At 71.5% G+C, this 56,301-nt stretch carries 44 protein-coding genes (1 of these 44 only partly in view); 17 read left to right on the top strand and 27 right to left on the bottom strand.

The window, feature by feature from the left end:
• Positions 1–1,301, top strand: the 3' portion of a protein-coding gene (locus LZ198_RS26180) for a hypothetical protein (RefSeq protein WP_253974787.1). Its footprint begins 748 nt before the window's first position; only the last 1,301 of its 2,049 coding nucleotides appear in the window; its start codon lies beyond the left edge, outside the window; the stop codon is at positions 1,299–1,301.
• Here the strand turns inward: LZ198_RS26180 and LZ198_RS26175 are convergent.
• On the bottom strand, positions 1,247–1,567 hold the full coding sequence (locus LZ198_RS26175; RefSeq protein WP_253974786.1) for a hypothetical protein: 321 nt from the start codon (positions 1,565–1,567) through the stop codon (positions 1,247–1,249). The genes LZ198_RS26180 and LZ198_RS26175 overlap by 55 nt on opposite strands.
• A 304-nt stretch (positions 1,568–1,871) precedes the next feature.
• On the opposite strand from LZ198_RS26175, the gene LZ198_RS26170 reads away from it, so the two are divergent.
• Entirely contained in the window at positions 1,872–3,080 is a 1,209-nt protein-coding gene (locus LZ198_RS26170; RefSeq protein WP_253974785.1) for an AI-2E family transporter, read from the top strand.
• A gap of 119 nt (positions 3,081–3,199) precedes the next feature.
• Here LZ198_RS26170 and LZ198_RS26165 read toward each other — a convergent pair whose 3' ends face one another.
• Together LZ198_RS26165 and LZ198_RS26160 are read right to left on the bottom strand one after the other, a co-directional pair.
• Positions 3,200–6,802 (bottom strand): Ig-like domain-containing protein, encoded by a 3,603-nt coding sequence (locus LZ198_RS26165; protein WP_253974784.1) that lies wholly within the window; start codon positions 6,800–6,802, stop codon positions 3,200–3,202.
• A gap of 262 nt (positions 6,803–7,064) precedes the next feature.
• Positions 7,065–8,561 carry a glycosyltransferase family 39 protein gene (locus LZ198_RS26160; protein WP_253974783.1) on the bottom strand — a complete coding sequence of 499 codons (1,497 nt, stop codon included), beginning with the start codon at positions 8,559–8,561 and terminating at the stop codon, positions 7,065–7,067.
• 192 nt (positions 8,562–8,753) lie between these two features.
• Here LZ198_RS26160 and LZ198_RS26155 point away from each other — a divergent pair, with 192 nt between their 5' ends.
• Positions 8,754–10,364, top strand: a complete 1,611-nt coding sequence (locus LZ198_RS26155) for a xylulokinase (protein ID WP_253974782.1) — start codon at positions 8,754–8,756, stop codon at positions 10,362–10,364.
• A 16-nt stretch (positions 10,365–10,380) separates the two neighbouring features.
• Positions 10,381–11,910, top strand: a complete 1,530-nt coding sequence (locus tag LZ198_RS26150; RefSeq protein ID WP_253974781.1) for a pyridoxal phosphate-dependent decarboxylase family protein — start codon at positions 10,381–10,383, stop codon at positions 11,908–11,910.
• Positions 11,911–11,931: 21 nt separating this feature from the next.
• Here LZ198_RS26150 and srmL read toward each other — a convergent pair whose 3' ends face one another.
• From srmL to LZ198_RS26125, 5 genes are all read right to left on the bottom strand, one after another.
• Positions 11,932–13,068 (bottom strand): PheS-related mystery ligase SrmL, encoded by a 1,137-nt coding sequence (gene srmL, locus LZ198_RS26145; RefSeq protein WP_253974780.1) that lies wholly within the window; start codon positions 13,066–13,068, stop codon positions 11,932–11,934.
• A gap of 280 nt (positions 13,069–13,348) precedes the next feature.
• Positions 13,349–14,086 (bottom strand): dienelactone hydrolase family protein, encoded by a 738-nt coding sequence (locus LZ198_RS26140; RefSeq protein WP_253974779.1) that lies wholly within the window; start codon positions 14,084–14,086, stop codon positions 13,349–13,351.
• Positions 14,087–14,125: 39 nt separating this feature from the next.
• Positions 14,126–15,292 carry an iron-containing alcohol dehydrogenase gene (locus LZ198_RS26135; protein WP_253974778.1) on the bottom strand — a complete coding sequence of 389 codons (1,167 nt, stop codon included), beginning with the start codon at positions 15,290–15,292 and terminating at the stop codon, positions 14,126–14,128.
• A 1-nt stretch (position 15,293) separates the two neighbouring features.
• A complete protein-coding gene (locus tag LZ198_RS26130) occupies positions 15,294–15,611 on the bottom strand; it encodes a putative quinol monooxygenase (protein ID WP_253974777.1) in 318 nt (105 codons plus the stop codon).
• A 91-nt stretch (positions 15,612–15,702) separates the two neighbouring features.
• Positions 15,703–16,965 carry a heparin lyase I family protein gene (locus LZ198_RS26125; protein ID WP_253974776.1) on the bottom strand — a complete coding sequence of 421 codons (1,263 nt, stop codon included), beginning with the start codon at positions 16,963–16,965 and terminating at the stop codon, positions 15,703–15,705.
• A 433-nt stretch (positions 16,966–17,398) separates the two neighbouring features.
• Between LZ198_RS26125 and LZ198_RS26120 the strand changes: the two genes are divergently transcribed.
• The 7 genes from LZ198_RS26120 (at position 17,399) to LZ198_RS26090 (ending at position 25,776) form a co-directional block, all read left to right on the top strand.
• Entirely contained in the window at positions 17,399–19,657 is a 2,259-nt protein-coding gene (locus LZ198_RS26120; protein WP_253974775.1) for an AAA family ATPase, read from the top strand.
• Positions 19,658–19,856: 199 nt separating this feature from the next.
• Positions 19,857–20,816 carry a L,D-transpeptidase family protein gene (locus LZ198_RS26115; RefSeq protein ID WP_253974774.1) on the top strand — a complete coding sequence of 320 codons (960 nt, stop codon included), beginning with the start codon at positions 19,857–19,859 and terminating at the stop codon, positions 20,814–20,816.
• A gap of 29 nt (positions 20,817–20,845) precedes the next feature.
• A complete protein-coding gene (locus tag LZ198_RS26110) occupies positions 20,846–21,988 on the top strand; it encodes an LOG family protein (protein WP_253974773.1) in 1,143 nt (380 codons plus the stop codon).
• A 26-nt stretch (positions 21,989–22,014) separates the two neighbouring features.
• The gene (locus tag LZ198_RS26105) at positions 22,015–22,776 is read left to right on the top strand and encodes an HAD family hydrolase (protein ID WP_253974772.1); all 762 of its coding nucleotides are present in this window, start codon (positions 22,015–22,017) and stop codon (positions 22,774–22,776) included.
• A complete protein-coding gene (locus LZ198_RS26100) occupies positions 22,767–23,561 on the top strand; it encodes an STM4013/SEN3800 family hydrolase (RefSeq protein ID WP_253974771.1) in 795 nt (264 codons plus the stop codon). Before LZ198_RS26105 ends, LZ198_RS26100 begins: the two co-directional genes overlap by 10 nt.
• Positions 23,562–23,572: 11 nt before the next feature.
• Complete coding sequence (locus LZ198_RS26095; protein ID WP_253974770.1) at positions 23,573–24,886, top strand: STM4012 family radical SAM protein; 1,314 nt, start codon at positions 23,573–23,575, stop codon at positions 24,884–24,886.
• Positions 24,883–25,776, top strand: coding sequence for an STM4011 family radical SAM protein (locus LZ198_RS26090; protein WP_253974769.1), 894 nt, complete (start codon positions 24,883–24,885; stop codon positions 25,774–25,776). Before LZ198_RS26095 ends, LZ198_RS26090 begins: the two co-directional genes overlap by 4 nt.
• Positions 25,777–25,810: 34 nt before the next feature.
• Here LZ198_RS26090 and LZ198_RS26085 read toward each other — a convergent pair whose 3' ends face one another.
• Complete coding sequence (locus tag LZ198_RS26085) at positions 25,811–29,803, bottom strand: PPC domain-containing protein (protein ID WP_253974768.1); 3,993 nt, start codon at positions 29,801–29,803, stop codon at positions 25,811–25,813.
• Between the two features lie 345 nt (positions 29,804–30,148).
• Between LZ198_RS26085 and LZ198_RS26080 the strand changes: the two genes are divergently transcribed.
• A complete protein-coding gene (locus tag LZ198_RS26080; protein WP_253974767.1) occupies positions 30,149–30,994 on the top strand; it encodes a hypothetical protein in 846 nt (281 codons plus the stop codon).
• Here the strand turns inward: LZ198_RS26080 and LZ198_RS26075 are convergent.
• On the bottom strand, positions 30,978–31,388 hold the full coding sequence (locus tag LZ198_RS26075) for a hypothetical protein (protein WP_253974766.1): 411 nt from the start codon (positions 31,386–31,388) through the stop codon (positions 30,978–30,980). The genes LZ198_RS26080 and LZ198_RS26075 overlap by 17 nt on opposite strands.
• 214 nt (positions 31,389–31,602) lie before the next feature.
• Between LZ198_RS26075 and LZ198_RS26070 the strand changes: the two genes are divergently transcribed.
• Complete coding sequence (locus tag LZ198_RS26070) at positions 31,603–32,658, top strand: hypothetical protein (protein ID WP_253974765.1); 1,056 nt, start codon at positions 31,603–31,605, stop codon at positions 32,656–32,658.
• Between the two features lie 21 nt (positions 32,659–32,679).
• Here the strand turns inward: LZ198_RS26070 and LZ198_RS26065 are convergent, their stop codons facing one another.
• Genes LZ198_RS26065 through LZ198_RS26035 form a run of 7 tightly spaced genes read right to left on the bottom strand, consistent with a single transcriptional unit; the run spans position 32,680 to position 39,088 of the window.
• A complete protein-coding gene (locus LZ198_RS26065; protein WP_253974764.1) occupies positions 32,680–34,056 on the bottom strand; it encodes a class I adenylate-forming enzyme family protein in 1,377 nt (458 codons plus the stop codon).
• Positions 34,053–35,078: a 3-oxoacyl-ACP synthase III family protein gene (locus LZ198_RS26060; RefSeq protein WP_253974763.1), complete on the bottom strand. Its 1,026-nt coding sequence runs from the start codon at positions 35,076–35,078 to the stop codon at positions 34,053–34,055. Before LZ198_RS26060 ends, LZ198_RS26065 begins: the two co-directional genes overlap by 4 nt.
• Positions 35,075–35,830, bottom strand: coding sequence for an SDR family NAD(P)-dependent oxidoreductase (locus LZ198_RS26055; protein ID WP_253974762.1), 756 nt, complete (start codon positions 35,828–35,830; stop codon positions 35,075–35,077). Before LZ198_RS26055 ends, LZ198_RS26060 begins: the two co-directional genes overlap by 4 nt.
• The gene (locus LZ198_RS26050) at positions 35,827–36,063 is read right to left on the bottom strand and encodes an acyl carrier protein (protein ID WP_253974761.1); all 237 of its coding nucleotides are present in this window, start codon (positions 36,061–36,063) and stop codon (positions 35,827–35,829) included. Before LZ198_RS26050 ends, LZ198_RS26055 begins: the two co-directional genes overlap by 4 nt.
• A gap of 15 nt (positions 36,064–36,078) precedes the next feature.
• On the bottom strand, positions 36,079–37,119 hold the full coding sequence (locus tag LZ198_RS26045) for a 3-oxoacyl-[acyl-carrier-protein] synthase III C-terminal domain-containing protein (RefSeq protein ID WP_253974760.1): 1,041 nt from the start codon (positions 37,117–37,119) through the stop codon (positions 36,079–36,081).
• Entirely contained in the window at positions 37,116–37,892 is a 777-nt protein-coding gene (locus LZ198_RS26040; protein WP_253974759.1) for a hypothetical protein, read from the bottom strand. Before LZ198_RS26040 ends, LZ198_RS26045 begins: the two co-directional genes overlap by 4 nt.
• Positions 37,889–39,088: an MDR/zinc-dependent alcohol dehydrogenase-like family protein gene (locus LZ198_RS26035; protein ID WP_253974758.1), complete on the bottom strand. Its 1,200-nt coding sequence runs from the start codon at positions 39,086–39,088 to the stop codon at positions 37,889–37,891. The genes LZ198_RS26040 and LZ198_RS26035 overlap by 4 nt, the downstream gene beginning before the upstream one ends.
• Positions 39,089–39,385: 297 nt before the next feature.
• Here LZ198_RS26035 and LZ198_RS26030 point away from each other — a divergent pair, with 297 nt between their 5' ends.
• Both LZ198_RS26030 and LZ198_RS26025 read left to right on the top strand, forming a co-directional pair.
• On the top strand, positions 39,386–39,958 hold the full coding sequence (locus LZ198_RS26030; protein ID WP_253974757.1) for a tRNA-uridine aminocarboxypropyltransferase: 573 nt from the start codon (positions 39,386–39,388) through the stop codon (positions 39,956–39,958).
• A 136-nt stretch (positions 39,959–40,094) separates the two neighbouring features.
• A complete protein-coding gene (locus LZ198_RS26025) occupies positions 40,095–40,442 on the top strand; it encodes a hypothetical protein (protein ID WP_253974756.1) in 348 nt (115 codons plus the stop codon).
• A gap of 33 nt (positions 40,443–40,475) precedes the next feature.
• Here the strand turns inward: LZ198_RS26025 and LZ198_RS26020 are convergent, their stop codons facing one another.
• The 10 genes from LZ198_RS26020 to LZ198_RS25975 all read right to left on the bottom strand — a co-directional run bounded on the left by LZ198_RS26020 (position 40,476) and on the right by LZ198_RS25975 (position 53,528).
• Positions 40,476–41,624 carry an STM4014 family protein gene (locus LZ198_RS26020; protein ID WP_253974755.1) on the bottom strand — a complete coding sequence of 383 codons (1,149 nt, stop codon included), beginning with the start codon at positions 41,622–41,624 and terminating at the stop codon, positions 40,476–40,478.
• A 6-nt stretch (positions 41,625–41,630) separates the two neighbouring features.
• On the bottom strand, positions 41,631–42,989 hold the full coding sequence (locus LZ198_RS26015; protein WP_253974754.1) for a WGR domain-containing protein: 1,359 nt from the start codon (positions 42,987–42,989) through the stop codon (positions 41,631–41,633).
• A gap of 45 nt (positions 42,990–43,034) precedes the next feature.
• Entirely contained in the window at positions 43,035–44,534 is a 1,500-nt protein-coding gene (locus tag LZ198_RS26010; protein WP_253974753.1) for a hypothetical protein, read from the bottom strand.
• A 64-nt stretch (positions 44,535–44,598) separates the two neighbouring features.
• Positions 44,599–45,645, bottom strand: a complete 1,047-nt coding sequence (locus tag LZ198_RS26005) for an AAA family ATPase (RefSeq protein WP_253974752.1) — start codon at positions 45,643–45,645, stop codon at positions 44,599–44,601.
• Positions 45,642–48,896, bottom strand: a complete 3,255-nt coding sequence (locus LZ198_RS26000) for a hypothetical protein (RefSeq protein ID WP_253974751.1) — start codon at positions 48,894–48,896, stop codon at positions 45,642–45,644. Before LZ198_RS26000 ends, LZ198_RS26005 begins: the two co-directional genes overlap by 4 nt.
• Positions 48,896–49,162: a hypothetical protein gene (locus tag LZ198_RS25995; RefSeq protein ID WP_253974750.1), complete on the bottom strand. Its 267-nt coding sequence runs from the start codon at positions 49,160–49,162 to the stop codon at positions 48,896–48,898. The genes LZ198_RS26000 and LZ198_RS25995 overlap by 1 nt, the downstream gene beginning before the upstream one ends.
• Positions 49,155–51,272, bottom strand: a complete 2,118-nt coding sequence (locus LZ198_RS25990; RefSeq protein WP_253974749.1) for an AAA family ATPase — start codon at positions 51,270–51,272, stop codon at positions 49,155–49,157. Before LZ198_RS25990 ends, LZ198_RS25995 begins: the two co-directional genes overlap by 8 nt.
• The gene (locus LZ198_RS25985) at positions 51,269–51,838 is read right to left on the bottom strand and encodes a hypothetical protein (protein ID WP_253974748.1); all 570 of its coding nucleotides are present in this window, start codon (positions 51,836–51,838) and stop codon (positions 51,269–51,271) included. Before LZ198_RS25985 ends, LZ198_RS25990 begins: the two co-directional genes overlap by 4 nt.
• Positions 51,835–52,923, bottom strand: coding sequence for a hypothetical protein (locus LZ198_RS25980; protein WP_253974747.1), 1,089 nt, complete (start codon positions 52,921–52,923; stop codon positions 51,835–51,837). Before LZ198_RS25980 ends, LZ198_RS25985 begins: the two co-directional genes overlap by 4 nt.
• Positions 52,920–53,528: a 4Fe-4S single cluster domain-containing protein gene (locus tag LZ198_RS25975; RefSeq protein ID WP_253974746.1), complete on the bottom strand. Its 609-nt coding sequence runs from the start codon at positions 53,526–53,528 to the stop codon at positions 52,920–52,922. Before LZ198_RS25975 ends, LZ198_RS25980 begins: the two co-directional genes overlap by 4 nt.
• Before the next feature lie 472 nt (positions 53,529–54,000).
• On the opposite strand from LZ198_RS25975, the gene pru (LZ198_RS25970) reads away from it, so the two are divergent.
• Both pru (LZ198_RS25970) and pru (LZ198_RS25965) read left to right on the top strand, forming a co-directional pair.
• On the top strand, positions 54,001–54,525 hold the full coding sequence (gene pru, locus LZ198_RS25970; protein WP_253974745.1) for a fruiting body development fimbrial-like coat protein PRU: 525 nt from the start codon (positions 54,001–54,003) through the stop codon (positions 54,523–54,525).
• Positions 54,526–55,586: 1,061 nt separating this feature from the next.
• Positions 55,587–56,114 (top strand): fruiting body development fimbrial-like coat protein PRU, encoded by a 528-nt coding sequence (pru, locus tag LZ198_RS25965; protein ID WP_253974744.1) that lies wholly within the window; start codon positions 55,587–55,589, stop codon positions 56,112–56,114.
• Positions 56,115–56,301 lie beyond the last annotated feature (187 nt).

Raw genomic sequence — 56,301 nt, 5'->3', positions numbered from 1 at the left:
AGGCCGAACCCTGGTCGGCGTCGGAGGAGTGCGTGAGCGCGGTCCTGGTGCTCGCCGAGCGGTGTCGCCGTCCTCCCTTCCTCCCGCGGAGTCAGCTCCCCCAGGCCGTGGAGCCGCTGCTCCACCATCCCGAGGCCAGGGTCCGCGAGCGCCTCCTGGCGCTACCGGAGCGGGTGCTCCGTCGGTTCGAGCGCTGCTGCGTCGACGAGAACCAGGGGGCCCTCGTCTGGCAGGGGATCTCCGTCATGATGGAGCACGCCAGCGACCTGGTCCTCGACGCCTGGGGGTCCAACCCGGAGCTGTTGGCCCGGAGCGCCGCCCTCGTGGGGACGCTGCGAGCCGCGGACGCCCGGGCGCTCCTCGTGGAGTTCGCCCAGCATCCCTGGGTCCGCGAGAATCCATTCACCGCGCCGGAGGTCGATGGGGCCACCCTCGCGCGGGCCTTCTCCTCCGAGGGATTGGAGAACCCCTTCCCGAGGAAGGCCCGACTCGCGTGGACGCAGGCGCGTGTGCTGTCGCCGGGGCAGCAGGCGCGGGCACTCCAGGTCGCGGCGTCGGAGCTGCCTCGCTTGCGTCTCCAGCTCCTCGTGCGCGCATGCTGGCGATGGCTGCGTGGGACGCTGACCGCGGATACTCGGGAGCCGGTGGTCCAGCACGCGCTCCGGATGGCGGCGCTCCTCCAGGACAACCGCCGGCCCTTCCGTCGGTTCCTCGCGCGCTACTTCGCCGGCACCAGCGACCCGGTCCGCCACCATCCCCTGTCGCGAGACTGGTTCCTGCGACACCCCCGCGTCGACGAGGCGCTGTGGCTGCGTGGATTGACGGTGCGTAGGGAGGTGCCTGGGATGGGGGCGGTGACGCTCGCGCTCGAACAGGAGCCGCTGGAGGCCTTGCGGCTGGGGACCCACGTCGGCTCCTGCCTGGCCCTCAACGGGCTCTGCGACTATTCCGCGGTGAGCGCGGTGCTGGACGCCAACAAGCGTGTCCTCTATGCGCGCGATTCCCGTGGGAGGGTGGTGGCCCGGCAACTGCTCGCCATCTCCCGCGACGAGACGCTCGTGCCGTTCGCGGTGTACCCGGAGCGCGTCGAGGCAGGGCTGCGAGACTGCTTCCTCGACTACGACCTCGCCTTCGCCGACGCGCTCGGGTTGCCGCTGTCAGACGGCCCGGAGTTCCCCGACGTCGAGTCGCTGTGGGCCCAGTCGTTCTGGCATGACGGGGCGTGGGACCTGGGCGGGCGCGAGCCTCAGCCCAGCAGCTCCAGGGGCATGGACAGGCCCGCGTCGAACGCGGGCTCGTGACGCAACTGCTCCAGCACCGCGCGGGTGCAGTGCAGCGTCACGAGGGGGAACTGACCGGGCTCGCTGATCCAACGCACGCCGGTCATCAGTTGGTGCTCGCGCAGGAACTCGAGCACCTGCTCTCGGAACAGGCGGCTCTCCTCGCTGGCGCGGGCATGGGCCACCCGCCGGTCCAGGACGACCGAGGATTCGAGCGAACGCCTGCCTCCCCGGCGCGCGGGGGGACGAGGTTGCTCCCGGGGCATGACGATGGCTTCGATCCACATCCCGGCGCCCTCCTGCGAAACGCGTCCAGTCCAACTTGAAGATTATCGGACAAGGAGCGCCGGTGTTGCGCTTCCCGCCCGTCGTACGGAAGGGTGGGGCCACGGCACCCCAATCGCACGGGTCCCTTTTCGGAGCGCGGTACCTACCCCGGAGTGAGGCCCGTCGCTCGGGAGCCTGCCCCGTCGGGTGCTCCTCGGCGGAGCGTCCGGGCGACTGGTGGATGGCGGACTTTTCGCTCGTGGATGACACCCACGCGCCCTGGGACGCCTGCCCCTTCGTGCGCTCATTCCTACCTTGGCGGAGATGAAGGATACCCGTCGGCAGTTCCCGGTCTACGTGCCCGCGCGCACGGTCTGGGCGGTGGGGCTGCAGGTGCTGCTGCTGGCCGTCGTGTGGCTGGTGGTCCGGCAGCTCTTCCCCATCCTGACGTTGCTCGCCGTCGTGCTGCTGCTGTCGCTCGCGTTGGACCTGCTGGTCCGTCGCCTGGTCCGCTGGGGGCTCCGGCGCGGACTGGCCGTGGCGATGGTCGCGCTGATGCTGCTCGGACTGATGGCGTTGTTGGTGGGCACGCTGGTGCCCATGCTCGTCAAGCAGTTGGAGGCGCTGGTGCAGGCGATGCCCGGGCTCATCGACCGGCTCTCCCAGTCTCGCTGGTTCCAGGAGCTGGGCGCGCGCTATGGCGTCTCGTTGCACGCCGAGGACCTGCTGCGCTTCGAGCCCACGGACCTGGCGGGGCGCGCCATCGACGTCTTGTCCTCCACCCTGGCGTTGATCGCCGCGGGCGTCACCGTGGTGGCGCTCACCGTGTTCAGCCTCCTGTTCGGAAGGGACCTCTACGAGAGCATCCTCCAGTGGGTCCCCCCGCGCCGACAGCACCGGGTGCGCCACCTGGTGGCGCGCATGCGCGAGGCCGTGGGCAACTACCTCGCGGGCACGCTGCTGTTGATGACCATGGGAGGGACGGTGGCCGCCACCGTCGCGCTCATCCAGGGCGTCCCGTTCTTCCTCGCGCTCGGGCTGGCGGTGATGATGCTCGGGGTCATCCCGTACATCGGCAGCGTGGTGAGCGCGCTGCTGGTGAGCTTCACCACGCTGGCGACCGTGGGGCTGCGCTCGGCGCTGGTCGCACTCTTCATCTTCATGGGCTACCAGCAACTGGAGTCGAACGTGCTCGGCCCCATGGTGCAGCGGCGGGCCATCAAGATGAACCCGCTGCTCATCTCCATCGTGGTGCTGTCCGGCGGAGCGCTGGCGGGGCTCCTGGGCGCGGTCATCGCCGTGCCCCTGGCCGCCGCCGCGCAGGTGCTCATCCAGGAGGTGCTGCGCGAGCGCAAGGCGCGCTGGCACAAGGCCCACCAGCGGGAGCACGCCGGGCACAAGGTGGGGCGGGGCGCGGTGGAGGAGGGCCTGCTGTTCGCCGGGCCGCTCGGGGCGCCCACGCAGGAGGCCGGACCGCCCAGGCACGACGAGGACGCGCACGGCGAGGAGCCGCCCGCCCCCCGGACCCATTGAAAACCAGAAGGGCCCCCGGTCTCGTCGACCGGGAGCCCTTGGAGCTCACGTCAGGCGTGAGGTGAGACGGCGTGGGCCCCCCGGCCCCGTGGCGAGGCCGAGGGGACGCCGGGTGTCACCTAGCGCCCGGCGGGCGCCGAGCGACCCTGCGAGGTGGCCGCCTTGGACTCCACGGCGGCCACGGAGGCGCCGACCGTGAAGACCATGTCGTCGCGGTCGTTGTAGCTGCCGGACGTGCAGGAGCTGGCCGTGCCGCCGTAGCGGAACTGCGGACGGATGGCGTGCGCGCCGGCCGTGGCGCCCAGCGTGAACGTGTGCGTGAACGTCCGCGCCGCGCCACCGCCCGTGCACGTGTTGTTGGTGGTCAGCGCCGTCCACGACGGGGTGGAGGCGTTGGTCGTGTAGTAGAGGTCGAAGTTGTCGGTCGTGCCCCAGCACCAGACCGTGACCTCGACCGTGACCTGCTTGCCCACCGCGAACGGGCCGTTGTCCACCGTCTTGATGACCACCCGGTCGATGCTCTCGTCGGAGTGGAACGTGCCGGTGGTGCCGTCCGCGCACGACGAGTTGATGGTGTTGGGCTGGTTCTGCTCCACGCCACCGGTCATCGTGCCGCGGCCGTTGACCAGCGTGGTGCCGGTGTCGCAGCCGCAGACGTTGCCGCACGTGGGCACCTTGCGCACGGTGTCGAACGTGGCCAGCGTCGGCGTGCAGATGTTGGTGGTGGTGAAGCTGCGCGCGGCGCTGTTGGCGCTGACGCCGCACACGTCCGCGGCCCGGGCGCGCCAGAAGTACGTGGTGGTGTTGCCCAGGGCGGGCGTCACCGTCCAGTTGCTGGCCGTCAGCCCGGTGGCGGTGCGGACGATGTTGGTGAACGCCGCGTCCGTGGCCACGTCGACCTGGTAGGTCGACGCGCTGGCGACGTCGGACCAGTCGAGCGAGGCGTTGAGGCCCACGCCCGTGGCGCCGTCCGCCGGAATCGACAGCGTGGGCGCCGCCAGCGTCGTGCAGCCGCGCGTGGTGAAGGAGAAGGTCGAGGACCAGGCTCCCACGCCGCCGCACGAGTTGTTCGCGCGGGCGCGCCAGAAGTAGGTGGTGTTCACGTTCAGCGACGGCGACACCGTCCAGGTGCTGCCCACCAGGGACGTGGCCGAGGCGACGATGGTGCCCGTGCCGAAGGTGGAGCTGGTGGCGACCTGCACCTCGTACGTGGAGGCGCCGGACACGTCACCCCAGTCGAGCACCGTGGCCAGCTCCGCGCCCGTGGCGCCGTTGGCCGGCGTGGTCAGCGTGGTGCTGCCGGGCGGTGAGCACGCGGGCGTGGCGCACGAGCAGGTGCTCGCCGGGCTGTAGCAGGCGTTCGAGGACGCCGCGACGATGGAGTAGCAGTACCCACGGCCGTTGGCGACCTCCTGGTCCGTGTAGGTCGTGCCCGTGACGGTGGCGATCTTCGCCTTGCCGAAGTCGCAGCCGGCGAAGCCCTCCGTGCGCATCACCCAGTACTGGCTGGCGCCAGTGACGGTGGACCAGTTCAGGGTGACCTGGCTGTCGCCCGGGGTGGCGGTGTGGGTGGGGGCGGTATTCGGACCGGCGGCACAGCCCGCGGTCGTCGGCGCCGGGGTGGAACAGGCGATGTTGTGGCGGTTGAACGCGTCGAAGATGGCCTGCATGTGCGGCGTGCCGTCCGCGAGGTTGCCGTTGTCGTCGTCCGCCGCCAGCCACTGCATGTAGCCGTTGGTGGTGCCGCAGCCGTCGGACGTGCCGCCGGTGCAGTTGCAGGCGTGCCAGGCGCCGACGTTGCCGCTGCCCTGGTAGAACAGCTTGTTGCCGACGATGAAGGAGGTGTTGTCGTCGTAGCCGTGGCGGGTGGGCAGGTCGCGCTTGACCAGGTCCCAGGCGGCCTGACGCGCGGGGGACGCGGCGCAGTGCACCTGGCGGCTGCACGGGCCGGAGCCGCTGCTGCAGCGGCCGCACACGAAGTTCTGCGGCGTGGCGGGCGGGTTGATGTTGCCCGCGCCGTCGTCGCTGGCCGCCCAGTCCGCGTCGCGCACGCCGGAGCAGCGCAGGTTGCACCACTTGGGGCTGCCCGTCTGCGTCTCGTTCTGGTTCATGCTCAGGCCGTCCGGCGTCGGGCCGCAGCCGTTGTCGAGGGTGTGGAAGAAGCCGTACCCCACGCAGGAGGTCTGCAGGCGGTAGATGGCCGCGATGTCCGCGTAGCCCTCGCTGGAGTTGGAGAGCACGCCGTTGGCGTCGAAGTTGTCGAGGCCGTGGCCCCACTCGTGGTCGAACACGGCGCCGATCTCACCCGTGTTCCGGCAGCCGCCGCCGCTGCGGTAGAAGTTGACGGAGGAGCCGTTCCAGAAGGCGTTGCAGGTGCTGCCGATGTTGACGTTCGCCGGCAGCTGCTGCGTCAGCCAGGTGTTGGACGGCAGGTAGCCGCGGGCCTGCTCGGCCAGCTTGTTCAGCTCGTAGAAGCTGGAGCGCGACGCGGACGTGTTGCCGGCGGAGGTGGTCCGGGTGCTCGTGGAGGCCGGGACGTTGCAGTCGTGGAGCGCGCCGCTGCCCATGTCCAGGCTGCCGCCCAGGGGGTTGGAGACGTTGACGGTGCCGCAGCTGTCGGCGATGCGGACGTACTTGCCGGCCAGCGTGGTGGTGGTGGCGCCGGTGCTGTAGTTGAAGACGCCCGCGCCGTCCGTGAAGTTGTCGGGCGAGGCCTGGGCGGTGTTGGCCCAGGGCATGGGCGAGTTGGGCTGGATGGTGCCGCACGTGGTGTTGGCCGCGCACGCGTCGATGTTGGTGCTGGGGTAGATGCCGCCGGTGATCTGCGCCTCGAAGTAGTGGTTGTCGTCCTCGATGGCGAGCACCTCGCCCGTCTGCGCCTCCACCGTCACCTTCCAGCGCTGCTGGCCGTCCGGATCCTGGAAGCCGTACTCGTAGACGAGGTGGTGCGCGTAGCCGGTGCCGATGGCGCCGGCGAAGGACTCACCCTGGGGCGCGATGGGGGCGATGCGCAGCGTCGGCTGCTGCCACAGGCCCTGGGGGCTGGTGAGCAGCCCGACGAAGCCGTTGCCGACCATCAGCGCCTCGTCCGGGGTCAAGCCCGGGCGGGTGCTGACGTCGACGTTGGCCCAGGACTCGGTGCCGATGAGGATGAGGTTGCCGTGGCTGATGGTGGCCGCGATGCGCGCGTGTCTCACCGGCACGCCGTTGACCACCTGGCCCACGTGGAACTGCCACAGGTTCTCGTTGATGCGCGTGACGCGGGGCTCGCCCAGCTGCATCAGGTCGACGTTGAACGCGGCCTGGTTGTCCGCGATGAACTTGAGCACCAGGTCGCCCACGACGGTGGCGTCCACGTCCGCCACGGAGCGGCCAATGGCCTCGCGCACCCCGTCGAGCGACACGTTGTTGCGGAAGCCATTGCCCGGGATGAGCGGGATGGAGCCCTCGACGGACGACGGCGTGCCCGTGCGGGGGTCGATGTAGACGCGGAAATCCTTGCCGTTGCGAGCGAAGAAGTCATCCCAACGGTTGGCACTCACGGCGCTCATGTTCCGAGTCGCCGTCGCCAACGGGGTGTTCTGGATGGGGAGGTACAGCTCCGGCTTGAAGAAGGCCTTGCTGGCGATGGCGCTCTGGCCCGCGGCTGGCGGCTGCAGGGCCCACGCCGTCGCCGATACGAGCAGGGCAAGACATGCTGCTGACACCTTGGTGTGGCGCATGCGGTTCTCCTCTAAGGGGACCCCGAGGGGGACGAACCCGAGGTGGCTCCGGACGGAGCCCGCACACGCCTTACTGAGACCGTTCGGAGAAATGAATATGCCTTATTCCCAGCCATTCACTTCAAATCAGATCCCCAGGAAAAACGAGGTCCAGGAGTGTTGACTGGCGAACACTGGGGCATACTCCATGTGAATTGAACAATGGCGCACAGAGCGGAAGTGTGCCATGCTCATCGAAATTTATTGACAGGGGCGTCCGGATTCAGCGCGGCCAGATGCGCACCCAGTCATCCTGGATGAGCTTGCCGCTGGTGCGGTCGGTGCTGCCGCTGGCCATGAAGCCCCGGGGCGCGCCGAGCGCGAGCGCGCCCGCCTCCACCCAGACGAGCAGCACGAGCGCCGTGGCGAGCGCGGGGACGCGGACGGCGAGCGCGGGCCGCGAGCGAGTCAGGGCCACGAGCGGCAGGAGCAGCAGCGGCAGCAGGGCGGGGAAGATGGTGAGCAGGCCCCGCGTGTAGCCGAAGAAGGCGAGGGTGATGAGGGCGCGGTGGACCACCACCAGCGTCAGGAGGCTGAAGTCCCTCCACGGGCGCAGGACGGAGAGCGCGGCGCCCGCGACCAGGAGCGCGAGCAGCGGCCACTTGAGCCAGGCGCCCTCCGGGACGAAGAGGTCCACCGGCGCGCGCGTCCCGCTCAGGCCGGTCGGGAGGTTGGAGGCGCCCAGGCCCAGGTTGAGTCCATCCACCCAGCGCTCGAGCTTGGAGAGCCACAGCCGCGTGGCGTCGGCCGGGTGTTCGCGCATCCAGGCGAGGCCCACCGCGTAGCCGTGCAGCAGCAGGTGGCGCTGCGAGGGATTGGCCACGTCCAGGAAGCCGTCCTGGCCGAGCTGGTTGACGGAGTCCGGGGTGAAGCCGCCCGTGGCGCCGGCGTGGTTGGCCATGGCGAAGTTGATGGGGCCATAGACGGTGACGGGGGCCAGCTCCGGCAGGGGCTCCAGCGTGGGCGTGCGGGCGTTGATGTCGCGCAGCACCCGCGCGTTGTGCGTGGCCCAGGGGGCGAGCACCAGGGCACAGACGAGCGCCGCGGCCCCCCAGCGTGTGGCGAGCGTGGCCCAGGGGGTGTCGCCCCGCTGGAGGACGACCCAGGCCATCAGGAAGGGCCAGAGATAGAGGTGTTCGGCGCGGGTGAGCGAGCCCAGGCCCATGAGTCCTCCCAGGAGCACGGCGAGCCCCCAGGAGGGCCGGGCCCGCGCGTGGAGGACGCAGGCGAGGGTCGCGGTGAGGAACAGCGCGTAGAGCACCTCGTTGCTGTACGTGGTGGCGAGCACCAGCCAGCCGAAGCTGGCCGCGAAGAGGGCCGCCGCGAGGAAGCTCCACGCCGTGCCCAACAGCCGCCGCCACCAGGCCCAACTGAGCGCCACCGTCGCCGCGCTCAGGGTGGCCAGACACAGCTTGTAGGGATACGCGTCGCCCTTCGGCTCGCCGAGGACGCGGTACAGCCCCCCCAACAGCCAGGGGAACAGGGGCGGGTGGTAGGGCAGGGTGCCGGCCTTCTCGATGCCTCGCGCCTGGTCCAGGGCGTAGGCGTGGAAGAAGCGCGAGTCGCCGTAGAAGAAGATGGAGAAGGGCCAGGCCCGGTCCGGCGCGGCCTGGAGGTAGAGCCAGCGCAGCAGCAGGCTCGAGACGAACGTCACCGCGACACCCAGCGCGACTGGATGTCGGGACCACAGCGCTCGCGCACCGACGAGGAATCGCCGCATGCCACCCCCGGGAAGGGCCGCACGCTAGCACCGCGGCGGCGCGATTCACCCCACGCGTGGCGCGGGCGCGGTGTGGGAGGAAGGCGGCGAGGCGTTCAGAAAAGCGCCCTTGCCCCGACTTGTTCATGGCAGGGGCCCGCGCGCGCTTCCTAGAGTCCGGGCGCGCTGTCGGCGGTTTCCCGTCACCCTGGCATGGAGGGCCGTGTGTCCCACGCAGGCGAGAAGTCCATCCTGGCCATCGACCTCGGCACCTCGGCGGTGAAGCTGGCCGCCGTCACGCTGCGAGGACGCATCCTCGGAGGCGAGGTGGAGCCGCTGCCCCTGGACCTGATGCCGGACGGGGGCGCGGAGCAGGACCCGGAGGCGTGGTGGGCGGCCATCGTCCGCGGGACGCGCCGGCTCCTCGGCTCCGGGAAGGTGTCCGCGCGGGACATCGTCAGCGTCAACTGCAGCGCCCAGTGGTCCGGCACCGTGGCGGTGGACGAGCGGGGCCGGCCCCTGTGTCCCGCGCTCATCTGGATGGACTCGCGCGGCGCGAAGCACGTCCAGCGCGTGGCGGACGGGCTCATCCCGGTGGAGGGCTATGGCCTCCGCCAGTTGCTGACGTGGATCCGCCTCACCGGCGGCGCGCCGAGCCTGTCCGGCAAGGACCCGATGGGCCACATCCTCTTCCTCCAGGCGGAGCGGCCCGACGTGTACCGGGCGACCTACAAGTTCCTGGAGCCCAAGGATTGGCTCAACCTGCGGCTGTCCGGTCGCTTCGCGGCCTCGCACGACTCCATCACCCTGCACTGGGTGACGGACAACCGCGAGCTGAGCCGCATCGGCTATGACGCGCGGCTCGTCCGGTTGTCCGGCGTGCACCGGGAGAAGCTGCCGGAGCTGGTGCCGGCGGCCACGGTGCTGGGGCCGCTCCATGCGGAGGCGGCGCGCGCGCTGGGGCTGGGCGAGGACGTGCGCGTGGTGACGGGGGCGCCGGACATCCTCGCCGCGGCGGTGGGCTCCGGCGCGGTGCGGGACCTCGAGGCGCACCTGTGCGTGGGCACGTCCTCGTGGCTTAGTTGCCACGTCCCGTACAAGAAGACGGACCTGTTCCACCAGATGGCCTCGGTGCCCTCCGCGCTGCCGGGGCGCTACCTCCTGGCCAACGAGCAGGAGTCCGCCGGCATCTGCCTGAGCTTCCTCAAGGACAACATCCTCTATGGCGACGGCGCGAGCGCCCATGGCGTGGAGGACGACTCGGCGGAGATCTACCAGCGCATGGAGCGCGAGGCGGGCAAGGTGCCCGCGGGCAGCGACCGGCTCATCTTCATGCCCTGGCTCAACGGCGAGCGCAGCCCGGTGGACGACAAGACGCTGCGCGGGGGCTTCTTCAACCAGTCGCTGAAGACGACCCGGGCCCACCTGGTGCGCGCGGTGATGGAGGGCGTGGCCTACAACTCGCGCTGGCTCTTCACGTACGTGGAGCAGTTCGTGGGGCGCAGGCTGGACTCGATGCGCATCATCGGCGGCGGCGCGCGCTCGCCCCTGTGGTGTCAGATCCACGCGGACGTGCTGGGGCGGGCCATCCACCAGGTGGACGAGCCGGTGCTGGCCAACGCGCGGGGCGCCGCGTTCCAGGCGGCGGTGGCGCTCGGTGAGCTGTCCGTGGAGGAGATTCCGTCGCTCGTCCCCATCGCCCGGACCTATGAGCCGGACCCCAGGAACCGCGCGATGTACGACACGCTGTTCCGGGAGTTCGTCAATCTCTACAAGAGCAACAAGGCCATCTTCGCGCGCCTCAACGGCGCGCGGAGCGCCTGACGTCGAGGAGCCCCACATGGCACTGCCCGACCCGAAGTCGATGCGCCTGTTGAACCACGTCCCACCGCGCCTGTTGTCCGTGGCGGAGCGCTACCTCAAGGCCGTGCCGGTGGTGCGCGACCTCCTGTCGAAGGAGACGGACACCCTGATGGGAGAGCTGGAGGGCAGCCTCAAGCCCTACCGGGGGAAGATGTCGACGTTCGACCGGCTGCCGGTGACGGGGCGCTCGCGGGAGGAGGTGCTGCGCGAGATGCAGGCGCTGGAGTCCCAGGAGGAGCTGCGCTGGCGCGACGGCAAGGTGTCCGGCGCCGTGTACAACGGCGACTCGGAGCACATCGACTTCCTCAACCGCGTCTACGGGCTGCATTCACAGAGCAACCCCCTGCACGCCGACCTGTGGCCCAGCGCCACCAAGTTCGAGGCGGAGGTCGTGGCGATGACGGCGAACATGCTGGGCGCCGACGCCGCCAACGCGGGCCGCCCCCAGGCCGAGCACATCTGCGGCGCCATGTCCTCCGGCGGCACGGAGAGCATCATGCTCGCGGTGAAGACGTACCGCGATTACGCCCGCGACGAGCGGGGCATCACCCGCCCGGAGATGGTGGCGCCGTCCAGCGCGCATCCCGCGTTCGACAAGGCCGCGCACTACTTCGGGGTGAAGATGGTGCGCGTGCCCGTGGGGCCGGACTACCGCGCGGACGTGGCCGCCACGAAGAAGGCCCTCAACCGCAACACCATCCTCCTCGTCGGCTCGGCGCCCGGCTTCCCCCACGGCGTCATCGACCCCATCGCGGAGCTGTCCGAGCTGGCGCGCAAGAAGGGCCTGGGCTTCCACACCGACGCGTGCCTGGGCGGCTTCGTGCTGCCGTTCGCGCGCAAGCTGGGGTACGAGGTGCCGCCCTTCGACTTCCGGCTGCCGGGCGTGACGTCCATGTCCGCGGACACACACAAGTTCGGCTACGCGGCCAAGGGCTCGTCGGTCGTGCTGTACCGGGGGACGGAGCTGCGCTCGCACCAGTACTTCACCGCCACCGAGTGGCCCGGCGGCATCTACTTCTCGCCCACCTTCTCCGGCAGCCGGCCCGGCGCGCTCATCGCCGTGGCCTGGGCGTCGCTGGTGAGCATGGGCGAGCAGGGCTACCTGGAGGCCACCCGCCGCATCCTGGAGACGGCGGACACGCTCAAGCAGGGCATCCGCGCGATTCCGGAGCTGCACGTGCTGGGGGACCCGCTGTTCGTCATCGCGTTCGGCTCGCCATCGCTGGACATCTTCAAGGTGATGGAGCGGATGGGCGAGCGGGGCTGGAGCCTCAACGGCCTGCACAAGCCCGCCGCCGTCCACCTGTGCGTGACGCTGCGCCACGCGCAGCCGGGCGTGGCGCAGCGGTTCCTCCAGGACCTGCGCGCGGCGGTGGAGTACGTGAAGGCGAACCCCGGCGAGCAGGGGACGATGGCGCCCGTCTACGGCATGGCCGCCGCCGTCCCCTTCCGTGGCCTCGTGAGCGACCTGCTCAAGAAGTACATGGACCTGCTCTACAAGGTGTGAGCCTCCGGGGCCGCCCCGGGCTCATCGCGGCCGGGCGGCCCACTCCGACACGCGGCCCCGGTGCAGCGCCGCGTAGATGTCGTCCCGCAGCGTGTTGCACTCCTCGTGGGTGAGCGTGCGCTCCAGCGCGCGCAGCACCACCCGCAGTAGCACGTTCTTCTGCTCCGGCGACACGCCCATGCGCTTCACCGCGCCAGCGGGGAGCTCGGCGTAGGGCGTTTCGGAGAGGACCTCCACGCTCTCCACCAGCTCCGCCCTCGCGCCGAGCGCGGAGCGCACCGTGTCCCCCAGCTCCTCGGGTGTCTGCTGCGCGTCCACGGCGAGCGACATGTCCCGGCGCACCGCCGGCATGGCGGACACCGGCCGGTAGGGGCCCAGGTCCTGGAGCTGCGCGAGGATGCGCGGCTCGCGCGAGCGCAGGAGGCGGATGTCGTCCAGTCCCTTGCGGAGCATCAGGATGCGGTCCAGCCCCAGGCCCATGGCCAGGCCCGTGACGCCGCTTCCGTCGAGGCCACCCTCTTCGATGAGGGCGGGGAGCGCGAGCCCGCACTCGCCGATCTCCACCCACCCGTCACCGTCGCGCACGTCCACCTGGAGTCCGTGGGTGGTGTAGGGGTGGGTCGCGTCGGTCAGCCGTGCCTCCCGGCCTGGGAGCACCGCCTCCACCACGGTGGAGATCATGTCCCGCAGGTCCCGCGTCGTCAGGGGGGGGCCCCGACGCAGGCGCCACAGGTCCATCTGGTGGGGCTCGCCGGTGTGCAGCCGGTCGATGCAGTCCCGCCGGTAGACGAGCCCCGGACACGCCAGCAGCACGTCCGCCGGGGGCTCGGTGGCCAGTCGCCGGAGCAGCCCGGGAATCATCGCCGACGTCTGGGTGCGCAGCAGCGCCGTGTCGCAGACGTAGCGCGTGTAGCGGGCGTCCCGGGCGGCGCCCCCGGGCGGGTAGTGCAGCCGGTCGTAGTTGTCGGAGATGGAGACGACGGGACTCTGGCGATGCAGCCGGACCTCACAGCCCCACGCGGCGCGCAGGGCCTCCAGGGTCGACTCGACGAGTCGCTGCATCGCGTGCTCGCCCAGGGCGGGGTCGGTCAAATCACGAACGGACAGGGCGCGCCGAAGCTCCTCGGCGCTGAGGATGGAAGGCGAAGGGGACGACATGGAGAACCTCTCGGAAGCGGTGGAAACGGAGGGTTTCCGGGACGCGGGGCGGGAGGGCCGCCCTGCGCCGCCGGCCTCGGATGCCCCCCCGGCGGCTTGCGGGTGGGCGTCGCGCCGGACGGCGGTTCGCCAGTGAGAGGTTCGTGCGCGCTCAGTGCAGCACGGCCTCCCGACACCCGAAGGGAGCCGGGGGGCGGCTAAATCGATGAGCACCCACGACGCGAAGCATGGTGCAGAGATAACGCCGCCTCCCCTCGCGATGCAAGGGGGCGGCGGCGCCTCAGGCCTTCAGCGTCCGGCCGAACAGGTCGAAGAGCCGCTGCCAATGCAGCTCCGCCGTCTGCTTGTCGTAGGCGGCGGAGTCCTCCACCGCGTAGCCGTGCTTCGCGCCGGGGTACAGCTCCGAGCGGGCGCGGACGCCGGCCTGCTTCAGCGCCGCCTCCAGTTGCTGGATGGCCTCCGCCGGCATGGAGCCGTCCTGGTCCGCGTGACCGAAGTACAGCTCCCCCCGGACGTCGCCCACGCGCCGGTGCGGACTGTCGGGGGCGTCCGTGGCGAGCCGCCCGCCGTGGTTGGAGGCCGCCGCCGCGATGACGGCCGGATGGTCCGCCGCCATGCGCAGGGCGATCGAACCGCTCATGCAGTAGCCCACGACGCCCACCTTCGGGCCCTTGACGCGGGGGTCGTTCGCGAGGAAGTCGAGCTCCGCGGTGCTGTCGACGCGCAGGCGCTCGGGCGTCAACGTGCCGATGAGCGCGAAGATGCGCCGGCGATAGGCCTCGTCGGAGAACGAGCCCACCAACTGGAGCTTGGCCGTGTGGCCCTCGCGGTAGAACACGTTGGGGACGAGCACGACGTAGCCCTCGTTTGCGAGCCTCCGCGCCATGTGCTCGAAGGCGGGCCGCATGCCGCCCGCGTCCGGCATCATGATGACCGCGGGCCAGGGGCCGCGCCCGTCGGGTTGGAACAGCTTCGCGTCCATCGCGCCATCAGGGGTCGGCAGGTCGATGTCTTCCATGGGGGTCCTCTTGCTTCGTTCGAGGGGCTGGCCCTGACGTCACAGGGCCAGGGTGGCGATCTCCGTCAGCTCCGCGTCGGTGAGCGTCAGGGGGTTGGCCTTCATGCTGCTGGCGGACCGGGCCTTCTCCACTAGCGTCGGGAGCTGTTCACGCGTCAGGCCGTGGTGGCCCAGGCCTGGGATCCGCAGCGTCGCGCACAGGCGCCGGGTGATTCGCGCGGCGTCCTCGCCCGTGACGGCGTCGTCCTGGGCGAGCACCGCGGCCACCTCGCGGAAGCGGGGCAGGGCGGGGTGGTCCGGGACGCGCTCGGTCAGCGCGCGGTGGTTCACCTCCAGCACGGCGGGGAGCAGGGCGGCGCAGACGGCGCCGTGGGGCGCGTCGAACATGCCGCCCATGGGCGCCGCGAAGCCGTGGACCGCGCCCAGGCCCGCGTTTGCCAGGCACAGTCCGCCCAGGAGGCTGGCCAGCGCGAGGTCCTCGCGGGTCCGGGCATCCGGCGCCTCGTCGCCACGCGACAGCAGCCGCCAGGCCCGGGCGGAGTGGAACATCCCCGTGCGCGCCAGCGCGTCCGTGAGCGGCGTGGCCCGGGCGGAGAGGAACGGCTCGATGAGCTGGGAGAGCGCGTCCATGCCGCTGTGGACGAGCACCGCGCGGGGCACCCCCACGAGCAGGTCCGGGTCGACCAGGGCCACGCGCGGCAGCATGCTCGGGCTGCGCAGGCTGGCCTTCGCCCGCGCCTGACGCGAGCCCAGCACCGCGTTGCGGGTCACCTCGGAGCCGGTGCCCGCGGTGGTGGGGATGGCGACGAAGGGCAGGGGCTCCCGTGTGAGGGCCCGGCCCGCGCCGATGACCTCCAGGTAGTCGAGCGGGTCGCCCCCGTTGGTGGCGAGCGCGGCGATGGCCTTGCCCGCGTCGAGCGCGCTGCCGCCACCGAAGGCGACGACGACGTCATGCCCCTCCACCGCGGCCATGCCCTCGCGGGCCACCTCCACGGTGGGCTCACCCTCGACGGGGAAGAACGACACGTCGAGCCCCCGGGCCCGCAGGCCGTCCGCGAGGCCGTGGGCGCGCGTGGGGTCCTTGCCGGTGACGAGCAGCACGCGGCGGCCCCCGAGCCCGCGCACCACGTCGGGCGCCTCGGCCAGCCGCCCGGGGCCGAAGACGATGCGCGTGGCGGTGGCGAACTCGAAGGAGGTCGTCCCCACGTCACCACCCCGCGTCGTCGGGGAAGCGGTTGACGTACTTCCGGCTGGTGCGGGGCTCGGCCATCATCGGCGTCACCGCGTCACGCCAGGCGAGGTAGTGCGCCGTCTCCTTGTGCGCCGCCGGGGCCTCCGCCGTGCGGTAGACCTCGACGAGGACGAAGCGGGTCGGGTCCTCCGTGTCCTGGATGACGTCGAAGCGGGCGATGCCCGGCTCCTTCACGCTGTTGCGCGCGTTGGTGAGCGTGGCTTCGAGGAAGGCGTCCACGTGCTCGGGCTTCACGTGGACCTGGACATGGACGACCCGCAGGCTGTTGGACATGCCCGGAAACTACTCCGGGCCGGGGCCGCGTGGGGACGCGACGCCGGCCCGGAGGAGGGCACGTGTGGGGTGCCTTACAGCGCCTGACGGCTCAGGGGGCCTTGAGCACGGCCGTCGGGTCGAGCACGTCCTCGAGCTTCCGGGCCATGACCCAGCCGTCGTGATACACGATGCCGGTCTGGGTGACCGTGTCGCTGCGGTACAGGCCGACCTTCAGGTAGTTGAGCTGACCCGAGTACTGGGTGGCGATGTAACGCTTCGGCAACACGAGCTTGCCGTTGTAGTACAGCTCGACGAAGCCCACGCGCGAGTCCGACGACCAGCGGACGTGGAAGATGAAGTCGAGCCACTTGCCGCGCACCAGCGGGGTGGTCCAGACGATGGTGCCGGGGTTGCCGCCGATGTTGAGGCGGATCTCCTCGCCGTTGACGTAGAACTCCACCGGCGGCGAGCCGCCCACGGTGTCGCTCTCCTGGTGCCACTGGGTGAACAACTGCCAGGTCTTCGCGCTGGGGAACGTGCTGTCGAACATCGTGCTCCAGCGGTAGTAGTACTCGGAGCCCACCGCCTCGCGCGTCATGCGCACCAGCTCGTTGCGGTTGCCGCTGGAGTTGATGGGGTCGTCCCCCTTCTTCACCGTCGCCTTGAGCGCGTAGGTGCCCTGGCGACGCGGCGAGGCCACCAGCGCCAGCCGGTCCGAGCTCACCATCTGCGCGCGCGTCCACTGGCTGCGGTCGCCCGTCTCGAAGTCGCCCACCCACACCACGCTGGCGCCGCTGGGCGGCGTCGGGGTCGGGGTCGTCACGGTGGTGCCGCAGGCGCGCGCCTCGGAGATGCTGGCCCACTCGTTCAGCGTGTTGCCCATGACGGTGATGCGGATGCGCCGGCCGCTGGTTCCACTGGGGAAGGTGTACGTCTCCGCGGACGACGACTTGCCGCTGCTCTTGCCGTTGTACACCTGCGTGTACGTATAGCCATCCGGCGACACGGACACGTTGAACGTGTTGGTGCGCGTGTTGCCTTCGTGCCAGGCGATGGCGATGCCCGACAGCGACTTCACCGCGCCCAGGTCGTAGTCGATCCACGCGCCCTTGCCGAGCATGCTCCAGCGCGTGTCGAGCCGGTCGTCCATCGTGTTCGCCGGCAGGTTGCCGTCGTTGCCCTTGGCGATGACGGAGGCGGCCGTGAGCTGCGAGCAGCTCGTCGCGGCGAGCGCCGTGGCGGAGACGTCCATCGCCTCCATGTCGCCCTCCATGCCCGCGGGGGCCTCGCCGAGCTCTGCGACGTCCTGCGCGCCGCAAGCGACGCTACCCAGGCCGAGCAGTGCGCTGGCCAGCAGAAGAGACTTCTTCATGTGGGAACCTCTGGGGGATTTGAAAAACAGACAGACGGGGAGTGAGGTCCGGTCGCTCACGCGACGGGCCGTTGTTTGGGTTTTGCGGGGTCTTCTCCAAGGTCGCGGCGAGGGAGTTGCCGCGTTGCGACGAGGACAAGCATCCCCGACTTTTATTTCGTATTCAACACATCACTTCGTGCCTGCTTGCTCAGCAGGAAGCGGCGACTCATTCACTGGCAGTCGTGTCGGAGCCTGTGTCGGCGGAAATGTCTGCCATTGGTGCCGGGGCGGCGCGGAGTGTGAGGGTTTGGCGTCACGCGGCGCGTGGCCGGTGCTTCCACGGATGTCCGGGGAGCGAGCGTGCAGATGGATACCGCACACTCCCACCACCCCGTGGCGCGAGGTGCCGAGCAAGCGTGGAGCGTTAGACGAGCTTCTTGCGGAGGTGCCCATGACGCCTTCCTCGGGCGTGTGCCTCGCCTGCGGGACACGCCTTCCCCCAGGCTCGTCGACGTGCCCGCGCGCGGCGCTCGCGGCGCGCTCGGGGACGCATGCGCGGCGGTGGGGGGGGCCCGCCTGTCAGCCGCCGCTCGCGGGCCGGGTGGCCCCGCTGGAGCGGCTGAAGTGGTGCGCGGACGAGGCGCGCCGCGGGCTGGGGCGCGCCGTGTGGCTGACGGGCGTGGAGGGCATGGGCAAGTCGCGGCTCAAGGACGCGCTGGTGGAGGCGTGTGGCGAGGGGCGCTTCGAGCTGTGGGAGGGGAGCGCGCTGGCGTTCCCGGGGACTCCGGCCGGGCCCTTCCTGGACCTGCTCGAGGCGACCCGGGCGCTGCGCCCCGTGGACGGGGTCAGCCGCATGTCCAGCGCGGAGGTGGAGCGCGTCGCGGCCTTCGTGGAGGGGCGGGAGTGGCCTGGCATCCCGGCGAGTGTGTCGGCGGAGAGCACCGCGTTGATGGACGCCCTCTGTCACGCGCTGCTGCCCCGGAACCTGCCTCGGCTGCTCGTGCTGGAGGACTGGCAGCACGCGGATTCGCTCAGCCGCGCCATCGTCGAGGTGCTGGTGACGCGGCTGGCGCACGCCTCCATGCTCGTCCTGGTGCTGGAGCGCTCCACGGGCGCGGCGCCGGTGCCGGCTCCCGCGGAGGTCCTGGAGTTGGCGCCGCTCACGCTCGACGAGTCGCTCGCGCTCGTGGGGACACGCCTGCACGTGGGCGCGGCGCGGGACGCCCTGCTGCAGGTGGGGGCGGGGCATCCGCTCTGGCTGCTCCAGGCGCTGGCCTTCCTGGAGGAGCACCCGAGCGTGCCGTTGCCTGCTTCGCCCGCGGCGGTGGCGGCCGCGCGGCTGGCGGCGCTTCCGGCGACGCGGCGCGAGGTGCTCCAGCGGGCCTCGGTGTTGGGGCCGTGCTTCCCCCGGGCCGTGCTGGGGGCGCTGGCGGGTGGCTTCGCGCCGGTGGCCTCGCTGGAGGTGGGCGGGTGGCTGAGGCCGGTGACGGGGGGCCGCTACGTGTGGGGCGCCCGGGGGCCGGGGCTGGACGAGGTGTGGGGCGAGGAGGCGCGGCTCGCGCTGCATCGACAGGCGGCGGAGGCGTACGAGGCGCTGCCCGAGCCCGCGCGACGGCGGGCCTGCGCGGTGGTGGTGAGCCACTGGCTCGACGCGAAGACGCCGGAGCGCGCGCTGCCGCACCTGGCGGAGGTCGCCCGCTGGTATCTCGCGGCCCTGGAGTCGACGGCGGCGATCGGCGTGTACCGCTTCGCGCTGGAGGTCGCCGCGACGCTGGAGCCGGAGCCCTCGGGCCGCTGGTGTCGTGCGCTCTGGGAATCGCTGGGGGACGCGCATCGGCTGGCGGGGGCGCGGGTGGAGGCGGAGGCCGCCTGGCGGCAGGCGCTCCTTCTCGGGGATGTGTCGGACGACGCGGCGGCGCTGGCGGAGCGGCTGCGGCGGTTGCAGAAGCTGGCCTCGGTGGTGCTGTCGCTGGGGCGTCCCGAGGAGGTGGTGGCGCTGGTGGCCTCGGTCCCGGTCGAGGTGGCCGTGGAGGCCCGGCTCCCCGCGGCGGCGCTGCACGCGCTCGGGGCGTTGTCGCTGTGCATGCTGGGGCGGTACGACGAGGCGGAGTCCCGGCTGACGGCCGCGAGCGCGGGGTTGACCGCGGTGCCGCTCCAGGAGGGGCCGGCGAGGGCGAGCGTGGAGGCGGCCATCCACCGGGCCCGGGGGACGGCGCTGATGGGGCAGGGGCGACCGGAGCAGGCCACCACCGAATACGCGGCGATGCTCCGCTGGACCGAGCGCGCGGGGGACACGTGGGAGCACTCCGCCGCGCTGTTCAACCTGGGGGATGCGTACGCCCGCGCGGGGGACCGTGAACGGGCCGTCCACTTCTTCCAGCTCGCGTTGGATTTGAAGGCGCGGACGGGAGATCGCGGGGGCATGGCCTACACCCACCACGGGTTGGCGCTCCTCCACAGCCAGGCGGACGCGCCAGAGCTGGCGAAGGAAGACGCGGTACGGGGGCTCCAGCTCGCCAGCATGCTGGGGGACCGGAAGCTCAAGTCACTCCTGCGCTGTGCGTTGGGCCGCGCGCACCTGAGGCTGGGGGAGCGTGAGGAGGCGGCGCGTCAGCTCCAACTGGCGGCGCAGGACGCCGCCGCGGCCGGGGCCCGACCGGAGTTGCTCCAGGCGCAGGCCGCGCTACGCGCCCTCGATGCGCGCCGTTGACGGCAAGGGCGGGCATCCCCACCCGTTTCGTTCGCTGGAGGTGCTCCTGGGCCTCTCCTCAGCGAGCCAGCTTGATGGCAAGTGGCGGGGCATGCCCACCCCGTTTCGTTCGCTGGAGGTGCTCCAGTGCCTCGCCTCGGCGAGCCAGCTCGGACGTCGTTGACGGAACCGTCCTCGGAGGAGGAGTGTCCACCGCTGCGTGCTCGCCTCCTCGCCCCGACTCGCGCTGCTGTTCCTCCTGCTGAGCGGCTCCACGTCCCTCGCGACGTCCACCGGGCCTGACGCCTTCGAGGCCTACCTGCGCCCTCCCCATCCTCCCGCGGAGGGGTTCGCGGTGCCTCCCGACCTGTCTCGTGCTCGCGGCGGCACGCCCGTGTCCGCGCTCGCCCGGGGCCGGGTCGTCGAGGCGGAGGCGGGACGCGTCGTGGTGGAGCACCTGTATTACGAGAACCACGCGCTGCTGCGCGCACGCACTGCCTACGCGGGCCTCGAGGCGGTGGAGGTCCGCGCGGGGGCGCGTGTGGAGCGGGGGCAGGTGCTCGGCAGGGTGGGGCGCACGGGGAAGTCCTCGCTCGTGCTGCGCGCGGACCGCGACCTCTCGCAGGCGGAGGCCGTCCGGTTCGCGTCCGAGCGCGCGAAGCTGCTGCTGCCCGCCGAGGAAGCCACGCTCGTCCTCGTCTCCCACGCGCACCACCAGCTCCGTCTCTATGAGCGGGGGCGCGAGCGGCTCCGGCTCGAGGTGGGCTTCGGTCAGGCGCCCGGCGCGAAGGTCGAGCGGGGGGACAACCGCACGCCCGTGGGCATGTACTTCGTGACGCAGAAGGCGCGCGGGGAGATGCCGGGCCCCTACGGCGCCTACTACGGCGGCCACTGGATGCGACTGAACTACCCGAACGCCTGGGACGCCCGGAGGGGCGTGGCCCGGGGCTGGCTCGACGAGCGGGCGCGGGCGCGCATCACCACGGCGTGGACGGCGCGGAAGGACACGGATGCGTCCACCCGCCTGGGCAGCGGGATCGGCTTCCACGGTTGGGCCCACGAGTGGGAGCTGGCCGAGACGGCCGGGCGGATGTCCTGGGGCTGCATCGTGCTGCACCTGCGGGACCTGACGGCCTTCTACGCGCGGTTGTCGCCCGGCGCCATGGTTGTCCTCTTCTAGCGGAGCCCGAGGCATGGAATCCTCCGGGCGTGCTCGAGCTCGAATCCATCGACGCCTTCGAACGCCACCTGCGCGAGGGGGCGAGTCTGTCCAACGTCGTCATCCAGGGGTTGGACCTGCGCAGGTACACCCGGGAGCTGAGCGCCGTCGCGCTGGCGGGGACGGTGTTCCTCGGCTGTGAGCTGGAGCAGGAGGCGCTCCAGGCCGCGCTCGCTCACGGGGCGCTCGTCTTCCCACCCATCTCCGGTCTGCCGTATCACCCGTACCGCGGCGCGCTCTACACCCCCGAGGAGCTCTACGCGGGCTTCGACCCGGCGCGGCCGGAGTCCTACGCGGACACGCCCGACGCGCGCGTGTACCAGCACTGGGCCGCCCACGGACGGGGCACGCCGCCGACCCTGTTGGAGGCGCTCGCGCAGCGCCTTCACGACCACGCCATCACCGACGCGGTGGACGACCTGCTCGCCGCGTCCGGCCCTCTACGCAAGGTGGTGGCCATCATGGGCGGCCACTCGATGAAGCGGGGCGCGTCGGACTACCGGGAGGTGGCGCTGCTGTCGCGGGAGCTGACCCATGCGGGCTTCTTCCTCGTGAGCGGGGGCGGGCCCGGCGCGATGGAGGCCACCCACGTCGGCGCGTGGTTCGCTCGCCGCTCGGAGGCGGAGCTCGACGCGGCGCTCGGCATGCTCGCGCGGGCCCCCAGCTACACGGACCGCGAGTGGCTGGCCCGGGCCTTCGACGTGCGCGCCGCCTTCCCGCTGGGGCCTGGCGACCTGCCGGCCTGCGCGAGCCTGGGCATCCCCACGTGGCACTACGGCCACGAGCCGCCCAACCCGTTCGCCACGCACATCGCCAAGTACTTCGCCAACAGCGTGCGCGAGGACGGCCTGTTGACCATCGCGCGGGGCGGCATCGTCTACGCGCCCGGCAGCGCCGGGACCATCCAGGAGATCTTCCAGGACGCGTGTCAGAACCACTACAACAGCGTGGGCGTCATCAGCCCGATGATCTTCCTGGGACGTGAGTTCTGGACCCAGACGCGTCCGGTGTACCCGCTCCTGGCGCAGCTTGCCCAGGGGCAGGACTACGCGCGCTACCTGCTGCTGACGGACTCCCGGGAGGACGTCATGCGGGCCCTGGTGGAGTACGACCGCGCGCAGCTCGCGGGGTGAGTCGCGACGTCGAGGACGGGAGCGGGATGGGACGCAAGCGCAGCAGGCACTACGAGGACAAGCGCTGGATGAACACGCCGCGCGCGTTCGGGCTGTACGGGCCGGCGCGTCCCAGGGCCCTGTTCTTCGACATCGACGACACGCTGGTGGACCGGGCCGGGGCGTTCCACCGGTACCTCGAGGCGCTGATGGCCCGGTATCCCCAGGTGTTCCCCGTCGAGCGGCGGACGGAGGACCTCGCCAGGATCCATGCCCTGGACGGGCGGGGACACCGCGACCGCCAGGTCTTCTGCGAGGACGTGGTGGCCGCGTTCCCGGGCCTGGGCCTGCCCCCCAAGGAGCTGTGGTGGGACATCTACCAGGGGCTGCCGACGTTCGTGCGGGGGGACCCCGAGCTGGTGACGCTCCTGGGCGAGGTGGCGAAGCGGCAGCCCGTCCAACTCGTGTCGAATGGCTCCGGCGCGATGCAGCGCAAGAAGCTGCTGCACGCGGGCCTCTACCATTGGCTGCCGGACGGCACCTATTCGGGAGACGTGGGTGCGGAGAAGCCGGACGCACGCATCTTCCGCGCCGCGCTGGACGTCGTGCAGCGCGACCCCTCCGAGGTGCTGCACATCGGCGACGACCCCGAGCGGGACATCGTCGGCGCCGCGAACATGGGCTTCGCCACCTGCTGGGTCTCCCACGGCCGGACCTGGCCAGAGTCCCTCCCTCCTCCCACCTTCACCCTGGAGCGCATCACCTCGCGCGTCCGGGACCTCGCCGCGGTGCTCGCGCAATGGACATGAATGCCGTGGTCGGCACGCACGACCTGCTCTTCATCACCCTGGACACGCTCCGCCACGACGTGGCGGTGGAGCTGGCCGCCCAGGGGCGGACGCCGAACCTGGCGGCGCTCCTGCCCGGCGGCCAGTGGGAGGAGCGGCACTCGCCCGGGAGCTTCACGTACGCGGCGCATCATGCGTTCTTCGCGGGGTTCCTCCCCACGCCGGCCCGGCCCGGACGACACCCCCGGCCGTTCGCCATGCGGTTCGAGGGCAGCGAGACGACGGCCTCCGACACGTGCGTGTTCGACGCGCCGGACCTCGTCACGGGGCTGGCGGGGCGCGGCTACCACACCGTGTGCGTCGGCGGGGTGGGCTTCTTCAACCGGCTCAACCCCCTGGGCCGGGTGCTGCCCGGCCTCTTCGCGGAGAGCCACTGGTCCCCCGAGCTGGGGGTGCGCGACCCGCGCTCCACCCAGCACCAGGTCTCCCTGGCGGTCGCCCGGCTGGACGCCCTGCCGCGCGAACAGCGGGTGTTCCTGTTCATCAACGTCTCCGCCCTGCACCAGCCCAACCGCCACTACCTGCCCGGCGCACAGGAGGACTCGCGCGCCTCCCACGCCGCGGCCCTGGAATACGTGGACAGCCAGCTTCCACCGCTCTTCGAGGCCTTGCGGCGACGGGGGCCGGCCTTCTGCATCCTCTGCTCGGACCATGGCACGGCGTACGGCGAGGACGGCTATAACGGTCACCGGCTGGGGCACCCGGTGGTCTATACGGTGCCCTACGCCGAGTTCCTCCTGCCGTGAGAGTCCGCACCATGACGCGCCTGGAGCAGATGCTCGGAGAGTCGCCCTACGTGGCGTACCTCTATGGCTACCCACACAAGACGGCCTACCGGCCCTTCACGCCGGCGCTGTCGCTGGAGTCGGTGTGGGCCGAGGAGCGGCGTGACGCGCTGTTCCTCTACTTCCACGTGCCGTTCTGCGAGATGCGCTGCGGCTTCTGCAACCTGTTCACCGCGGCCGGGCCGAAGCAGGACGTGGTGGACGGGTACCTGGGGGCGTTGGAGCGCGAGGCGCGGCGGGTGAAGGACGCGCTGGGGCCGGCGCGCTTCGCGCGGCTGGCGGTGGGGGGCGGGACACCCACGCTGCTCGACGTGGCCGGGCTGGAGAAGGTGTTCGACCTGGCGGAGCTGCTCGGGGCGACCCCGCATGAGGTTCCCGTCTCCGTGGAGGTGTCGCCGGAGACGGTGGACGCGCAGAAGCTGCGGACGCTGCGCGCGCGCGGCACGGACCGCGTGAGCATGGGCATCCAGAGCTTCATCGAGGCGGAGGTGGCCGCGGTGAAGCGGCCCCAGCAGACGGCGCAGGTGCTGGCGGCGCTGGACCTCATCCGCTCCGTGGACTTCCCCACGCTGAACCTGGACCTCATCTACGGGATGGAGGGGCAGACGGTGGACAGCTTCCTGTTCTCCATCCGCGAGGCGCTGCGCTTCCGTCCGGAGGAGCTCTACCTCTACCCGCTCTACGTCCGGCCGCTGACCTTCCTGGGAAAGAAGGCGCGCGCGTGGGACGACCTGCGCCTGTCGCTGTACCGCGCGGGTCGCGACTTCCTGCGCGCAGAGGGCTACACGCAGGTGTCCATGCGCATGTTCCGCGCGAGCCACGCGCCGGACGCGGGGGGGCCGATCTACCGGTGCCAGGAGGACGGCATGGTGGGGCTGGGCTGCGGCGCGCGCTCGTACACGGGGCGGGTGCACTACTCGTCGGAGTACGCGGTGGGCTCGCGCGAGGTGCGCTCCATCATCGGCGCCTACAGCGCGCGGACGACGGAGTCCTTCGGCGAGGTGGGCTACGGCTTCCGCCTGGACGGGGACGAGCAGCGGCGGCGGTACATGCTGCTGTCGCTCCTCGCGGAAGGGGTGGACCAGGCCGCGTACCGCGAGCGCTTCTGCACCGAGGTGCTGGAGGACTTCCCGCAGTTGTCGGAGCTGGAGTCGCGAGGGCTGGCCCGGCGCGAGGGGGAGGTGCTGCGCCTCACCGACGCGGGGGTGGAGCGCTCGGACCTCATCGGTCCGTGGCTGCACTCGGAGCCGGTGCACGCGCTCTCCCAGGAGTACGCCTGGCGATGAAGCTCACCGTGCTCTACCGGGGGCCGCTGTCCAGCTGCAACTACGGTTGCGAGTACTGTCCCTTCGGGAAGTGGAAGCAGAGCGACGAGGAGCTGGCCAAGGACCGCGCGGACCTGGAGCGGTTCCTCGCGTGGGTGGAGGCGCGCGCGGAGGACACCGTGTCCGTGTTCTTCACGCCCTGGGGCGAGGCGCTCATCTGGCCCGTGTACCAGCAGGCGCTGGCGCGACTGACGCACCTGCCGCACGTGGAGCGCGTCGCCATCCAGACGAACCTGTCGTGCCGGCTGGACTGGGTGCGGGACTGCCGCGTGGAGAAGCTGGGCATCTGGGCGACGTACCACCCGGAGTGGACGAAGCGTCACCGCTTCCTGGCCCAGTGCGAGACGCTGGTGTCGCTGGGGGTCCGCCACAGCGTGGGCGTCGTGGGGTTCAAGCACTTCGCCGAGGAGGCGGAGGCGCTGCGGCGCGACCTGCCGGCGGACACGTACCTCTGGGTCAACGCGGTGAAGGACGGGCAGGAGGAGCCGTATACGCCGGAGGACGTGGCGCGCTTCACCGCCGTGGATCCGCTGTTCCCGGTGAACAACGTGCGCCACCCGAGCCTGGGTCGCGCGTGCCGGGGCGGCGAGTCCGTCATCTCCGTGGACGGCGAGGGCACCGCGCGCCGGTGCCACTTCATCGACGAGCCCATCGGCAACATCTACGCGCCCGACTTCGACGAGGCGCTCAAGCCGAGGCCCTGCTCGAAGGCGACGTGCGGCTGTCACATCGGCTACGTGCACATGGACTACCTGGAGCTGGACCGCGTGTTCGGCTCGGGAATCCTGGAGCGGGTGCCGGCGACGCCGCTGTGGCGGAGGGCGACGCCGGAGCGGGCCGGGCTCCCGTGAGTCGTCGCTCACGGAAGCCCGGTTCAGCCGCGCGCTACCGGGCGTTCGGCAGCACCCACAGGTTGTAGCTGTTGTCCGTCAACGTGAGGCTGACGAAGTACGTCCCCGGGGCGGGGTTGTTGATGCTGCAGGTGGAGCTGGGGCTGGGGAAGGGGTAGGCGCAGTCCCGCTCCGTCGCCGTCGGCGGGGCGTCCTTGCGCACCGCGAGGCTCAGGTTCCCGTAGTAGGTGCCCTGGCCGCCCGTGGTGTTGTAGCCCGTCGACACCGTGAAGGTTCCCGTGCCCTCGGGCACGATGACCTTGTATGTGCGCACGGTGCCCGAGGAGCCGCTGACGCCCAGGAAGTAGTCCTGGTTGAGCAGCAGCGGGGCGTCATCCAGCCGTGGGCCGTGGAACGCCCCGACGCGGACGTGGTCGAAGGCCTTGCTGGCGCTCAGCACGCGGGCATACCAGGGGCCCGCGGCGGGACTGGCGACGGCGCACCGCACGGAGCCCTTGGCGAGGTACGCGCAGCGCTGGCTCGTGGTGGTGGGCAGGGTGCCCTGCTGGATGCGGACGTCGATCTCCTCGGCGGTGGCGGTCGTGTCGAAGCGCAGCTCGAACGAGTACATGGCCGCGTTGGCGGGCACGTCCAGGTGGAAGTACTGGGCCTTGCCGGCGTCGAGGCGGAGGTTGGTGGCGGGGATGGCGTTGGTGAGCGACGTCACCGTGTCCGCCTGGAAGTAGCCACCCGTCAGGGTGACGAACTCGTAGGCCTCGTCGCCGGTCAGCGTCACGAACCACGTCCCGGGCTGCGGGTTGGTGAGCAGGCACTGCTTCAGGTTGCCGGTGCCGGTGGTGGTGCAGTCGAACGTCTGGCCGGTGACGGCGCGGCCACCCCGCTTCACCTTCAGGTTGACCGTGCCGCTGCCGTGCTCGGTCGCGAACCAGAGCGTGCTCTGGCCCGGAGGCACCTCCAGCTTCCACATCTTCTGCGAGTACTTGGGCGCGCTCAGCCCGGCGCGTGAGGCGTAGGGCGTCAGCTCGGGGATGCCCTCGCCCGGGGACATCGCGTAGGTGGCGCGGACGGTCGGCCCGCGCCAGCCGACCGGCCCCGTGCGGTCCACCACCGTCACGTACCAGGTCCCCGGCTGCGGCTGGGTGATGGCGCACGTCTCCTCGCTGCCCGGCGTGTTCGCGGAGGCGCAGTCGTAGGACGAGGCGGAGGCCGGCGAGCCGTGCTTCACGTACAGGTCCGAGTTGCCGTCGGTGCCGTTGAGCTGGAACAGCACGTCCGTGGCGCCCACGGGCACCTCGAACCGCCAGTTGTGCGTCACGTTCTGCGCGCTGTCGAGCAGGGACTCGGCGATGGCGTTGACCAGGGGCCGCAGCGCGCGGCCCGTCGTCGTGGCGCGGACGGCGCCGGAGAAGTCCGCTGTGGGGCCCCCATAGGTGGGCACCTGCACCGTGAGGTACCAGGTGCCGGGCCGTGGATTGGGGAGGTCACACAGGCCCGTGGACCTGCACACCGCGAAGCCGTTGGCCGCGTCGGATTCGTGGCGCACGTAGAGGTAGGCATAGGCGGACTTCGGGGTCAGCCGCGCGTCCAGCAGCTCCGCGAAGAGATAGGGCGCGCCCTCGGGCACCTGGAAGCGCAGCGTCCGGAAGGACTTGGGGGGACCGGAGACGAGCGCGGGCACGCCGTCCTCGATGTCCGAGATGGGGCCCGTCTCGAGGTGCTCCCAGAAGAACGACTCCGGAACCTCGGGGTAGGTGACGACGAACTCCACCAGCGCGAACCACTCACCGGCCTGGGGCGCGTTGATGTTGCACTCCTGCTTGACCTTGCCGGGCGCCATGGAGACGCAGTCGTACTCGGTGGGGGAGGGCAGCCGTCCCCGCCGCACGTAGAGCTTCGTCTCGGCCCGGCCGCCCGTGTACGCCTTGAGGGCGATGCTCGCCGGGGGGACGTCCATCTTGAAGTACCGCCGGGACGGGTAGTTGGTGATCTCCGGCGCGTACTCCATGTCCGGCGCCGTCACCGGGGTGGCGTAGGTGGCGCTCAGGGTGACGTCCGAGTAGGTCGACTCCCCCTCCAACTGCACGTACCAGGTTCCGCCCTCCGGGCGCTCGATGTCGCAGGAGTAGGCGCAGTCGTAGGTGCTGGCGGTGGGGAGGGCGCCGCGCTTCGCGCGCAGCCGGGCGACGCCCGTTCCACCCGACGTCTGGAGCCGGAGGTTGAGCTGGTTGGGGGGAACCTCGAGCACGAACAGGCGGGGACGCAGCGGGGTGCCCGCGAGCCCCGTGCGCGGCTCGTCCTTGCGCAGCGGCTCGGGGGTCTGGGTCGTGTCCGCCGTGTACTCGGCCGTGAGCGACACGTTCTGGAAGCCGTTCATGGCGGTGGGCCAGAAGTACCAGGTGCCAGGCTGGGGGTTCTCGATGATGCAGGGGCCGTTGGAGATGAGCGAGCAGCGCGGCTGGGTCTCCACCGGAATGCCCCCGAGCTTCGCGTAGACGTAGGGATAGCCGGTGCCGCCGGTCATCCAGAACGCCAGGCGCTTCTGCCCCGCGGGGACCTCCAGCGTGTAATAGGCGAAGTCACGGGGGTCCTCGGTGACGGGCGCCGTCGCCTGGCCGTTCTGGAGCGGCGTCGTCGCGACCCGGCCTCCATAGGTCCCCACGAGGTTCAGGTAGCTGAAGGCGTTGTAGGGGTAGCCCGGGAGGATGTGGACGTACCACGTGCCGGCCCGGGGCTTGTCGAAGCTGCACGTCTCTCGGGACGTGGCGTACGTCCGCGAGCAGTCGTACACGCCGGTGGTGGGCTCGCTCCCGTAGCGGACGAACAGGTCGTAGGCGCCGGAGAAGAGGAAGGAGACCTCGATGGTGAGGTTGCCGGTGTCGGCGGGGACGTCGATCCGGTAGACGAAGGGCCCGCCTTCGGTGCTGTCGATGATGAGGGGTTGGCCGTTGGTGAGGGGCAGTCCGATGGGGCCGCCCCCCGTGGTGGTGACCATCAGCGCCGCGCCCGCGGAGGCCGAGTAGCCGTAGAGGACGATGTGCCAGGTGCCCGCCTGAGGGTTCGTCACCGAGCAGCTCTCCGTGTTTCCTCCGGCCCGGGAGACGCAGGTGTACGTGGCCGTCGTGGGCGCGTTCACCCGTTGGAGGTAGAGGTCGGCGTCACCCGTTCCCCCGGCGAGGGTGACCTTGAGGAGGCTCTGCCCCGTCGGGACATTGACGGTGAAGTAGCGCGAGGCGCCCTTGGCGACGGAGACGTTGGTGAGCGGCTGGCCGATGGAGAGCGTCTCGGGGAACGCGACGACCGCGCCGAGCAGGTTCACGTTGGAGAAGGCCGAGTAGCCGCGCAGCATGACGTACCAGGTGCCCGCCTTGGGCCTCGACACCGAGCAACCGTCGGTCGTGCCGGTGTTGCGGGACCGGCAGTCGAAGGTCGTCAGCGTGGGCGCGCTCCCCTGGCGCAGGTAGAGGTCCACTTCCCCCGTGCCTCCGCTCGTCGTCACGTTCAGGGCGGATTGGAGCGAGGGGACCTCCATCGTGTAGAGGACCCACTCGCCCAGGGCCCCGGAGACCTTCGTGGCCTGGTTGTCCGCGAGCACCTTGGTCGTGCCGCTGCCCGTGCCATTGGGGGTGTAGCTGCCCGTCAGGCTCAGGCCGGAGAACGTGCTGGTGGCCTTGATGAGGACGTACCAGGTCCCGGTGCTGGAGCGGCCGGCGACGGTGCAGGTCCCGTTGCTGCCCGTGGCCGTCGAACTGCACTGCGCCGTCGTGGTCGTGGGTGTGGTGCCGAAGGAGACGTACATGTCCGCGTTGCCGTTCGAACCGGTCATGGTGAACGTCACCAGGTTCTGGTTCTCCGGAACGGACAGCGTGTAGACGAGCTCCGCGCCGGTGCTCGCGGAGAGCCCGGAGACGGGCTGGCCATTGACCAGCGTGCCGTTCACCAGCGCGGCGGTCGCGACGGCGGAGGCGGGAGTGTCCTCGGGAGGGAGCGTGTCGCCCCCTCCTGGATCACAGGCGCCCATGAGGAGCATGGCTCCCGTGAGCAAACAGGAGAGGAGATGTCGATGATGCACGGAGACCTCGGGTGGTGAGGTGAAGTTCTCGCCGCGACGACAGCCCGTCGCGTGACGTTTCTCCTCAAACGCAATGGGGTGTCATTTGTCGCCCAGTTTCTGAAAAGCGCGTCGGCCGCTCCGCGACGGCGCGCGTGGGGCGGTGCGTGGCGGTGGGAGTGACTCGCGAGGTGGGCGGTATCCAGGGACCGCGAGGCGGCGTGGCGCGAGCGAGGGCGGACCTCTTGGGGCAGCGGGTCACCCCTTCGGGTCGGAGTCGATTCTTTCCACGCCCGACGTGGTGGCTGTGCTCAATTCCCGCCCATGCTCCCGCTCATCACGGTCCTCACCGTGCTCCTCGCCGCGCCCCCGGGCAAGACCGACCCTTGCAATGGGCGCTTCCAGGTCCATCGCGGCTGGAAGCTCGAGGGAGGCACGTTCGTGGAGCCCTCCGCCGGGGCCGACCTGGTGGCCATCGACTTCACCATGCGGGACGTCGTCGACCTCCAGCCCTTCATCGGGGACGCGGAGGGCACGGCGTTCCGCACGGACTACCACTGGGTCCAGCTCGATGCGAAGGGTGCTCCACGCAACCGCTACGTCGACTTCTTCTGGCACAAGGCCAACCCACCGCCCGTCCGCCGGATGGCCATGGTGGGCGCGGTTCCCAAGGGCACCCGGGTGGTGCGGGCGGTGCTCGCCGGGGTGTGCTCCATTCCCGTCACCCTCGAGGCGTCCGGGCCGAAGTGGCCGCGCCTCCCGGAGGTGAGCGTGCTGGCGTGGCGGCGCCACGGTCCGACGTCCACGGCGCTGCTCGAGGTCCGCTGGGCGTTGGAGGCGGAGTTCCTCCGGCCCGCGCTCCGGCGCGCCGACATGCGCCTGCCCGCCGTCGCGGTGCTCTCGGTCGACGCGAAGGCCCGCCGCTTCGCGAAGGGGACCTTCTCCGCGCGGTATTACCTGGTCCGCTATTGGACCCGACAAGGGGGGCGCGAGCTGGAGGTGGATGAGATCGACCTCGGGGAGAAGTGGGCGCCGCTGCCGCCCCGCGAGGAGACGACGCTCCCCGCGGGGTTCGACGCGGCCCTGGACGAATTCGAGAACCTCGCGGTCGACGACGAGGAAGCCGCGATGCGCTTCGCCCAGGACCCTCGCATCAGAAGTAGCAGATGAAGTCAGGGCCACACGTGCCCTGGCGGCCGTTGCAGGAACACTGGCCGCTGTCGTTGCAATCCATCATCGGACAGGCGGGGCCACCGCCGCCTCCACCACCGCCGCCACTGCCGAGGTCGTAATCGCAGACATTGCTGCTGTTGCAGGAGACGCTCCGGGCGATGGGGCAGGCTGCCCAGCAGTGGCTGTCATCCACGCAGTCCGCCTCGTAGCAGAAGCCGCCCGCTTCGAGGGACACCGCCCCCGTGTCGCCGGAAGCGGACGGACTCGCCTCCTCGAAGCACGTGTTCGTGCCCCCCGGTTCGGCGACGGCGGAGAGAGGCAGGACGACGAGCGCCGACAGGGTGAGCCAGCGCGCGAGACGGACGGCGAGGACAGGGGAGTGGCGTTGCATGGGAGTGCTCCAGGTCAGCAGACGGGACAGGTGCCGCGCTTCAGGAGCCCTCGGCCCGAGGAGGAGGGTCGTCGATGCGGATTCGATGGGGAGGGCGGGTCGGTGAGGCGGCGCGAGGATACCCGAGCCGTCCTTCGAGCCGCCACGGATGGGAGCGGTGTGTGGGGTGTGTCAGGATGGGCGCTGGACCTTCTTCCTCCTGGCGCGTTCCTCCATGTCTCGTCCTCGTCGTCCTCTTCTCTGGATTCTCGTCGCACTCGGTGGCGGCTTCGCGCTGTGCTGCACCGGCTCGTTGGGGCTCATGGCCCTGGGCGCCTTCTCGGGCTCCGATTCGAGCGCCTCCGGCGGAGGCGTGGGTGTCTCGCGCGGAGGGACCCCGGGGGAGCCCGGCGGCTTCGCGCTCGATTCACCGCAGGGCTGGTCCCAGCGCGAGGGTGGAGGCTTCATCACCGAGTGGGTGGACCGGGGTGACACGCTGGGCGTGGAGTTGCTCCGGCTGGGCAGCGTGCCCGGGCTCGAGGACGCCGAGGGAAAGTTGTCGCGGATGTGGAGCGAGCGCATCGGCGCGGATTGGAACGACGTCAAGCCGAGCCCGCTGGTGATGCGGCGCTTCGTGGCGAACGGCGCGCGCGCGTACTTCACCTCGGCCACGGTGCTGCACAAGGGCAATGGCCGGCGCTTCCGCCTGAGCCTCTACCTGGTCGAGGCCGGGGAGCGACTGGAGGCGCTGGCCTTCATCCAGAGCTACTTCTCGCCGGGAGGCGTCGCCGCTGCCCAGGGCATGATGGCGGACAACTCCTGGGGCACCTCTCACGTTCGGGTCGAGGACGCCTTGAAGGGCGTGCGTGGCAGCCCCGTGGGGCTGCCCCTGGTGGCGGACTCCGAGGTGGTGGGGAGCTTCTCCCACGGCTCTGGCGCCGCGGGCCAATGGGTCAACACCTTCACCGGAAGCACGACGATGCGGGCGGTGACCTCTCGCTCGGACTACGTCTTCAAGGCGGACCACTCGTTCCAGCACCAGTTCGTGGGGGGCTCGGGTCCCGCGGGCGCGATGGCGTTCGCCACCGAATCGGACGAGGGGACGTGGAGCGTGAAGCACGACGTGTTGACGCTCGCCGGCGCGAAGCGCACGCGGCGCTTCCTCCTCCTCGGCGCGGCGCGCACCCCGGACGGCAAGCGCACGCTCTACCTCATGCCCGAGCACACGGGCTGGTCTCTCCAGCCGGGGGCCATCGGCCTGAACGGTGAGCTGTACGTGCAGAAGGAGTGAGGGGGCCGGTCCGGGCCCGCTTCACCCGAGGCGCAGCTCCGGGCGCAGCAGCTCCCCCAGGCGGTTGCGTTGCAGCTTCCCGTTCCGGGAGCGGGGAAGCTGGTCCGCCCGATAGAAGTCGACGGGAACCTTGTGCGCGGAAAGGCGACCGCGTAGCGCCTGCTTGAGCTCCCGCTTGAGCGGGCAGGGCGCGCCCGGAGCGAGTTGGAGGATCCCGGTCAGGGTGGTGCCATAGAGCGGATCTTCCCGTCCGAAGACGGCGGCGTCCTCGACGTGGGGGAGTTCGCGCAGGGCGGACTCGATCTCGAACGGGCTCATGCGCTCGCCACCGACCTTGAGCAGGTCGTCATTGCGTCCCAGCAGGGTCACCAACCCGTCCGCGTCGATGCGCGCGAGGTCTCCGGTGCGCAGCCACCCGTCCTCCACCTTGGCCCGCGTGGCCGCGTCGTCGCCGAGATAGCCGAGCATCACCTGCTCACCCCGCACCCACAGCTCTCCGTCCGGACCGAGCCTCACGACCAGGCCTCCCACGGGATGGCCCGTCGCCGGGCCCAGGAAGGCGGGGTGGTCGCTGCGCAGGCACAGCGCTCGGGGCGACAGCTCCGTCTGTCCGTAGTTGGCGTAGACGCGTGCGCGGGGGAACGCCGCCACCAGTCTCTGGCGGAGGGCGGGGGACAAGGCCGCGCCGGCGGAGACGACGTGGGTGATGGCCTCGGTCCGTGAGGCTCCAGCCCCCATCAAACGCAGCAGCGCTTCGTGATGGGAGGGGACCCCGCTGACCATGCCCGCCAGCAGGCCGTCGTCGAGCCGGGCCTTCAGCTCGACCAGGTGGTCGAGCAGCGTGGTGGGCACTCCCGCCGCGAGTGCCGGCAGCAACTGCCCCAGCAGTCCGAAGGAGTAGGAGAGGGGGAGGAACAGCGTCTGCTCCGAGGCCGCGTCGAAGTCGAGCGAGCGTCGGACCGCCGCGATGTTCGCCTCGATGTTCCGCCGGGAGAGTTGGACGGCGCGAGGCTCGCCGGTGCTGCCGGAGGTGAACAGCACCACGGCCGTGTCCGGGTGATGTCGCGTCGCGGTCTCTTCGCTCCTCCAGGACACCTTGAAGGTCTCGTCGAGTTCGAAGCAGCCGCCGAGGCCCCGACGTCGCGACGCCACCTCCGAGGGAGTCCAGTCGTCGGCGAGCACCGCCGTGGGGATTCCCGCTTCGTACAAGGCGAGGAAGGTGGCGATGAACTCGCGGCTCCGGTGGGCGCGCAGGAGGGCGAGGCCGGGCGGCAGCACGCCGAGGCGGTGCTTTCGTGCCTCGACGGCCTCGCGGAGCGCCTCGAAGGAGAGGGGGCGACCGCCGAGGGTGAGGGCCACCGTCCCGTCGGCTCGGGTGAAGGCGAGCGCGTCGCTCATGAGGGCGTCTCCTGGAGGCTGTGCAGCAACGCGCAGGCCGACGCCCCGCCGGCCCCCGCGGACACGAGCAGCACCCGCTGCCCCGGCTTCAAGGGGAGCTGCTCCACGAGATGGGCGAGCGCGATGCCCACGCTGGCGCCCGAGGTGTTGCCGGTGAACCGCACGGTCTCCACCACCCGCGCCGGGTCCACCCCGAGCCGCTCGGTCACCGCCCGCATCAGGTGGAGGTTGGCTTGATGCGGCACCACCCAGTCCACGTCCGACACCTTCAGGTCCAGTCGCCGCAGCAGCGCGTCCGCGCCCGCGGACATGTTCTCCACGCCCTTCATGAAGAGCGTGGCGCCGTGCTCCATCTTGAGGAAGACCTTGGAAGGGTCATCGTTCCGGTGATGGGGCAGGCGCGAGCCACCCGCACGGATGGCGATGATGTCGGCCATGGAGGCGTCCGCCGCCAGCTCGCTGGCGATGAGCTGGAAGTGCGCGCCCTCTGCTCGTCGCGTGACGACGCAGGCCGCGCTGCCATCTCCGAACAGGGCCGTGGTCGCGAGGTCCTCGCGGTTGAGGAACTTGGAGCGGATGTCCGCCGCGATGACCAGCTGGTCTCCGCCCGTGGCGGCCGCGAGCGCCGCACCCACGTGCACCGCGCTGGTGAAGCCCGCGCAGGCGGCGCTCAGGTCCAGGACGCCGACCCGCTCCAGTCCGAGTCGGGGAAGAATCAGGGGCGAGGTTGGAGGCGTGGGGAAATCCCCGGAGACGGTGGCCAGCAGCACCTGGACGAGGCGCGCGCGGTCGACCTTCGCGTCCTCGAACAGGCGCGAGGCCGCGGCGACGGCCGCGTCGCTGCACGACTGGCCGTCCTCCACCCAGCGCCGCTGCTCCACGCCGGTCCTGTGGGTGATCCAACTGGGCCGGGCACGGGTTCCCATCCAGTCGAGGACGTCCTGGTTGGTGACCACCCGCTCCGGCAGCCAGGAGCGAGGCCCCACCAGGTACACGGGCTCCACGGGTCTCAGGAAGCTCATGGTCGCAACACTCCTTCCAGGCGGAACATCGGAAGCCCACCGGTGACGTCGAGGACCGCGCCGTTGATGTACTGGTGGGAGGCCAGCAGCGGGTCGAGCACTTCCCCCACATGGCCAGGCTCGCCCAGCGTGCCCTGCGGGATGACGCCGCCCATCCGCTCCACGTAGCGGGCCCGGGACCAGTACTTCTTCGTCCGCTCCGTCTTGAAGATGCCCAGGCGCACCGTGTTGGACAGGACGTTGAACTCGCCGTAGTCCACCGCGAGGTTGCGCATCAGCCCTTCCAGCGCGGACTTGCACAGGATGTAGGCGCCATAGCGGCCCGTGCCGTTGACGGTGGAGACGCTCGAGACGAGGACGATGCGGCCCTGGCGCGCGGAGACCATCGCGGGCAGTACCCGGCGGATCAACCAGACGTTCCCCATCAGGTTCGCGGCGACGTCCGCGTCCAGCGCCTCCTGGGGCAGCTCGTGGAAGCGGTGGAGCGGAGGCCGCCGGGTCCACGCGTTGAGGACGAGCCCCTGGAGCCCGGACTCCAATACCTCCCCGAGCGCGGCGTCTCCCTGCGCTGGCGCCGCGAGGTCCAGCACGAGCCCCTTCGCGTCGAGTCCCTCCACGCGGTAGCGGGACAGGGCGCGCTCCAGAGACTCCGGGGTCGACGCGGTGATGACGACGTCGTCCCCCTGGGCCAGTCGGCGCTTCGCGATGGCGAAGCCGATGTCGGAGCCACCACCGGTGACGAGGACCCTCATGTCGCCCCCGAACGACGCAGCCACGCGGCCAGCGTGTCGAGGCTGTCGAAGCAGGACTCGGAGAAGTCATGCCCGGAGATGCGCAAGGCGAACTCCTTCTCCAGGGCGGCCACCGACAGCACCATCAGCAGGCTGTCCATTCCATACGAGGCGAGCGGCTCCGACGTGTCCGTGGGGACGTCCTCCATCCCGGCGGTCCTCAGCGCCCTGCCAATGCGTTCGACGAGTTCCATGGCGTGCTCCCGCGTTCAGCGCTTCACCCAGTGCTGCATCGCGAAGGACAGGCCTCCGCCCACGCTCATCAGCAGCACGCCGTCTCCGGGCTCGAACAGGCCCTGCTCCAGCGCCTCGGACAGGGAGAAGAGGACGGAGGCCCCGCCCACGTTGCCCACGCGGTCGGCGCTCCAGACGAGGCGTGCGCCGAGTCCTCCCACCTCGAGCACCTGCTCGATGAGCTTGCGGTTGATCTGATGGGCCACCACCCAGCGGATGTCCTTCAGGCCCCGGCCGCCCGGGAACATCGCGCCGAGCATCTCGAGGTAGCGACGCAGGGCCTCTTCCCGCAGGCGCGTCCCGTCGCCCGCCATGGCGTAACCGCCGGCTTCGAGCGTGGCCCGGTCCGGAGGGAGCCTGCCCGGCGTGGTGTACAGGTCCACGAGGGCGCCGTCGGTGGCGTAGAGGCACTTGCGCACCTCGAAGTCGGGAGCCGAGGGCGCGCGCTTCAGCCACAGGGCCGCGCCCCCGTCCGCGAGGATGAACCACGTCTCCTTCATCGCGGGGTTCATCACCTTGGACAGCGTCTCCGCGCAGCTCACGAGCACGTTGTCGTGGCCGCTGCCCAGCAGGGCCAGGGCCAGGTGCAGGCTCGCCAGCGAGGCGGAGCATCCGGCCTTCACCTCCCACGCGGAGGCGTGGCTCCCGAGTCGACCGAGGATGGCCGCGGCCTGCGAGCCGGTGTAGCGGCTGGTCGTCGTCGTCCCGTGGACGAACGCCTGGACCTCCAGGCCCGCGTGTGCGCCGAGCGCGCTCCTCGCCGCCGCGAGGGCCAGTGACTCGCTCGTCTCCTCGCCGTCATGGGGCGCAGCACCAGGGCGCCGGGAGAGATAGCGCTGGCTGAAGCCCAGGCGCGCCGTCACCTTGCGCCCCAGCGCGGTCAACGTCTCGGGGGCGCGGCCTTGCTGGTCCGGGTCCAGGGCGAGCAGCGCCGCGTTCGTCACCGGTCCGTCGGCCGGCAGCGCGCGACCATGGCCGAGCACCTGGAGGCCCAGGCGGGGTTCGAGGACGTTCATGAGGGCCGTGCCCCGGTGGAGGGCTGCGCGCGATTCGCGGGGTTGAAGTGCTCCCACTCGAAGTTCTCCACCCGCGAGTCCTCGGGGAGGGTGTCCTTCAGGAGCTTGTTGTGCATGCCGATCCAGCTCCGCGCGCCGATGCTCGTCCGCGGTCCCACCATCGCGCCCGCGCCGACGAAGACGTTCTCCCCGAGCGTGACGTTCCCCAGCATCACCTTGTCCCCCAGGAACAGGTGTCCGATGAGGAGGACGTTGGCGCCCACGGTGCAGCCCTTGCCGACCGTCAGGAGCGGGTAGTCCGCGAGCACGGCGAAGATGGAGGAGTTCACGCCGTAGGCGATGCGTGCACCCATCGCGCGCCAGTAGAGGTACTTGGTCAGGTAGAAGGAGAAGAAGAACGGCTGGAGCCCCGCGATGCGCACCGAGTGGCCGAGGCACAGCGTCATGAACCAGGCCAGGTAGTCCCGGGACATCTCCATCTTGTACGTCCCGGGCCGCATGCGAGGGATGCCCAGGCGCACCAGCCAGCACGTCACCAGGAACGAGGTCGCGAGGACGCCGGGGGCCAGCAGGGCCCAGAGCGGGAACAGCGCCTGCTCCCAGCTCCAGCGGAGGAAGAGGGCGAAGGTCCACCACGCCACCAGCGCGGGTGTCAGCGAGAACGTCATGGTGATGAGGTCCACCAGGAGCACGCGCGTGAAGCCGAAGGACTGGGACTGGTGCTTGAACTTCCGCCGGGCGGTGACGAGCGGGTCCTCCGCGAGCTCGCTCATGCGGCCTCCCGCGAGTCGTGGACGCGCTGCTCGGGGTTGACCTGGTAGAGGGGGAAGTATGAGGCGACGCGTCCCTCCTCGACGTCCTGGGCGAGCCGGGGGACCTCGTCCCAGGCGTAGACGCGCTCGTCATCCACGGGGGGGAGCCAGCCCGACTCCTCGGCGAAGCCCACCGCGGCCACGGCCTCGGAGTAGCGCGCGTAGTGGGTGTTGATGTGCTGGTGGCGCTTCGTGCACTCGGTGGAGCGCGAGAGGTCCATCAGGTCCGCGCCGAGCTTCCATCCAGCGGAGGTGATGACGCCTTCGCGCCCCAGGGCCTTGAGGCTGGCTTGGAGGAGCGGTCCGCCGATGTGGTCGAGGAAGATGGAGACGTCCTGGCCACGTCCCGCTTCCTTCACGCACGCGAGGAAGCGCTTTTCGGAGTGGGTGTAGCGCTGGCGGTAGTCGGCGTCCGCGGTGAAGCGGGCCGCGTCGAGGTGCAGGTCCGGGAACTCCCTGCGGTCGATGGGAATGATGCCCACCGACTCCAGGTGCCGCAGCCGCTCCTCCTGTGAGGTGACCATGGCCACGCGGCAGCCGGCGAAGCGGGCGAGGCGCAGTTGCGCGTACGCCACGCCGCCACCCCAGCCGACGACGAAGGGGACGGGGCAGTCGGATTCGCTGACCTGGAGGCGGAAGCAGCCCCAGGCGAGCCGCCAGTTGGACCACGCGGTGATGTAGCGGAGCGAGAAGGCCGCCCACTGCTTCAGGGAGTGGCGACCCTGACGGGGGAGGGGGATGAGGACGTGTTGGGAGAGCCGCGTCTGGCGAGCCAACAGGCCCATGGTGCGGGTGGCGTCATAGGCCAGCACCTTGACGGGATAGCCGTGCTCGTCGGGCTCGGCGTTGCAGAAGACGAGGCAGTGGTCTCCGGGACGCACGCGCGTGACGGCGCTCCCGGTCTCCAGCACCCGGACGACGCCCGCGTTGCCGAGCACCACCTTGTCCTCTCGGCGCAGGCGGCAGATGTCCACGGGGACACGCTGGAGCGCGTGCCCCATGTTGCCCTCCCAGCAGCCGTAGATGGGCTCCGCCACGACATCTTCGGGGCCCGGCTCCGGGAAGGAGAAGGGCTCCTCGACCAACGCTCCCGGGACTGCCTGACCCTCCCGCTGTCGCTCTCCCCGATGAAGCACCCAGGCCCGCGTCTCCCGCATGTCGCCTCCACTGTCGCGTCCGTCGTCCCGGCGCGCGTTGAAGTGGTGGGCATGATGTTGAAGGGTGATTCATGTCTCAAGAACGCCACGGGTGCGTGCCCGGGCGCGTGGTGGAGGCTCGCGGCGGGTTGGCGAACTCCATGCCGGGACAGGGTGCCCCGGGTCGTTCTCCTCGGGCCGTCGCCAGGTTCGCCGTGTCTGGACGGCGCAACCTCGGTCGCCCTGTGGAGGCGCCCGACCAGGCAGGCGCGAATGAGCGCTTTTCTTCCGCAGGGCCCCGACACAGGATGCCGCCGGATGTCTCCGCGCGCTGGCCCTCGTCCCCGTTGTGATCGCTGCAACCTCCCGGTCCATCTGTGCCTGTGCACGGAGATTCCCCGGGTGGAGACGCGGACGCGGTTCCTCCTGGTCCAGCACGCGCTGGAGATCCGCAAGAAGAGCAACACGGGACGTGTGGCTTCGCTGGCGCTCGCCAACTCCGCGTTGCTCACCCATGGCTCGCCGAGCGATGCCCTGGACGCCTCGCTGCTCTCCGAGCCCGGGACCTGGCTGCTCTTCCCGGATGGCCCCACTGCCCCCGTGGATGCCCCGCCGCCCAGGCAGCTCGTGGTCCTCGATGGAAGCTGGTCCCAGGCCCGACGCATGAGCCAGCGGCTCCCTGTTCTCAGGACCCTGCCGCGTCTGGTGCTGCCGCCGCTGCCGCCCGGGCTGCTCCGGCTGCGCGAGCCCACGCACCCCGCGGGGATGTCCACCCTGGACGCCATCGCGCGCGCCGTCGCGCTGCTCGAGGGCCCGGAGACCGCCGAGCCCCTGGAACGGCTGGCCGCGCTGCGCGTGCAGCGAATCGCCGAGTGCGGCTCGTTGAACTGAGCCGCCCTTTCCGCATACCTCCCGGGTGGTATGGCCCGCCCTGTCCGGGAGTGGTTGCCTGAACCCCACGCGCGCCTCACTTCGAGAGGCGTGACGCCGGGCCGCGAGCGCGGCTCACAACCCGTGGGGGAACGTCATGGCCATCCAGTATGACCCGAGCATCATCCAGTCTCACGCCGCCGCGCTCTACGCGCAGGCCAGCCGCATCGTCTTCCGCTCCGGCGCCACCGGCTTCTTCGTGGGCGTGGTGGGAGGTGTCGCGGCGGGGCGTGGCGAGCAGGGACTGGTCTTCGCCTGCATCGGCGGCCTCGTCGGCGCGTTCATCGGCGTGAGCCTCGCGCGCGGCCGGGCGTTCGCGCTCCAGCTCCAGGCCCAGACGGCCCTGTGCCACGTGGCCATCGAGACCAACACCCGGCGGACCGCCGACTCGCTGGCCGAGGCCCCCCGCGCGCCGGAGGTCGCCCAGCTCTCCCAGGTCGGCTGAGCGCGTGTCGCGCGCCGGAGTCGCGAGGCGCTGTCAGGCGGATGTGACGCCGTGGCGCGACAGCGCCTCGCGAATCTCCCACTCGTAGACGCTCAGCCCGTCCCGGTGGAGATTGGGCAGCAGGTCCCCGAAGGCGTTCGCCTCCACGATGCGGTGGCCCTGGAAGTACTCCTCGAAGAGCAGATCGATGCCCACGTGGAGGCAATCATGGAGCCGCGCCACCTGACGGCAGCTCTCCAGCGCCGCCTCCCATTCGTTCCGGGGCACCGCCGCCTGCAACCGCTCCAGGTCCCCGCGCCACCCGCCCAGGTGCAGGTTGGTGATCGGCAGCCGGCTCTGGCGCACCACGATGAACGCGGGCTCACCCGCGACGACCAGGACGCGACAGTCGAAGAAGTCCCCGCCCAGCCGGGCCTTGAGGATGGAGCGCTCCACCTGCGAACCCTCGCGCAGCAGGAACCCGAGCACCTCCTCCACGCGCTCCGGCTCGACGATGCGGCGCACCTGGAGCGAGTTGTACCAACCCGCCGAGGCCTGCTCGACGGAGGTGAGCAACGATTCGCGCCCCCGCCGGCGCCGGAAGATGGCGAGGCACGAGGCCGACGAGCCACACGACACCTTCACGAACACCTCGCGGCAGTCCTCCTCCTCCATCCGCTCGCGCAGGGACGCCACGTCCGTCACGCCCTCCAGCGGCTCCGGGACGGGGATGCCTCGCGACGCGTAGCGCCGCGACGTGACGCGCTTGTCGAACAGGTCCGCGATGCTCCGGGGCTGCTGGAGCACCCGCCACCCCGGGCGCTCCGCGAAGCACGCGTCCAGCTCCGACAGGACGTCCAGGAAGCCCACGTGGGCCTGCCGGGGGCAGAGGATCCTCCCGTGGTCCTCCTCCAGCGCGTCCACCTGCGCGGGCGTGAGGACGGTGCATCCCAGCCCCACCGCGCCCGCGTAGCCCCGCTTCAGCAGGGCCTTCTCCACCGCCCAGCTCTCGCCCGCCGCGTCGATGCGGACGAGGGCCTCGGGGGCCGGCAGCCGCGTCAGGCGCGCCGGGTCCTCCAGCAGCTCCCGCCAGGGCACCACCGTCGCCGGTGGCAGCCCCTGTCGGGCCAGCGCGTCCTGGAACAGGGTGACGCGCCGGTTCTCCGCGTTGCCAATGAGGATGAAGGGCGGCGCCGCGGACATCCGGGGCTACTCGCCGACCGCCGAGTAGCGGTACTCCTCGTCGTACTCGCGCTGGCTGCCCGCCGCCACGCTCGGGCACAGCTTCGACACCAGCTTGGTGCCCGCTCCCGTCAGCGTGTTCTCACGGAAGTCCATGTGCTTGAGGTGCTTGAACGCCGCCGCGTTGTCCGCGAGCACCTGCGCGCCCGTGTCCGACAGCGTGCCCTTGGACAGGTCCAACTGCTCGAGCTGCGGGAGGACCTTCGCCTTCGGCAGCGCGTTGGCCAGCGCGTCCGTGAACTCGGAGTTGCACAGGCCCAGCTTCTTCAGGCTCGGCAGGCCCTTGCCGTCGAGGATGGGCTGGATGTCCTCCACGCCGCCCTCGGCGCCGTAGTTGTCGGAGCCGAACCAGATCTCCAACTTTTCCAGCTTCGGCCACTTCGCGCTCGCGATGGACTTCACCGCGGACAGGGGCAGGCCGCCGGACTCCACGATGAACTCACGCAGCTCCGGCAGGTCGACCTTCCCCAGCTCCGTCGAGCCGCCGCGCAGGCGCAGCGAGCGCAGGTTGGGCAGCACCTCGTACAGCGCCGAGACGTCGTTGATGTGCGACCAGGAGATCTCCGTCTCGTCCGGGTACTCGAAGTCACCCAGGAACAGGGACTGGAGGGTGGGGCGCGCGCCGCCCTTCGCGATGACCTCCGTCACGTCGTCGTAGGAGTTCTCCCCATCCATGTCCACCATGCCGACGGTGAGTGAGCGGAGGAAGCGCGCGGACGGGTGCGCCAGCAGCTTCTTCAGCGTCTCGGGGACGTCCAGCTCGGAGTCGTAGTCACCCTTCGCGATGCGCGCCTCGCGGATGAAGCCCAGGTGCCACTCCACCGACAGCTCCTCGTCCGACCAGGCCTTGGTGAGCCCGCCCAGGAGCAGCGCCTGGTGCTTCTTGATGTGCGCGTTCACCTGGCGCTTGGCGGTGCTGGCCTCGGCGCCAGTGGCCTTGCCCTGCGCGTGCTGCAGCGCGATGAGCTCGCCGCGCGGGTCGCCCTGGGCCTGTAGCCAGTCGCCATAGACGAGGTACGCGTCCGCGTCGTCCGGGTCCTTCAGGATGGCGGCCTCGAGCTCCGGGTTGGACGCGCCCGTCACGGACTTGCCGCCGTCCTCGTCGTCGTCCTCGCCGTCACCCTCGACCAGCGCGTAGCCCTTCTTCTCCTTCTCGCGGACGAGCTTGTCGTACTCCTTCTGGGCGGCCTCCTCGGAGTCGAACTCCTGGGTCTTCTCCTGGCCGTCGGTGCCGATGCGGCCCCACTTCGCGGTGAAGGAGTTGCCCTCGAGCGTGATCTCCCAGAACTTGTTGGAGCTACCTTCCTTGAACTCGTACCGCGGCATGGCCCGTCCTCTCCTGCGCCAGGCGTGGCGCGTCCCGACCGGACGCTAGAGAAGGCTTCGCGCAAGCTCAAGCGTTACGCCCGTCCATGCCTCCCAAGGTGCGTCCGGCTCCGAGGACCTCTCGGAGACCCGGGATTCCTCGGGGCTCGCCGGACCTTCGCGCGGCGCGTCGACGCGAGGGCAGGCGGCGCTCAGGTCGAGGCTGCGCAGGCTCACGCGCGGGTCCACCGCGGGCGTCTGCGAGAGCGATTCCCGCGCGGCGTCGATGCGCACCACGTCGATTCTCGCGCGGCGAGAGGATTCCGTGGCCTGGGCGAGCACCGTGCCCAGGTCCGGCAGGGTGAGGACCTCCGCGATGCCCCGGGCGCGCCACTCGCGCAGGAGCAGCTCGCACAGGCCCCGCTCCGCGTCGAGGGGCCCGGGGCCCGGCCGGTCCCAGATGAAGACGACCTGGAAGCGCAGGTCCTCCTCGCCCAGCCACACCGACAGCCGGCGCACCAGGCACAGCACCAGCCCGAGCGCCACGACCGCGCGCTGCCACCTCACCCCCGCGTCCTTGACCCGCGCCTCCGCGAAGCCCGCCGGTAACACGAAGGTCACGACCCGGCGGCGGCGGACGGCCACGCTCTCGTCGCGCGTGTAGTAGAGCAGCTCGCCCTCCACGTAGCGCACGTCGAACAGGTCCAGCGTGGGCTCGTCCTCCATGTAGACGAGCTCGGAGGTGACCAGGTTCTCCAGGCTGCCGACGTTCGAGACGGACGAGAAGCCGCCCTGGGGGAACGCGGCGTCGTCCTCGAGCGCGGTGGGCGTGGGGGCGGACGTCACGGCGCGGGCGCGCATGCGGGGTGGCAGGGCGCGCGACAGCGCCTCGGCGGCCTCCACCGCCTGCTCCAGCGCCAGCCGTTGCGCCTTGCCCTGCAGGTGCTCCAGGTTCTCCAGCGTGAAGGCCTCCGCGTCCCCGAGCAGCGCGTGGGCCCGACGCGCGCCTCGCGCCAGCGCCTCGTAGGCCTCCGCCAGGCGCTCCAGCCCGGGGCCGGGTTCGCGCAAGGCGACGTAGCCGGCTTGCAACAGCTCCGCGGGAGGCCGCTCCAGCGTGCGCCGGGCGAGCCCGGTGTTCACCGAGCGGCCCTCGGTGAAGCCGATGCGCGCGAGGATGCGGTTGGCGAGGAAGGCCATGCCCCGGGGGCGGAGCTCCTCGGGCAGGCGGGCGAGGGCGGCGGAGACCGCCTCGAGGTGTGGGTCCGCCGCCAGCCTCGCGAGCACGTGGTCGTCGTAGGCGCGCACCGCGGCGCGCAGCCGGGGCAGCGTGTCGGGGACGGGCAGGGCGTGTGCCAGGGGCTGCCCCGCGACGAGCCGTCCCAGGTCCCAGAGCAGCGCGGGCGGCGGCAGCGACGGCGACTCGGCGAGCGTGGCCAGCAGCCAGGGCACGCCCTTCGCCACCGCCTCCGCGTCGAGCCCCTCCTGCCGCGTCAGGCCCAACCCCGCGCACAACCACTGCTCCGTGTCCCGCGTGCCGCCCGACTCCGGTGCCGCCATGCCGCTCATGTATCACTTCCCAGGGGAGCGAGGCCTGGAGCGCGCGGCTCCAGCGCCTCGTGACGCGCCCGGCTCAGGTGAGGCCGAGCAGCCGGGGCACCTTCTCCTCGAGCAGGTCGATCTCCTCGCGCGTCTCCCCGAGGTACGACAGCAGTTGGAGGTCCTGCCGCTCCACCGCGCCGCCGTGGAAGATCCACGCGCGCGTGCGCAGCAGGCGGTAGAGCTTCACCAGCTTGCGGTCGCTGATGAACACGCCGTCCTCGCGCGTGAGGGTCTGGACGACGCGGCGGAACTCGCGCAGCAGCTCGTCCCGGAAGAAGAGGTCGCGGTCCCTCAGCTCGCGGCCCTCCGGCCCCGGCTCCTTGCGACCCATCATCAGCGTCAGGTAGCGGTGGGCCTTGAGGAGGTCCTCCAGCGTGGCGTGCCCCTCCGCCCACGGCTTCTGGTTCAGCTCGCGGTGGGTCTGCGACTCCAGGCCGGAGTCGAGCAGCTCCAGGAAGTAGCGGTCCTGCACCGGCCGGCACGCGGCCTTGAGGCAGAAGCGGTCCTTCAGGGCGCCCAGCTCCGCGTGCTCGGGCAGCTCGTTGGTGGCCGCGAAGAGCACCTTGAGCCGCACGGGCTGGGGCGCGCCGTCCTGGTAGAACTTGCGCTCGTTGATGACCGTGAGCAGCGCGTTGAGGATGGCGGAGCTGGCCTTGAAGACCTCGTCCAGGAAGACGAGCCGCGCGGTGGGCAGCTTGCCGCCCTCGCGGCGGATGTAGCGGCCCTGTCGCAACAGGTTGATGTCGATGGGGCCGAGCACCTCCGACGGCTCCGTGAAGCGCGTCAGCAGGTACTCGAAGTAGTCCTCGTTCGACAGCCCCAGCGCCTCGCGGAACTTGAGCACCAGGTCCGACTTCGCCGTGCCCGGAGGCCCCACCAGCAGCAGCGGCTCCTGCGCCACCGCCGCCACGGTCATCAGGTCCACCAGCGTCTGCTTGCCCACGAAGTGCCGTCCCAGCGCCAGCCGGAAGCGGTTGAGCCGCTCGCGCAAGCCCTGGGCCTCGCGCGCCAGGGCGTCGAAGCCCAGGGCGGCGATGGGGTCGGCGGCAGGCTCCTCCCGCCGGGGAAGACTGCTCATGTCCGTTCCTCCAACTCCCGGTGGACGCGTCGGCGCACCAGGAACTCGTCTTCGTCCAGCCAGCTCCGCGCCCGCTCCCCCGCGCCCTGGGCCAGCTCGACGTGGCCCATCACCAGGGTGTCCGCGAACTCGACGACGGAGAGGCAGAAGTGGCTATTGGTGTTGAAGCTGTCCGTCACGGTGGGCAGCGCCTCGGACAGCCGCGCGAGTCCGGGCAGCGCCACCTCCATGGGCGTGTGGGCCAGCGCGCCCGCGAGGCTGCGCGTCAGCGCCAGCCGATCCGGCAGCGCGCCCTGGGCCGCGGCGAGCGCGTCGAAGGCCTGACGGAAGACGGGCAGGGCCTCCTCCACGTGGCCGAGGGTCGCGAGCCCGGAGGCCACGCCGAGCCGCGCGGCCAGGGGGGCCTTGGCGTGTGTCAGCAGCCGCCGCGACGCGTCCACCAACTGTCCCGACTGGCGCGTGAGCCCCACCCGGCGCAACCCCCGGAGGCTCGCCTCGAGGATGCCCTGTCCCCACGCGGGAGACTCCGGCGCGAGCCCCGCCAGGACCTCGCGCAGCCGCGCGGCGAGCGAGGTCGCGCGGTCGGCGCGGCCGAAGAGGGCGGTCAGCGAGAGGGCATCTCCCAGGAGCCGGGCCTGCACCTCGCCGGGCAGCGCGTCGACCGCGTGGACGAGCTGATCCATCAGCGGCAGCGCCCGGGCGGGGGCCAGGCGCGGCAGCGTCTCCAGCAGTCCGCCGATGAGTCGCTGCTGCTCCGCGGCCTGCAGGCGAGGCGCGGTCGCCCGCTTCACGAGCGCCTGCACCGTGGCGGTCACCTCCCGGACGTCCTGGAGATCCCTCAGCGCGGCGAACTCCTCGCCCCGCAGGTCGCGCGTGCCACGGCCGAACGCGCGCGCCGGGTCCAGCCGCTCGCTGGGCTCCAGCAGCGCGGAGGCCTGTCGCAGCCGGTCCACCTTGTAGCGCTGGAACGAGGCCAGCGCGTTGAGCTCCGCGGCGATGGCGGGCGGAAGCGGGGCCTCGAGCGGCTGCCCCTCGAGCGCCTGGTCCACGCGCGCGGCATAGGCCCGCAGGAAGAAGCCGTGGATGGGCTCCTTCGCGTCGAGCGCCCGGGTCGCGGCCTCCGCGAGCGCGCGGGCGCCGTCGGACTGGCCGAGCCTCGCCATGCCGCAGGCGAAGACGAAGCGCACGTAGGCCTGCGTCAGCTCCTGCGGCGCCTCGACGGACGAGCGGCGCCGCGCCGTGCGCTCGAAGCGCTCGCGCAGGGCGCCGAGCTGGGCGGTGAGGCGGGGCAGGTCCGCCGCGTTCCCGCTGCCGCGCAGGAAGCGCGGGACGTCGCGAGACGGCGACAGGCCCCGTTGCAGCATCCCCAGCAGGCGATCTCCCGCCCGCGCCAGCCCCAGCGCGTCGCCGCCGGCCAGCGCGTCCAGCGCGGTGCGCGACAGCCAGAGTGAGCGCACGTCGAGCGCCGTGTCGTGGTGGTCCAGCCAGCGCTGGAGCGCGGGGACGCTGCCCGGCGCCGTGGCGGGGTCGGTCCTCACGGCCCGGACGAGCTGGCTGACGACGACGCGCACCTCGTCCTCGGAGGGCGCGTCGCGCCCCAGCAGCGCCTCGGGGGTGTCGCTGGCGCGGCGCTCGGCGTGGGCCCAGCGTGTCGCGAGCGCGCCGGCCTCTTCGCCCGTCGCCTCCCAGAGCACGCGGGTCCAGCACAGGGCCGCGTCGCGTCCCCGGCCCAACTGGCCGTTCAGCTCGGCCATGCGCACCCAGAGCCGCTGTCGCTCGGGCGCGTCCGGTGGCTCCTCCAGGGAGAGGAAGGTCTTCTCCACCTGGGTCAGCTCCTCCTCGGCCGCGCTGAGCTGCGCGGGAGTGAGGGTCGCCAGGGTGGGCCCCGGGTCGGGGGCGGGCGTGGCCGCCTTCGCCGCGCGCACGGGCGTCGCCTGGGCGGGCGCGGCCCGGCGGGAGCGACGCGTGTCGGGCTCGGCCTCGTCCCTGCCCGCGGCTGGCGCGGGCAGGCCCCCGCCCACGAGCCACTCGCCGCTGGCCGCCTCGATGGCCTCGAAGTCGAACGTCGCGCCCTTCATCCAGGCCGTCAGCTCCGCCGCGCCTCCCTCCACCACGTAATCCACCCAGGTGTCGAGCGGCTGGAAGGCCTTCTCGGGCAGTCGCTCGGCGCGGAAGCCGCCGTTGCCCGTGGGGTGCAGCCAGGTGACGGTGTCGGCCTCGGGCGTGAGCAGGGCGCGCAGCCGATCTCTCCGCACGGGAGGCTCGAGGAGCCCGTCACAGGGCAGGTAGAGGTCGGCCAGTTGCGGCAGGGGCGCGTAGGCCATGCCGGAGAGGCCCAGCTCGGGCGGGCGCTCGCGGCCCCCCGCGCGGGCGCGCAGGACGATGACGGGCGCGTCGGGTGTGCCGGCCACCGCGAAGCGCAGCTGCGCCAGGAGCCCCTCCGGGAGCGTGTGCACCAGCGACTCCACCTGGGCCACGGCCTCCTCTCGCAGCACCCAGAGGCTCGCGGCCTCCGTCCGCGCCGCGCGCGTCAGGCGCAGCGGCACCGACAGTCGCGCCGTCGCGGCGCGCGGCGTCCAGTCCTCCGCGGGCTCCGGCAGCACCAGGTCCGTCAGTTGATAGAGGTCGGTCCAGGGGCCATCCGGCAGCGTGAGCCAGGGGCCCCGGGCCGGGACGAGCAGCAGCGTCCCCGCCGCGGGCTGGAGCGTGCGCGCCAGGGGATGGACATGGCCCAGCTCCACCCAGACGGACGTCCGCCCGGGCACCGCCGGGACGAAGGCGCGCAGGCCCCCCGCGTGGTCCATGGCGCGGGTGAGGGTGAAGTAGGGCGGCGACATCGCGCGCAGCAGCGCGCCCTGGCGAGCCCCCTTCCGGGCGAAGCAGGCCTCCTGCCGGTCGCAGCCCAGGCGCAACAGCTCGCCGGCGAGCGGCAGGAGCGCCTCTGGCTCCGAGGGGAGGAACAGCACCGCGCCGCCCAGCGCGCCATCGAGCGGAGCCGGGCGCGTGGCGAGCACCTCCGCCCAGCAGCTCACCTCCGTGCCTCCCCGGGACGATTTGGGCGCGGGGCGGATGCCGAGCTCACCGAGCCGCGTGAGCACGGCCTTCGCCACGGCCACCTCGGGGGCGACGTGCAGCTCGCCCGCGTCGGTGCGGTGCACGCGCGCGGGCGCGGCCTGGACTTCCGGAGGGACGATTCGGGAGGTCAGCGCCAGTTGGAGCGCTTCCTCGCTGGGGAAGACGAGCGTGGACATCAGGCCTTCTGGCCCACCTTTCCGGTGGCCTCCTCGGCCGTGGCCGAGGCTTCCGCGGCCTGTCCGGCCGGCGTGTCGCGCTGGACGATGACGCGGCCCAGCTCCGAGGCCTCGAGCGCGCCGCCCGCGATGAGCTGGTCCACGAGGCGGCGATGCTCCTCCTCGTGCTCCATGGGCAGGGCGTCCGAGTCGCTCTCGTACTGGATGACGACGTCCTTGCGGCCCGTCGCCGGGTCCACCACGAGTCGGAGGATGAGGCTAGCCATGGAGGGACTCCTTCCTCGCCGGGGGCGAGGGGGTGAGGTGCCCGAAGGCCTCGCGGTCCAGCACCTTGCGTTCGATGAGCAGGTCGCGCAGGGCGACCAGCCGGTCCTGCTCGCGCGCGAGGATGTCCCGCGCCCGCGCCCGCTGCACCGCGAGCACCTCCTGGACGGCCGCCTCCAACGTCGCGCGCGTGGCGTCCGACAGCGCGTGCCGCTCGCCGTCGCGCCCCGGGGCCTCGAAGCGGCGCACGGGGACGCCGTCGCCGCCCATCCCCAGCTCCTCCACCAGCTCGCGGGCCAGGTCCGTGGCGCGCTCCAGGTCGTGCGCGCTCCCCAGCGACAGGTCGTCGAGCAGCAGCGCCTCCGCCTCGCGCCCGCCGAACAGCATGCAGATGCGGTCCAGGAGCTGCCCGCGGGTCACGACGTAGCGGTGCGCGGGGTCCGCGTACTGCACGAAGCCGAGCGAGCCGGCCAGGTCTCCGCGGATGCTGATGCGGTCGATGGGCGGCGCGTTCGGGCAGAACAGCGCGCACAAGGCGTGGCCGGCCTCGTGCGTGGCGACGACGCGCTCCTCGGCGGGCGTGAGCTCCGGCCGGTCCAGGAAGTCCGTGAGCGCGCGCTCCACGTCCACCGCCTCCGTGGGCCCCCGCATGCCCTCGCGCAGCCGGCGCCGCGCCAGGGCCCGGCAGAGCGCCTGGATGTGGTCACCGGAGAAGCGCGAGCCCGTGCCCTCCACCCGATCCCCCGTGCGCTTCACCGCGTAGTCCAGCGCCCGCTCCGTCATCTCCAGGCCCAGCTTCCGGTCGTAGATGGAGAGGATGGCCCGGCGGTCCGTGCTGTTGGGGTAGGGGATGCACAACTGGAACTCGAAGCGGCCCGGACGCAGCAGCGCGGGGTCCAGCGACTCCACGAAGTTGGTGGTGCCCACCACGAAGACCAGCTCGTCCTTGCGGAAGCCGTCCATCTCCGTGAGCAGCTGGTTCACCATGGAGTGCTCCACGCCGGAGCCGGTGAAGGTGCCGCGCGCGGCGGCGAAGGAGTCCAGCTCGTCGAAGATGATGATGCTGGGGGCCGCCTGCCGCGCCTTCACGAAGATCTGCCGCAGGTTCTCCTCGCTCTCGCCCACCCAGCGGCTCTTGAGCTCCGGACCGCTCACCACCTGGACGGCCGCGCCGAGCGAGGACGCCATGGCCTTGGCGAAGAGCGTCTTGCCGGTGCCGGGCGGGCCCCAGAAGATCATCCCGCGCGGCAGCAGGCCCTCCACGCGCTTGATGGCCTCCGGGTCGCTCAGCCCCTCCTTGTGCGCGAGCACGTCGAGGATCTCCCGCTGGATGCGCTCCTTGACCTTCGCGTAGCCGCCGATGTCCGCGTGCAGGTCCAGCTCCGGCACGTTGAGCGAGCCGCTCAGCGTGGCCGACCGCAACTGCGCGGCGGCGGGCCGCGCGTCCGTCGGGTAGTCCTCGCCGGAGATGGCGCCCAGCAGGCGCCGCAGCCGCACCGCGTTCACCCCGGACACGTGCTTGTAGAGGGAGTACGGCTGGAGGCCCCGGCCGAACTTGCGGGACTCGCGCTGGGTGACCAGGAAGCGCAGCCGCTCCCGACTCACCCCGAGGATGCTCTCCTTGTGGGGGAACAGGTTCTCGATGACGCGAGGCAGGGGGAAGGACGGGTCCTTGAAGCCCACCCAGAGCATCTCCGGGTTCTCGTAGAGGAGCGGAATCACCTCGCGCGCCTCGGAGGTGAGGCCGCCGCTGGTGGTGGTGAGCAGGTCCAGGTGCGGCAGCACGACGATGCGCTCGCGGACCGCGCCGCGCACCGCGTCCCGAAGCTGGGCGATGAGCACCGCCATCATGCTGGGCGCGGGCATGCCCGGTGGAGGCTCCGCCGCGGCGCGCCCGTCCAGATAGAGGAACTGCCGCCCGTCCTTCTTCAGCCGGTCGCGCAGGCACTTGTAGAAGTACGGCGTCAGCTCCTTGTCCGCCTCCACCATGACGGGCAGGCCCCGCAGCAGCGCCTCGCAGACGCGGCCCAGCTCCGCCGGATAGGCGGCCTCCACCGCGGCGAAGGGCGTCAGCTCCGAGGGCAGCGCCTCCTCGGGGACACGAACGCTCATACGCGCACCTTGATGGTGAGCGAGCCTGTCGCCGCGTCCTCGTGGACCTCCTCCACCGTGCCCAGCTGCGCGGCGCGGACCTTGAGGGCCTCGGCGGTCACCTTGTTGGACACCGCGTCCAGCTCGCCCTTGAGGTCGCGCAGGCGTCCCTCGAGCTGGCGGGTGACGTCCTCGCGCAGCCGCTCCTTGGCATCCTCGGCCTGGTCGGCGAGCCGCTCGCGGGCCCGCTCGAGCAGCTTCTCCCGCTCCTCCGTCGTCCCGCCGGCCCGGGTCTCCGAGGCGCCGTCCACGTGGGCCGTCAGCGACACCTCCTGCGCCCCCGAGAGCGTGACGCTGACGTCACCCGTGGTGACGTCCACGGCGACGCGGACGCCGTCGGCCTCCGTGCGCACGGCGACGTCGCCCTCGCGCGCGAAGCCCCGGCGCTCCAGCTCCGCGGAGAGCAGGCCGGCCAGCTCCTCGCGGCCGAGCAGCGGCAGCAGCTCCAGCTTGGAGCAGACGCCGTCCTCGGCCTGCACCACGCGGTTGAGGGACTCGGAGACGGAGATGCGATAGGCGCGGCTCATGGGGCGCTCTCGGAGGAAGGGGGGGGCAGGGTATCCGGAATCGGCTCGGATGGAGACAGGGACGTGGCCAGCTCGCGCTCCCGCTCCGCCGCGAGGCGGAAGCCGGCCTCCCCCATGGAGGACCATTCCGACAGGAGCCGCTGCGCGACGTCGTAGTCGTCGTCGAAGAAGCGCACCGCGCGGTGCTCGGCGTCCCAGGCCGCCAGCCGTCCGAGCGCACGCAGGCCCGCTCCCGCGGCGCGGCTGGCCTCGGCCCGGGAGGACAGCGAGGCCCGGGAGAGCGCCAACCCGGCCACCCAGCGCGAGGCGGGGCGCGCCAGCAGGGGGCGCAACGCGTCCAGCAGGAACCCGGCGAGGTCCCGGCGCCGGGCCGCCTCCGCCGCGCCGAGGAAGGCCCCGAGCACGTGCTCCTGCGCGTGGCCCAGGGCCACGAGCTTCTCGGGGTCGCCCACCGCGGGCTTGGCCTCCTCCACGGCGCGCCAGCGCAGGGCCAGGTCGTCCTGGAGCGCCTCCAGGAGCCAGCCTCCCTGGGCCAGCAGCGGGGCGAAGGACGCGGGAGTGGGACGCACCGGGGCCTCGGTGAACAGGTCGGGGAAGCCGAGCCGGCACAGGGCGGAGCGTTGGAACTGGGGCTGCGCGCCCACGCCCTGGGCGCAGGCGGTGCCCATCACGAGCCGGCACACGCGATAGAGGAAGAGCTCGTCGGCGGTCGTGGGCTCCGCGTCGACGTCCAGGGGCAGGTGGCCGTGTACGGCGAGCGGCTGCTCCAGCAGCCAGCGCAGCGTGTGGAAGCAGAGGGCGGAGAAGCGCAGCGGCGGCGGCGCGTGCCGCTCCCACAGCCGCCCCGTCCTGCCCTCGGGCGTGGACAGGTGGAAGCGCCGCCGCCAGCCCCCGGTCCGGGCCAGCGAGAGGAGGGTCCCCTTGGACAGCGTGTCGCGCAGCGCGCGCGCCGCGCCGGGGCTGAGCCGGGCGGGATGCGCGTGACGATCCCGCAACAAGTCCTCCACGGGGGCGTAGTGGCCCGGACCCATGACGGCGCGGGCCAGCGTGAGCAGCGCGTATTCGGAGGGCGAGACGCGAATCATGGCCGCAGCCGGTTGGCCAGGGCGGGCCAGCCGTTGATGATGACCCGCCCCTCGACCAGGTGGACCTCCGCCGTGTTGGGCGCGGTGAAGGTCGGGTCCTCCGGGGCATAGCGGGGAGAGAGGAAGTGCATGACCTGGTTGCTCGAGCCGATCCACCGGCGCTGCTGCTCGGGCAGGTCCTTCTCGTAGCGGCCATCCACCAGCAGGTCGAGCGTGGCGAGCAGTCGCTCGACGTCCGGTCGTCCCTGTGCGCGCAGCTCCGCGAGCGTGTAGCCGCTGAACACCATGACGCTCAGGCCTGCGGCGCGCACGCGCTCGCACAGCTCCGCGACGGGGCCCGTCTGCGCGAAGGGCTCTCCTCCGAGCACGGACAGGCCCTCGATGCCGGGCGTGGCTAGCACCTGCGCCGCCAGCGCCTCCGCCGTCGTGACGGTGCCGCGCTCGGCCGCGAACATCTCCGGGTTGCAGCAGCCCGGGCAGCGCAGGGGGCAGCCCTGGACCCACACCGCGAAGCGGAGCCCCGGCCCCTCCGCCTCCGTGCGGGGGACGAGCTGGGCCACCCGGAGGACGGGGGCGACGGCGGACATGGGAGACGCGGAGGACATGGGCCGGCCCGCAGCATGCCAGGACGGCACGGCGTGGGGGAGGGGCGGAGCGACCGGGGGCTCGCGGCGGCCACGGGACCCGGCCTCCCGGCGCGGGTCCACCGGCACGCCCAGGTGGGGGCCACGTCGATTCTTCCCGCCGGTGGGCGCGCTTTTCCCTCGGACGGTGGTGGGCTTCCGTGGCCGGGGAAGGGCGCGCACCAACAACCGCGACGGCGCGGGAGGAGTGGGCGCGGGCCGGCCCACGGTGGGTGGCGCGCAACGAGCAACGTCCTGGTCCCGGGGGGAGGGACGGACGAAGTCAAACCCAGACACACGACGGAATCCCCCTACGAAGTGGCGTGAACCGCACGGGGCTGGCGCGGGGTGTTTCGCGCGTCAGGGTTGGAGGTTTGGGGCACGAAAGGTCGGCGCCCGGGTTGCAATGCCCGGCGGCAGCTGGAATCAGCCAGCGCTTGTTGGAGCAGTACTCATGAAAGCATTGAAGACCGCAGTCGCCGCCGCCACCGTTGCCGCCGCCCTCGCGACCTCGTCCGCGCACGCGGCGACCGCGACCGCGAACCTGACCGTTTCGGCCACCGTCGGGTCGGCCTGCAGCATCACCTCCGGGACGCTGAACTTCGGGACGTACGACCCCATCATCATCAACTCGACCATGGGCGTGGATCTGCTCAGCTCCGGCTCGCTCACCGTGACGTGCACCCTGCTGGGCAGCGCGGTCGTGACGCTCGGCCAGGGCTCCAACGCGGGGACGGGTTCGACGGACGCGGTGCCGCTGCGCCGGATGAAGAACACCACCTCCAACGACTACCTCAGCTACTTCCTCTACCAGGACGTGTCGCGCCTGGTGGTGTGGGGCAACACCGCCGGCTCCGGCCTGCCGTACCTGGGCACCGGTCTGCCGGTCCCCGTGCTGGTCTACGGCACCGTCCCGAAGGGCCAGAACGTCCCCTCCGGCACCTACAACGACACGGTCGTCGCCACGCTGACGTTCTGAGGCAAGTGCCCGTGGATGCGCGACGTCCTCGTTGGGTGGGTGGCCCGCTGGCCCTGGCCGACCTGGCCTTGTTGGCCCCCCGGTCCGTGAGGGTGTCGCGGCATTCGAGGTGAGTCCCGCCCGGTAGGAGTGGGGCGGGAGTCGCGCGCGGTGGTGTCGAGCGTCCGGCGCCGTCGTCCGAGACCCAGCGGTTCCAGGGCTCGGCGCATCCGTGGAGCCAGGACGACGAGGGGCGCGCGGCGCTCCATCCCGCGCGGGAGCTGTGCTCCGTCCCGTCGATGGTGACGCTGGGGCCAGGGGAGTCCCGTCCCGACCGGGGCGGAGTCTCCTCGGCTCCACGGGAAGCAGCGCGCTCCTTCCAGCACATCGTCGGAGGCCGACCCGCGTGAGGCTCCAGGCCGCGCCAGCGGTCGGCGCCGGCGCGCGGACGTGGCACCGCGGGGGAGTCCATGCGCCCGATGCGCGCGTGCTCCCCTCGCTCCGTGGCGGGGCTCGCCTGCCCGAGGGTCCTTCGAGTCGCGAGGACGTCCTCGGTGCTGGGTGGGGCGCGCACTCACGTCGCCAGCGACTCCACGTCCATGTCGGTGCGGCCGCGGCGCGCAGACCCGCGAAGCGCTGTGCTCGGCGGGGCGCGCGCCCTGGCATGGACTCGTGCGAGCGCGTGTACCCAGCCCTCCCTCGCGAGGCATCCGGCACGCCGAGGCGAGGCGCGCGTTGACTCTTCTGTCGGATGGGCGAGCTTTTCCCTACGACGGAAGAGTCCTTCCACGATCGAGGAAGCGCGACGCACCGCCTGCAGCGGTGGCGCTCGCGGCGTGGGCTCGCGGTGGCTCAGCGTGGGTGGCGCGCAGCGAGCATCGTCCTGGTCCCGGGGGGAGGGGCGGTCAAAGACAAACGCAGACATGCGACGGCATTCCCATACGAAGTGGCGTGAATCATACGGGCCCGTCACGGCGTGGTGCGCGCGGCGCGTGTGGGACCCCGGTGCGTGGAGCGTCGGCTCCGGGGTTGCAATGCCCGGCGGCAGCTGGAATCAGCCAGCGCTTGTTGGAGCAGTACTCATGAAAGCATTGAAGACCGCAGTCGCCGCCGCCACCGTTTCCGCCGCCCTCCTCGCGACCTCTTCCGCGCACGCGGCGACCGCGACCGCCAACCTGACCGTGACGGCCACCGTCGGGTCGGCCTGCAGCATCAGCTCCGGGACCCTCAACTTCGGGACGTACGACCCCATCATCGTCAACTCGAGCCTGGGCGTGGACCTGCTCGGCTCTGGCTCGCTCACCGTGCAGTGCACCCTGCTGGGCAGCGCGGTCATCACGCTCGGCCAGGGCTCCAACGCGGGGACGGGTTCGACGGACGCGGTGCCGCTGCGCCGGATGAAGAACACCACCTCCAACAACTTCCTCAACTACTACCTCTACCAGGACGTGACGCGCCTGGTGGTGTGGGGCAACACCGCCGGCTCCGGCCTGCCGTACCTGGGCACCGGTCTGCCGGTCCCCGTGCTGGTCTACGGCACCGTCCCGAAGGGCCAGAACGTCCCCTCTGGCACCTACAACGACACGGTCGTCGCCACGCTGACGTTCTGAGGTAGGCCCCCATGGATACGCGGCGTTCTTGTCGGACGGGTGGCCTGCTGGCCCTGGCGCTGATGGCTTGGGTCATTCCTGGTCGTGGGGATGCCGCGGCATTCGAGGTGAATCCCGTCCGGTTGGAGTTGGATGGTGAGTCGCGCGCGGTGGTGTTGAGCGTCCGGAACCAGTCGTCCGAGACCCA

The sequence above is a fragment of the Myxococcus dinghuensis genome (genome assembly GCF_024198235.1).
Classification (GTDB): Bacteria; Myxococcota; Myxococcia; order Myxococcales; family Myxococcaceae; genus Myxococcus; species Myxococcus dinghuensis.
The sequence above is the reverse complement of the archived record's forward strand: the minus strand, read 5'-3'. Positions and strand labels throughout refer to the sequence as shown.

What these genes read in the sequence shown, in the direction of transcription:
- LZ198_RS26175 (WP_253974786.1), bottom strand. Translation starts at nt 1,567, where the DNA reads ATGTGGATCGAAGCCATCGTCATGCCCCGGGAGCAACCTCGTCCCCCC.
- LZ198_RS26170 (WP_253974785.1), top strand. Translation starts at nt 1,872, where the DNA reads ATGAAGGATACCCGTCGGCAGTTCCCGGTCTACGTGCCCGCGCGCACG.
- LZ198_RS26165 (WP_253974784.1), bottom strand. Translation starts at nt 6,802, where the DNA reads ATGCGCCACACCAAGGTGTCAGCAGCATGTCTTGCCCTGCTCGTATCG.
- LZ198_RS26160 (WP_253974783.1), bottom strand. Translation starts at nt 8,561, where the DNA reads ATGCGGCGATTCCTCGTCGGTGCGCGAGCGCTGTGGTCCCGACATCCA.
- LZ198_RS26155 (WP_253974782.1), top strand. Translation starts at nt 8,754, where the DNA reads ATGGAGGGCCGTGTGTCCCACGCAGGCGAGAAGTCCATCCTGGCCATC.
- LZ198_RS26150 (WP_253974781.1), top strand. Translation starts at nt 10,381, where the DNA reads ATGGCACTGCCCGACCCGAAGTCGATGCGCCTGTTGAACCACGTCCCA.
- srmL (WP_253974780.1), bottom strand. Translation starts at nt 13,068, where the DNA reads ATGTCGTCCCCTTCGCCTTCCATCCTCAGCGCCGAGGAGCTTCGGCGC.
- LZ198_RS26140 (WP_253974779.1), bottom strand. Translation starts at nt 14,086, where the DNA reads ATGGAAGACATCGACCTGCCGACCCCTGATGGCGCGATGGACGCGAAG.
- LZ198_RS26130 (WP_253974777.1), bottom strand. Translation starts at nt 15,611, where the DNA reads ATGTCCAACAGCCTGCGGGTCGTCCATGTCCAGGTCCACGTGAAGCCC.
- LZ198_RS26125 (WP_253974776.1), bottom strand. Translation starts at nt 16,965, where the DNA reads ATGAAGAAGTCTCTTCTGCTGGCCAGCGCACTGCTCGGCCTGGGTAGC.
- LZ198_RS26120 (WP_253974775.1), top strand. Translation starts at nt 17,399, where the DNA reads ATGACGCCTTCCTCGGGCGTGTGCCTCGCCTGCGGGACACGCCTTCCC.
- LZ198_RS26105 (WP_253974772.1), top strand. Translation starts at nt 22,015, where the DNA reads ATGGGACGCAAGCGCAGCAGGCACTACGAGGACAAGCGCTGGATGAAC.
- LZ198_RS26100 (WP_253974771.1), top strand. Translation starts at nt 22,767, where the DNA reads ATGGACATGAATGCCGTGGTCGGCACGCACGACCTGCTCTTCATCACC.
- LZ198_RS26095 (WP_253974770.1), top strand. Translation starts at nt 23,573, where the DNA reads ATGACGCGCCTGGAGCAGATGCTCGGAGAGTCGCCCTACGTGGCGTAC.
- LZ198_RS26090 (WP_253974769.1), top strand. Translation starts at nt 24,883, where the DNA reads ATGAAGCTCACCGTGCTCTACCGGGGGCCGCTGTCCAGCTGCAACTAC.
- LZ198_RS26085 (WP_253974768.1), bottom strand. Translation starts at nt 29,803, where the DNA reads ATGCTCCTCATGGGCGCCTGTGATCCAGGAGGGGGCGACACGCTCCCT.
- LZ198_RS26080 (WP_253974767.1), top strand. Translation starts at nt 30,149, where the DNA reads ATGCTCCCGCTCATCACGGTCCTCACCGTGCTCCTCGCCGCGCCCCCG.
- LZ198_RS26075 (WP_253974766.1), bottom strand. Translation starts at nt 31,388, where the DNA reads ATGCAACGCCACTCCCCTGTCCTCGCCGTCCGTCTCGCGCGCTGGCTC.
- LZ198_RS26070 (WP_253974765.1), top strand. Translation starts at nt 31,603, where the DNA reads ATGTCTCGTCCTCGTCGTCCTCTTCTCTGGATTCTCGTCGCACTCGGT.
- LZ198_RS26065 (WP_253974764.1), bottom strand. Translation starts at nt 34,056, where the DNA reads ATGAGCGACGCGCTCGCCTTCACCCGAGCCGACGGGACGGTGGCCCTC.
- LZ198_RS26060 (WP_253974763.1), bottom strand. Translation starts at nt 35,078, where the DNA reads ATGAGCTTCCTGAGACCCGTGGAGCCCGTGTACCTGGTGGGGCCTCGC.
- LZ198_RS26055 (WP_253974762.1), bottom strand. Translation starts at nt 35,830, where the DNA reads ATGAGGGTCCTCGTCACCGGTGGTGGCTCCGACATCGGCTTCGCCATC.
- LZ198_RS26050 (WP_253974761.1), bottom strand. Translation starts at nt 36,063, where the DNA reads ATGGAACTCGTCGAACGCATTGGCAGGGCGCTGAGGACCGCCGGGATG.
- LZ198_RS26045 (WP_253974760.1), bottom strand. Translation starts at nt 37,119, where the DNA reads ATGAACGTCCTCGAACCCCGCCTGGGCCTCCAGGTGCTCGGCCATGGT.
- LZ198_RS26040 (WP_253974759.1), bottom strand. Translation starts at nt 37,892, where the DNA reads ATGAGCGAGCTCGCGGAGGACCCGCTCGTCACCGCCCGGCGGAAGTTC.
- LZ198_RS26035 (WP_253974758.1), bottom strand. Translation starts at nt 39,088, where the DNA reads ATGCGGGAGACGCGGGCCTGGGTGCTTCATCGGGGAGAGCGACAGCGG.
- LZ198_RS26030 (WP_253974757.1), top strand. Translation starts at nt 39,386, where the DNA reads ATGTCTCCGCGCGCTGGCCCTCGTCCCCGTTGTGATCGCTGCAACCTC.
- LZ198_RS26025 (WP_253974756.1), top strand. Translation starts at nt 40,095, where the DNA reads ATGGCCATCCAGTATGACCCGAGCATCATCCAGTCTCACGCCGCCGCG.
- LZ198_RS26020 (WP_253974755.1), bottom strand. Translation starts at nt 41,624, where the DNA reads ATGTCCGCGGCGCCGCCCTTCATCCTCATTGGCAACGCGGAGAACCGG.
- LZ198_RS26015 (WP_253974754.1), bottom strand. Translation starts at nt 42,989, where the DNA reads ATGCCGCGGTACGAGTTCAAGGAAGGTAGCTCCAACAAGTTCTGGGAG.
- LZ198_RS26010 (WP_253974753.1), bottom strand. Translation starts at nt 44,534, where the DNA reads ATGAGCGGCATGGCGGCACCGGAGTCGGGCGGCACGCGGGACACGGAG.
- LZ198_RS26005 (WP_253974752.1), bottom strand. Translation starts at nt 45,645, where the DNA reads ATGAGCAGTCTTCCCCGGCGGGAGGAGCCTGCCGCCGACCCCATCGCC.
- LZ198_RS26000 (WP_253974751.1), bottom strand. Translation starts at nt 48,896, where the DNA reads ATGTCCACGCTCGTCTTCCCCAGCGAGGAAGCGCTCCAACTGGCGCTG.
- LZ198_RS25995 (WP_253974750.1), bottom strand. Translation starts at nt 49,162, where the DNA reads ATGGCTAGCCTCATCCTCCGACTCGTGGTGGACCCGGCGACGGGCCGC.
- LZ198_RS25990 (WP_253974749.1), bottom strand. Translation starts at nt 51,272, where the DNA reads ATGAGCGTTCGTGTCCCCGAGGAGGCGCTGCCCTCGGAGCTGACGCCC.
- LZ198_RS25985 (WP_253974748.1), bottom strand. Translation starts at nt 51,838, where the DNA reads ATGAGCCGCGCCTATCGCATCTCCGTCTCCGAGTCCCTCAACCGCGTG.
- LZ198_RS25980 (WP_253974747.1), bottom strand. Translation starts at nt 52,923, where the DNA reads ATGATTCGCGTCTCGCCCTCCGAATACGCGCTGCTCACGCTGGCCCGC.
- LZ198_RS25975 (WP_253974746.1), bottom strand. Translation starts at nt 53,528, where the DNA reads ATGTCCTCCGCGTCTCCCATGTCCGCCGTCGCCCCCGTCCTCCGGGTG.
- pru (WP_253974745.1), top strand. Translation starts at nt 54,001, where the DNA reads ATGAAAGCATTGAAGACCGCAGTCGCCGCCGCCACCGTTGCCGCCGCC.
- pru (WP_253974744.1), top strand. Translation starts at nt 55,587, where the DNA reads ATGAAAGCATTGAAGACCGCAGTCGCCGCCGCCACCGTTTCCGCCGCC.